This is a genomic window from Flavobacterium johnsoniae (genome assembly GCF_001879205.1).
Classification (GTDB): Bacteria; Bacteroidota; Bacteroidia; order Flavobacteriales; family Flavobacteriaceae; genus Flavobacterium; species Flavobacterium johnsoniae_A.
In genome coordinates, this window is record NZ_MLFK01000009.1 from 115,343 (window position 1) to 173,013 (window position 57,671).

The window sequence follows — 57,671 nt, forward strand, 5'->3', positions numbered from 1 at the left end:
CTGGTACTTAGAGGAGAAACTCCAGCCGAAATTGAAAAAAGCCCCTTTTTGTTATCCATTTTCTGACTATGTATCCACTGGAGTGTTACGGCAATATTTTCATTCTCTTTGTCTATTGATATATCAAATTGCTTTAAATCAAACTTAAACCAACCCAGATATCCGTCTTTAATTTCTAAAATGATCTCTTTTTGAACAAGCAAAGTATCTGGAAGATTATTTTTGATGGAATAAAAATTCACCCTAAACTTTAGATCTTTGAAATCATTTGTACTAATATTAAAATTTAGATCTTCTATAGAACAATCTTTTTTTATACTTAGTTTCATTCCAATTTCTTTACTCAGCCTATCGTCAATTTCTTTTTCTGTTACAGAATAATAATTTCGATGCATCATTCCCAAACCTTTTGCGGTTCTGCCAATTTTTTTAGGCTTTGGTTTTTTGAGGCTAACTTTTACTTCTGCGAGCTGGTTTACAATGCTTTCAAGTTTAATTGTTTCTTCTTTTTTTTCCAAAAGGGCTTTAAGAGTTATTATACGATCTGCATAACCTAAATGGGAGAAGATTACTTCTTTATTAACATCTATATTAGAGTATATCTTTAAAATAAAGTCTCCGTTCTCATTTGAAACAGTTCCTATACTTTCATTTTGTATTCCGATATTCGTAAAAGAGACATATTCTCCAGTCTTAGCATCTACTGTTTTTCCTTTTATAATTGCCGTTTGAGTAAAAGCTTTGCAGGTCAAAAGCAGTATAAAAAAGAGAGATTTATTCATTGTTATGTTTTTTTAATTTTATTATTTTATAATATCTAATGAGTAAATCATAAATTATAATTTCTTGTTGATTTTGATCAGATTCAAAAAAACGATTAAGAAACATGTGGATATAATTTTCCGTGTCATATCTTATTTTTGCCTCATTAATTTCAGCAATTACACTGTTGTTTTTGAAAGAACGAATTTCAAAGAAGTCAAAAAAATGATGCTTAAAAGTTTGTTTATCCATCAGAATTTCAATGTTTTTTTTCTTTTCCTGAAAGAATGCTGACACTTTTTTATTTACCTGAGATCTATTTGATATCATACCATAATAATAATCTCTCAATTGCTCCAGTATTGTTATTTTCTCATTTAAATTCGTAGAGAAGTCATCTAATAAATGATGCACTCCTTGCATTGCAATTATCCATTTTTGCGTTTCCATATCATTTTTTTCGATCCATAATAATACATTCAAAACACAAATAGAGTCGTAATAGAAAATCTTTTCAGATAAGATCATACCTGTCTTTCCTCCATATCTTTCTATTTCTCTTTCATAAGTATCAATTTGAATTTTATCAATGATAAAAGAGTTTATTTCTTCCTGAAAACCCTCATTCAGACTGTTTAAAATAGACTCTAAATTTAGCTTGTCAGAAAAAAATCTTATCCTAAAGTGATATCCCGGATCCTTGTATCTGATAAAAAAGAAATGATCAAATGCTTTTATTGCAGAAAGTTCTGACAGAATTAAATTTAATTTTTCAAGGATTATTGAATCTGCTTGTTCGTTTTTGATGTAAATTTTAAAGTATAATGCCTGCTGGCTTGGAAAGACCTTAGTATGGTTAATAGTTTTATTTTCCTTTATGATTTGTCTTATATGATCGTTATCCTTTTTTTGTTTCTTTAATTGAGTTATTACCGGTAATATTGGAACATGAATTTCATGTGTTGACCTTCCATATTGATTTTGAATCAATGAATTTTCGTGATTGAGATTAATAGACTCTTCTAATGTGATGATTTTACCTTTAGTAAGTTCTTCATAAAGAAAATCAACACCAATTTTGGTGTTTAAGTCTAATGGAATAAAATTATCTCCTCCAGTACTTAAGGTTACGTATCTTAAAATACGATTTGAAAATATATAGTTTTTTAAAACAGAAACACTCCCTGATTTTGCAAAGACAGTGGCTGGGTCTATCATCCATCTTTCTTTTGATAATATAAATTCTTCGAGTTGTACTCTGGGTAAATGAGGCTTATTTTTCAGAAAACCCCAATTCCAGAAGCGGACATAATGATCATCTACTATTTCTCCCAAAAAATTATAAATAGAGCAGGTGAGGAGGGTAGTGTTCTGTGCACAGCTTAGTTTTGGTATTATCCTTTTATTTAACTTGTATGAATAAAGAATAATATTTCCATTTTCTATAAATAAATATAAATCATCAAGTGAAAGCTCCACGTCAGTTTGTTTATTATTCTGATCATAAATTGGAATGTAATAGTCGTAATGGTTTGGCCTTTGTGAAATGTTGCCTAATCTTGGTTGAGAGAAATGCCTTATTTCGCCATAAACTTCCTGATCTGATAATTGATTTTTCTCATAAAATGCAATATCAGACATATATTTTTCAATTTCTATGTTATTATACGCAAATCTACCTGCTGTAAATTGTGCAGTTCCCTTTTTTAAACCACTAATAAAAAAATCATGATTATCATCATCCTTGCGGTGCAGCTGTCCGGAGAAAAGAATACTATGTGATGGTTTATGTTCCAAGGGTTTTATAAAATCGAAATCAGAAGTTTTTAAGGTAATTGTGCCAGTATTATTCTTTAGATATAGTTCGTATTTATCTAATAAAAATTCATCCCATCTACTAAGTTTATAGTCATTAGGTACTGATTTCGTTTCTATTATGATGTCCTCGAGAAGGCTCGACTTAGCTCTTACAGTCAAATTAACAGGATATCCAATCCCGATTTCAACATCTAAAACTTCCAATAGAGGCATGGGAGTATTGCCATACCTGTTAAGAAATTCGTCTTTAAAATCTTTTAATTTAGTATTTACAGAAATCTGGGAATTTATTTTATTGAAAACATTTATTTTTCTTTTAATGCTTTCTTTTATGGAACTGGGTAAATTAAATTCTGTGCTCTGGATTAAATCAATCTGCAGGGCTGTTTTCTCTTTAGGACAGTAATTTTGTAATAAGGAATCTATTTCAGTAATAATTGTAAGACCTTGTAATGAATCTAGAGGTAAATTTGCTAATTCATTACATAGTTTTTCTACCTTTTTTAAAAGCGTAAAGATTTTATTTAGGATTTGGCTATTATTATGTTGCAGAGATTCTAATTGCTGAATTAACTTATTTTGAAAATTACTTGTTAGAATATCATATTGAAGATCACCAACAATAAGTTGAGAATCAATTAATTCATTTATGAAATCTTCAATGTCATTATCTTCGATGTCATCATCTTTTTTTAATACTAACCGGATATCATTTAGGTTTATTCCTTTTTTGCTTAATTCCAGGATTTCATCCAGAAAATCATTTTGATCCACTTTGGTCAATGCAAAGTCAAAGCTGTTTACAAGATCTTTTTTTTCAAAATATCGATATTTATTGTTTTTAGCATACAGAGTATTATTACAGTAATAAGTAAGTGAATCTTTTACAATAGGATCTGTATTTAGTTCTGTAAGTATATTAGAGAGAACTTCGCTATCAATTTTTACACTTCTTTTTTTGTAATTAATTTGAATATTTTCTTTTGGATTTTCCTTATAATAACCTATAGAAATTCCTGCCGATAAACCAAATGGAGTTGCTCTGTAAGACATTCTCAAAAAGTAGCGTATAAGCGAATTAGCAATCTTTTCTCCTTTTTTAGTATACTGTAAAGTATTCTCCTGCGAATATTTTATTGCTTGATTGTAAAGAACAAGTGAATTTAAATATATCGCTTCTCTAAAAATGGTATTTTTTTGAAATAAGTTATATATATATTGGCTAGGGTCTTCACTTCTATAAAATGTATTTATAAAATCAATTGAAAAATGTGGTGTTCTAATTAAAAATTTATTCATAATTAAGCTTGAGAAAATATAATTTTATCAATAATAACCCCCGGTTCTTTAAAATTTAATTTTTTTTCTATAATAGATAAAATTTCATTTTTGGTTGTCTGCTTTTTCGATATTGAATGTAAGTTTTTAAGAATGAGTAGTTTATATATGTCGAAATAATAATGCGTATATGTTTTAAAGAAATTAAGTATAAGGTTGAAATTGACTTGTTTCTGTATAAATAAAGTCTGTACAGTATTGAATTCTATTAACGCTTGTAATCTTTTACTTTTTGCATTACTTGCTCTTAAAATCTCTTTTATTTTTTTATTTTTCAAAAAATATCTTTCTACTTCAGGATACTTCCAAATACACATAAAATAACTTGAACTAAAATTATCAACTATAGTTAGAAGTTCATTTTTTGCAAGTTGCCCTCTGAAAAGAGAACTTCCTGATTTTCCATACTTGGATGGAAGAATAAGGTCGTTAGAATAAACAAAAATATCTGCAAATAATTCTGCACATTTTTTATACTCCTTTTTTTCCAGGTGCAATTGATGAAGATTAATTACATGATGAATTTTATGTATATGCAAAACACGGAACTTTGCAGATAGCAAATCATCAAACTTCACAGTATGATTTATATATCTTTTAGATAAACTATAATTTTTTGTTTTTTTATAATAATAAGCAAATGAAGGATATAGGAAGATTTTCCCTAAAATTAATGATTCATTTTTTAAAAAACTCAGAATAGTTTTCGATACTTCTATTATTTCAAGAGCCTGCTCAAAATCGGATGCTTTAGAATATAAAATAATTAATTTTTGTGCTTTGATAATATCTCTCAGAGAACTGCATTGTTCTTCGTCATAATGTTTATCTATTTTCTCAATTATAGATAACATTGGTTCATCAGTAAGAGAGTTTTTAAATTTAGCCTTTTTAATATTTTGTAATTCTTTTAAAAATTCGTCAGACATATTTTTGAAAATGTATTTAGTAAATGTTACTCTAAATTATAATGTAAGCTGCACCTTTCCAGATGCAGCCCAAATTTTTAACAACACATATTAGGCCCTAATGTAAAGCCGATACCGTCACATCTGCCTGATACGCAAAGACTATGTGAACATCCATTAATCAATGAGAATGCATATCCTCCTTGTATTGACTTCATGTCTTTTTTATTTAAAACTGATTGAACAGTTTCCTTACTAATTTTTAATTTCTGATTCTTTTTCATGTTTTTGTTTGTTTATTGTTAATAAATAGGATTAAACAATTTTTCAAGCTTTATCACGTGCACTTGATTTTTTATGAAAAAATGTTAGAGTTCGAAGTAACAGATTTTGTAATTATATTCCTATGTGAATAATCACATTTTTTATGCATTATCCTAGATAATGAAAAACACTATTAGATTTTATTTTAAAAAATATACTATTAATTAGAGTTAGTAGTGTTTTTGTAGTGTTTTTTTTAAATGACTTTGGCAGATATTACCTTTTTAATTTAATAATTAGTTTTGAATCTGTCAACTATGATAATACCATACATGCTGTTAAATTATATAGTAAATAATTGTTATCATATTAAGCATTGGCTCAGATACTTATATTCGTTGTATAAATAAAGAAGGATTTAGGTAATGGTAGGGGATAAATTCACCCAACGGTTTACAATTAATCTTTATATTTGATGATAAAATTAAGTAGATGAGCGAAAAAACGAAACCGTATGCCTTAATAACCGGCGCCAGCAAAGGAATTGGAAAATCTATTGCTTCTGAATTGGCTAAGCAGGGTTATCCGCTATTGCTCGTTGCAAGAAGTGAAGAGGAATTAAAAGTGCTATCTGAGGATCTTCAGGCTAAATACGGTATTAGTACTGCTGTTTTATCAATTGATCTTTCGATAAACGATGCATCGCAAATAGTAACCGATTGGGTAAAAACGAATAATTATCCTGTTGGCATTTTAGTTAACAATGCCGGCTACGGCGTTTGGGGCGATTTTAGTCAGTCTTCTCTAACCGATCAGCTTGGCATGATGCAGCTTAACATGAATGTAGTGGTAGAACTTTCACATTTATTAGTACCGATACTTTTGCAGGAAAAACAAGCTTACATTTTAAATATATCGAGTACGGCTGCTTATCAGGCAGTACCAACGCTGGCTGTTTATTCGGCTACAAAGGCGTTTGTTTTATCGTTTACGCGTGCCCTGCGTTTCGAACTTGCCCCAACTTCAATTTCCGTAACCTGTTTTAGTCCGGGTCCGGTTGATACTGGTTTTGCAGCAAGAGCGGGTTTAAATGCTCTAAATAAAATGGCTGAAAAGTTTAATATGCAGCCAGATGAAGTGGCAAAAATGGCAGTAAAAGCCATGTTCAGCAAAAAATCAGAAGTTATTCCGGGTTTTACAAATATCATTTCGGTTTATGCCAACCGTATACTACCAAAGGGATTTATCGAAAAAACTGCCGCTGGAATTTATAAAGTTTAAATTTTTTTTCAAAAAAAATAAAAAAATATTCTTTGCGAAAGAGAATTTATATTACATTTGTTTTAATATCTACTAATTCTATAGAGTATGTCAAATAAAAGAAATACGTTTAATTTTCCTAAAGGTCGAATGCACACAAACATGCGAATGTGTTGTTGCTGTTGTTGCTTTCGCTAATCTTTAGATAAAATTCAAACATTATTATTTCATTTATTAAATCTATATTATCATGGTATCTTCTTATAAAACCTTTACCCTTACTAATCAATTAACTGATGAGCAAATTGCTTTTTTTAACGAATTTGGCTTTATCCATTTCAAAAAATTTATAAATCCGGAAACTGTTTCATCCATCATTGATGCTTCCAAACAAGTGGAGCAAAAATGGATAGACAATGACCTTCAAAAAGTTAATGGTGTTCCAATTAAATACGGAAAAGATTTAGATGGGTCTCCAATTGTACAGCGTTTTGCTTTTATCAATCAACATCATCAAACCTTAAGCGGTCTTTTATTGGATCCAAGATTTAATGGTTTATTGCCATTGGCAGGTGATGGCGCAAGATTAGGAACCGAAGAAAAAGACGGAATGGTTTTCAATCATTATATCAATGGACCAGAAAGTAAGTTTACTAAGATGGGCTGGCATACAGATGGTTTGAGAGACATTTTTTATGGTGGAAAATTAAACCCAATGCTCAATGTAGGCATTCACTTAAGTACTTTAAAACCCGAAAACGGCGGTCTTAAAATCATTCCGGGAACACATAAGCAAAGTATTTACCAAATGCTTTTCCGTAAAAAATACTTTTTAGATAATAACCCTGATCCACAGGAAGTTTCTATCAATCCGGAAGCAGGAGATTTAACCATTCACGATGGTCGTTTGTGGCACAGAGTTGCGCAATCATCTATCCGTGGCGAAGAGAGTAGAAGAAGGGTCATTTATATCCCGATTATCGCAGGAAAATATGCTCCCAAAAATGAGAACAGCCCAACGGTTTTCTATCAACGTTTTGCGGGTATTGTTAAATAATATGCTTATTATTATTGCATTTAGTTATCTGGTTAGATCAGGTAAGCTAAAAAGTACCACCTATTTTTTAAAAAATACGCATAGAAAGGTAAAATTAAAAATTGCAAAACTAGAATTGGTTATACTATCTGGTTTACAAATATTGCGCTATTAATGGAAAAAGAAAGACAAGTTGAAGGTCATAGTGCAATTGTACAAAGAACATTTTCTGACCGTAAACGAACTAATATTTTAAAAAGAGCAGAGCAGTCAACGATTGTATTTTTGCTGCCAAAGGTGCCTGAATTCATTTCGCCAAACTTGCTCACTTTAATAGGGACATTTGGTTCGGGATTGGTTTTTTTAGCTTTTGTTTTAGGAACTTATGCAGCAAATTGGTATTTGCTTTTAGGTATTATCGGGCTGGCTATAAATTGGTTAGGCGATTCTTTAGACGGAAGATTGGCTTATTATAGAAATATTCCACGCCGCTGGTATGGTTTTGCACTCGATATCATTGCCGATTGGATTGGTATTGTACTTATAGGCTTTGGCTACTACATATATGCTGAAAACGGCACACAAATAGTAGCCTTTGCTTTTGTCGCATTGTATGGCTGGTCTATCATCATCAGCCAGTTGCGCTACAAAATTACAAACGAATACAGTATAGATTCCGGCTTTGTCGGCCCAACCGAACTTCGGTTTATTATTGCGTTAATTTTAATTTTAGAAGTTTTATTTCAGGGATCAATTGCCTATTTGGCGGGTTTAATCACTGTTATATTGCTTATAATCAATATTGTTGACAGCGTAAAACTTTTAAAACTGGGCGATTTAAAAGACAAAAACCAAAACTGATATGTTCAGTAAAAAATCTGTTTTGACTTTTCTACAAGCGCAAGTGGCGGCATTTTTAGGCGGTATTACCGATTACAGTTTAATGATTCTATTAACAGAAGTATTTAAACTGCATTTTACCTTTTCTATTCTTATCTCCGGAACCGTTGGCGCCATTATCAATTTCAGCATCAACAGATTTTGGGTATTTAAAAATCAATCTGGTTACAGTAGTCCCATCAATAGCCAGCTTTTTAAATTTGCGTTGATTGTATTGGGAAGTATTTCCTTAAAATCATTTGGTACACTTGTTTTGCAAAAGGTATTTCAAATCGATTATAGAATCGGAAGATTAATCACGGATAGTTTTGTTTCGTATGGATTTAATTACCCGCTAATTAAATATTGGGTTTTTAAGGCAAAAGAGAAACAGAATGTAGTCGAATCAAATTAGTGTCCCGAAACTTCGGGACGGGATCGAGATCACAAACTTTGTAGAAACTAATTCTAACACATAACCAACTCTGTTTGTTTTAAACAAGTGAAACGCCTTTTTTAAGCGTTCTAAACCTATGTTTCTATGTGTTTAAAATAATCACACCAAACATTTCTTATAAACATTTCGTCATGAATAAACCAATTAAATATTTTACAAAATCACTAATCGTTATAACGATCTTAGTAAATATAATTTCCGGAAATCTATTGGCACAATCCAAAAATCCATCGCCATTACATTTTCCAACGCCCAAGAATATAGATAATATGTTATTTTACATTCAGCGTGATCCCAATATAAACACGGCTATTTATGCCATAAACTACGATGAAAATGGAAAAATAAACAAAAGCGATCCTATAAAAGCCTATTGGATTCGATATGCTGAGAAAGGAGACAAAAAAGATTTTAGTTATATACAACGCAAATTTGCATACGGAATAGAAAGTAAAACGGTAAATAATGAGGAGTTTGAGCTTAAATTTGTATCGTATAAAAAATTGTCCCTGACCTTGAAAAAGATAGATTCAGATCAAAAATATCACGTTTTTGTAAGTGTAAATCAGAAAAGAATACAGGTGGAAAAAATATTTGTGCGCATTGAAGGAGGTTCTTTTTGGTTACCCAATGTAAAGTATGCCGAAGTTACCGGAATTGATGCTTCTTCAAATAAAACAATTACGGAGAGGATGTTGTTGAAATGAGGTAAGCTGTATAATTGGATGCACTAATTATAGCGAGGAATAAATGTTGCAATATGACCTAAAATAATACAAAAAAAGAGGAGAAATTTACATCAAATAACCATGAAATCAGGTATTGTTTTTCGTAGTGGCCCAGAGTAAATTTGTTTGAATCAAACAGCAGATAATGCTGCATTTAATAGCCTTGAAAATTTGTACAAATTATGAACATAAAAAAAATACTCATTATTACCATATTTCTGCTTGTCACACAGCTAAGCTTCGCTCAATATTTTAAACTAACTCCGCAAGGCTTTGTATCAAATGACAATAGCGATTTTACAGTAATGAATGTGTCAAACGTAAAACAAAAAGATTTATACAAGAATGTACTAAATGCCATTAATTCGATGTACAGCAATCCACAAAAAGGACTTAATGTAGTGGAAGGGGAAAGTATTAGTTTTACAGCGTATGAAGAAAATGCTCTGCCTGTAAGGCATAGCGCTGGAGGTTTTGGAAAAGTAAATTATAAATATGACCTGTCTTATACATTATCCTTTCTTTTTAAAGACGGTAAAATTAGGATTAACAGTCCTACTTTTGAATGCAGACGATGGTATGAAGGAACTTACAAACCTTCTGGTGGCTGGAGCAGCAGTGGCTGGACTACTCTAAAACTTGTAAAAGGCAAGAACGATAGAGTTGCTATTTATGATAAAAATGAAAAACTTGTTTTAGAAGATGCCTACAATGGATTAAACAATCACTTCAATTCGCTTTTAAAACAAATTCTTGAAAAATCGCAAAAGATAAATAATTGGTAACAAACGTTAATAGCAACAATGATGTATAATAAAAATCCCATTTCTAACGAAATGGGATTTTTATTTACTAAGCTCGACAGGGGAAATTTCTACATAAAGTTTTTCTTATTGCTAATTTGTGGTTCTGCCGTATTTAGAACAATTAAGAGCAGATTAAGGCCAGAAATGAACATTAGAAATACTTAGAATGACTGTGCAAAACTAACCGTTAATCGTGTACCATTTTCTTTCACATAATTCATATTATTCGACTGCCATTGAGAAATTACAGTATAATAATCTTTGTTGAATAAGTTTTCTATACCGAAACGAATAGTGCTTTTTTCTTTGAAAGTATAACTCGAAGAAAGATTAAAAGCTGTAAAAGATTTTATAGGACCGGTTCCATAAGTATAAGCTCCATTAACAGGCTGGAATCTGTCTCTTCCTGTGGTACTGATCATTTGTAAAAAGATTGCCCAGTCTTCCAGTGGCCTGAAAGTTGTAAAAGCCGTTATTTTTGGCGGATTGATACGATCTCCTCCTAAATATACTTTTTGGGTGGCAAGTTCTCGTTTTCCTTCGGTAAAAGAATAGTTGGCTCCAATATCAACTTTTGAGTGAAGACGGTATTTTGCGGAGAGTTCGAAACCATAAATTTTTTCAGGTGAACGAGAAATCTGCGGATTGCCGTCAACGTATACATAAGAAGCTCCTAATTTGGAAGTACTGTAATAAACAGCTCCTTCATAAGAAAGTTTTTCAAAAGCTCCAGAGAATCCAAATTCATAATTATTAGCTGTAACAGCTTTTATTGAAGTATTGTTTACGGTATTTTCTTTAGCAGCACGAAGAACCAAACCTAAATCTGCCACGCTGAAACTTTGAGAAAAACTTACAAAAGGCTTAAATAAATTCCATTTTGTATAACGCAGTCCGGCGTTAAACATAAGTGCATTAAAATCCAATGCTCCGCCGTTTACAGCAACACCGCCGCCTACATAAGTTCCGTTTACATAATTACGAATACCGATGGTAGTATAATCTGGTACATCAATATTTACATTTTCAAGTCTTAAACCTGTTTTTAAAACTAAGTCAGGACCAAACATATTTTTAATCTGGAAATACGGTGCCAGATTGTTCATCTTCATTTCAGGAATTACCAGTCTGCCGTCAGTTAGATGAGTATCCGTTATATCTGAAAGAATATCCAGTCCATAAGTTATATTACCGGAAACAAGAGAACTCAATTCATAAGGGCTGTTTAAATTTAAACGAAAACCCAGCTTTTTGCTTTGTGTGGCAGGCTGTCCATTATTTTCAAAGAAGTCACTGTAATTAATCAGCGTAAGATAATCTTGAAAATACAGTGTAGCATTTACATCTGTTTTCCCTATAAAATTTTCTCCCGTATAGCTTAAACTTGCATTGTGATTATATGGTGTTCCTTCAGGTTCTCCGGGACGCTGTCCTTTTACTCCAATAGTTGGTGAATCAAAATTACCGTAAACTCCGGCTTTTGCTATGTAATCGGTATGTTGGGTGCTTTCAAAATAGTTATACATCAATTCCAAACGATTATTTGAATTGAAATCGTATCCAATTTTTGCAAAAGCATTCCAGTTTTTAAGATCATTCATTCCATATTCTGGTGAAAGCACACGTCCTTTGGCATCACGGTAAAGCCCAGTTTCCTCATAACGTCCGCTTACCACATAATCAAACTTGTTTAGTTTGCCGGTGAATAACTGGGATACAAAAAAACCGGCTGTTTCTTTCGGCTTAATAAGAGAAAAAGCCGTTCCAGCTTCTGTTGTACCGCTTATTTTTTTATCCGGATTTGGTTTTTTAGTAATATAATTAATTAATCCGCCATCTGCGCCATTACCATAAATAGCAGTTGCCCCTTTAATGACTTCTACGCGATCTAAAACAGATGGATCCAGAGAACGCATATCTTTGGCTCCATCGCGCAGAGGTGTCGACTGTGGTATACCGTCAATCATTACCAATACACGTCGGCCGCGCAGTGTCTGTCCTAAATTTTGAGTTCTATTTGTGGTAAAACCCAAACCTGGAACTGTAGCACCTAAAATATCACTTAAATTAGAACTTATACTTAGTTGCTGCTGAATTTGTTTTTTAGATAAAAGTGTAACTGAAGATGGTACTTCATCTAAAATCTCTGCCTTTCTTGAGGCTGAAACTACAATTTCTTTTAATTCGTTATCAGCTGAGTTTTTATCTGGTATGATGCTGTCCTGACTTTTGTTATTTTTATTTTCATTACTTGTATTCGAAACTTGTGCAGAAAGTGAACCGACAGTAATAAACACCATCAGCAGGGAAGTAGAAAATCTCATTATTTCTTATTTAGACTTAATTTAAATAATTGCAAATGTATAAAATGTAATGCACTTTCCCCAAGTTGATCATCTTCAATTTTAATTTTTTTTCGAAGCAGTAACTGTTTGACAGACTAATCTTTTGATGCATAAAGAAATAACCTCTTTCTCGTTTTCAATCTCCAACAAACAGGGCGCATTAAATTGCGATTTAATACAAAGTCAAATAGGATTAGTTAAGCAAATTAAAAACTCCGGATAGTTTAATCAATTATTTCAAGTTTAACCCTTCTGTTTAGCGGTTTCAACATGAATCTTAAGTTTTTGTTCTGCAGTGGTTTTAGAATTGACGACTAGATTTTGAGAAAGTTTGAAAGCTTCGTCATAAATCCCCACTTCAGTGAGGATTTTCATTTTCATAATATCCAGTTCAATTTAGGCTTAACTGTTATATACCGCGCCATTTTTATTAATAAGATTTAAAGCTTCCTTAAAAATGACAGTGTATCATTTTCTGCTCAAGATCCTTTCTCAAGGTTTCAAAAGAAGGCTGGCCAAAACAGGTTAGCGCCATGAAAAATAGAAAAGAAAAGAAACTGAACCTTAAAACATAAAAGTTAAAACAGATTAGATATATTCAAAGATATTATTTTCTTTAAGTACTCAAATCTGTAAAATACTCAACTCATTAAAGAATGAAATGTTCTGAATCGTGGATCATTTGTTTTGAGTTCTTATTTATGAAAACTTTTAATCGTTTTAGTGCCATTAAAAATGTCGACGATAATAGAAAGAGCAATACTACTTTGAGCTTCATAGAATTTACTTAGAATTATACACTATTCTTATTTAGAATAAATAAAAAATAAAAAATATAAAATTATCTAGTAATAAGTCAATAGATGAAAGAAAATTAAATTTTAATTGAGAGAATCGATAACTTTTAATCTTTGATTTTTTTGGTAATGTGTCAGATGCGTTGGTGACATTCAAAAGAGGATAAAGTATGGAAAGTCAATACTGCCGTTTTACTGTAATGAGGAAACCCGTAATACTTGAAATGATTAATTATTTATATTCGCAAAAACATAATTTTTACCTAACCAAACGTTATTTCACTGCTTCTTTTATTTAGTATGATGCGCTGTTTAAAAGCCCATTCGGCTAAAAAAGACAGATAACAAAAGCGTATAACTAAAAAACAATTTTTATGATTAGATTATTACTTCTGTGCTTTTTTTTTATTATCAATTCGGCATTTTGTCAAGATAAGTATGCTGACAGCATAAAAAGTATCATAACAGCTGACTTTGCGGGAATCCAGATTAAAGATTTCAAAAATTTAATTCCTTTTAAAACAGAAGAAGGAACAGGATATGTTCATGCAAAAACTAAGAAAATAATGCTTAAGCCGTCGTATTATGAACTTGATTTTGCTAAGCCCAATTTAAAAGGTAATTACAACAATGTCATCTATTTCGAAATAAATTCTCAAACGAAAGATATAAAAGTAGACTATCAGAATTGGCAGCTTTTTGGATCGCAGTACAGAGATGAAGCTGCTATCAGTAAAGAATATGCAAAAGGTTTTTATGCGGCTGGTAATAAAATATATAACTACTCCAATATATATTCATATTGTCCTGCTTTATTTAAGTATAAGAATGAATATTTTGCTATTGCAGAAATAAATAAGCAGTATGCAGTTATTAATTCTGATGGTGATGCTTTAAAGAACCTCCAGTTTGACTATTCGAGTTTAAAAATGATCAGGCTGGAAAATGATGTAATCTGGTTCAAATATAAAACTACGGCTGGAGAAGAAGGTTTTATTAATATGGACGGAGAGAAAAAACTGGTAAATGAGATTATTAGTAACAGCAGGACTCAGACAAACGGCTCATTCAATTATATTGATACAGAACATTCCATCGATATTAATTATTACGGATATGGGGTTGAATCAAATGATGAGTTCAGCGGGGTAATAGATTTCACCACGATGAGCTGGCTTATCAAACCGCAAAAAAACTTAAAAATTGAAGCAGTTAATTATACTGCAGAAACCAATGTAAGCGATAAATTTACTATAGAAGACAGGAAAAAACTGAAATTTTACTTTTTGGTTAATGATGAAAAAAATAATACATCTTATTACATAGATGAAAATCTGAAGAAGTATCTTCCGAAAAGTTAAAACTGCAGGTTCAATGACCTTGCTCAAATAAATCCGGATTATTTAGGGTGATTCTAAAAAAAAATGACTCAAAGTTATCTTATTTATAATAGGATATATCTAAAAAATGGCGCCAATTGTCTTCAATTGGCGCCATTTGGTTTTTTGACCTCGACCAGACCAATTTCCATAAATGTTAGAAAAGATTTGAAGAGTTGTGTATCGATAAAAAAATATTTAATTTCTAAATGACTAAATGAATATGAGCATTTTCATTATTTTACATCAGATATATCATTTGCTCATTTGTGTACATGAAATAAAAGTTTAATTTTACTTTTTAAACCATACACCTTTCTTGCTTGTCATTTTAAAATAATCCTTCCTAATTATTTAGACAACGCGATTAAAGAATGCATTTTAAGTGCTTATTTTTTATTTACATAACTCAAAATTCCCATGTATCAATTTGTAAAATATATTTTGATGCTGCTTTTGGCATCCTTAAGTTTAGTATCCTGTAAACAAAAACAGGGCGATAAAATAAAAGTAGGATTTTCTCAGGCTATGACCACTGACGACTGGCGTAAGCAAATGAACAGTTCTATAAAGATTGAAGCTTCTTTGCGACCTGAAGTTGATTTAAAAATTAGTGACGCTAATAATAATATAAACAAACAGATTGAAGATATTGAAAGATTCATTTCTAATAAAGCAGATGTTATTATTGTATCTCCGATTCAATCTAAACCGTTAACTGCCGTTGTTGAAAAATCAATAAAAGCCGGAATACCAGTACTTATTGTAGACCGAAAAATTGATGGCGAAAATTATACTGCATATCTGGGCGCTGATAATATCGAAATTGGCAGAATTGCCGCACGATATATCATTTCTCACAGCAAGGGTTCAGGAAAAATCATTGAAATTACAGGAGCAAAAGGTTCATCACCCGCGTATGAGCGCAGTCTGGGATTTAGTCAGATAATAAATGAAAACAAACGCTTCAAAATAGAAAATACAATTCAGGGTGACTGGGAAGGAGAATCGGTTAAAGCACCGTTAAAAACAATTCTTTTACAAAACCCTAACGTTGAATATATTTTTTCTCATAATGACCGTATGGCTTTAAGCGCTTGGGAGACAGCTAAAACCGTAGGATTAGAAAATAAAATAAAATTTATTGGTGTTGACGGATTAAATACACTAAACGGCGGTATAGACCTGGTGAAGAGTAACGTTTTAGCCGGGACTATTTTATATCCGACGGGCGGAAATGAAGCACTGAAATTAGCATTGAAAATATACAATAAAGAACCTGTCGCTAAAAATAATATACTGAATACCATTGTAATTGATCACAATAATGCGGAGATTATCGAGAATCAAATGGATAAGGTTGATCAGCAGCAAGCCGTTATCGAATCGCAACAGGGAGCAATAAATGTACAGGAAAGAGAATATGCTTCGCAAAACAACATGGTTCGTTTATTGAGTTTTTTCTTAGTCATTATTTTGAGCTTAACCATCTACAGTATTTACTCAACTATTTCTATTTCAAGAAAGAAAAAACAGCTTGAAACAATTAATCAAACTGTAATTGATCAGAATAATGAGATTCAGGAGATGGCTAAAATTGCCCAGAGAAGCAATGAAGCAAAATTGAATTTCTTTACCGGACTTTCTCATGAATTTAAAACACCCATAACTTTGATTATGAGTTATGTGGAATCACTAATTGAGAATGAAAAAATTAAAGGCAGTACACTTATTGATGAAGTAAAACTAATTCATAAAAATTCAAATCGATTACTCAGGCTAATAAATCAATTACTGGATTTTAGAAAAATTGAAGAACAAAAATTTACGTTGAGAGCTTCAAAGACTAAGATCTTTGATTTTACAAACGAAGTAATGACCAACTTTAAAGGCGAAGCTGCACGCAGGAATATTGATTTTCAGCTTACCTGCAAAAACAAAAACCTGGAATTATTTATTGACAGGGGTTTGATGGATAAAGTGTATTTTAATCTGCTTTCCAATGCCTTTAAATTTACACCTGACAACGGAAAAATCAGCATTTTCATTGTAGAAAATCAGGATAATACAGTTAAAATTAGTTTTAAGGATTCAGGAATCGGGATACCGGAAAATGAATTGTCGAATGTATTTAATCCTTTTTTCAGGGCTTCAAATAATAACAAAAATAGTTCAGGAATCGGGCTTCATCTGTCTAAAGAATTTGTTCTTTTACACCAGGGAACAATTGAACTTAAATCAAAGCAAGGCAGCGAATTTGTAATTACGCTTTTAAAAGGTAACAGTCATTTACAGCCTTCCGAAATGATTTATAAAACTGAAAATCTAAATGTAACTCCAAATTTAATATCAGATAATTTAGACATAGAAACCGATTTAAATGAAGGAAATGTAATTGCTGAATCAGAGAAACATACTCTTTTGATTATAGAAGATAATGTCGATTTAGTCACATTTTTAAAAGCCAAATTGTCGAATGAATATGTAGTGCATACTTCTGATGGAAGTGATGCCATTGAAAAAACAATGGAAATTGTTCCGGACATTATCATTTGCGACATAAATCTGGTGGACAAAGACGGTTATGAAATTAGTAAAGAATTGAAAAAGGATTTACGTTCGTCACATATTCCGATCATTATATTAACTGCGCAAAGCAATAAGGAATCTGTTTTGAAAGGATTACAGAGTGGAGTAGACCAATATCTTACCAAACCTTTCAGTCTTTCGATTTTAAAACAATCTATTTCGGGCTTGCTTTTCAACAGAGAAAAACTTCGTTATTATTATACCAACAATATTTACCGCATAGAACCCGAATCAAAATTTGGGAATCAGGAACAGTCCTTTATTACCAAAATGAACGATATTATTAAACTCAATGTCGAAAACCCTAAATTCTCTGTTGAGGATTTAGCTGATAAACTCGGAGTTTCCAGAGTTCAGTTATATCGAAAAGTGAAAGCTATTATCGGAATCAACATTAGCGATCATATTAATAATGTTAAATTGGAGAAAGCAGCTGAGCTTTTAAAATCTAATGATATGAATATTTCTGAAATTGCATACTCACTTGGATTCTCTTCTCCCAACTATTTTTCTACATCTTTTAAGAATAAATTTGGAATTTCACCAAAGGAATACAAATCCTCCAATTGATATTGGTTTAAAATTGATACAAATTAGGTATCAATTTTAAACCTAATGTAACAAAATCGAAACTACACGGTTTTCGTAAATAACTTTTAAACTCTGTAAAGCCTTGTAAATAAGGCTTTTGTTTTTTAAATATTAATCTATCAGTATTTATAGAATTAAATTGTAACATCATTAAAAATAAGTTGTTTTTTTTGCGGATATCTTAGCGATAAGTTTTTAATACATCTACAATGAACAAGATATTAATTTGGTCTGTTACTGCTGCACTAGCAGGTTTTCTATTCGGTTTTGATACCGTAGTTATTTCTGGAGCTGATAAACAATTACAGCTTCTTTGGCATTCATCTGATGCTTTTCATGGATCTGTTGTTATGGCAATGGCACTGTGGGGAACAGTTGTAGGTGCTATTTTTGGTGGAATTCCAACCAATAAGATAGGTCGTAAAAAGACATTATTCTGGATTGGAATTTTATATTTCGTCTCTGCTATTGGTGCTGCTTTTGCAAATGATCCATTTGTTTTTGCTGCTTTCAGATTTATCGGAGGTTTGGGAGTTGGTGCCTCAACTATTGCTGCTCCGGCTTATGTTTCTGAAATTGCTCCCGCTGACAAACGCGGACGCTTAGTGGCTTTATATCAGTTTAATATTGTACTTGGAATTTTAATTGCCTTTATATCCAATTATTTTTTAAAAGATATTGGCGAAAATGCCTGGCGCTGGATGGTTGGAGTTCAGGCTATTCCATCTTTTATTTATATTCTTTTTATACTTACAATTCCGGAAAGCCCACGATGGTTATTGTCTAAAAACCGTGATGAAGAAGCTCGTAAAGTATTATTCAAAATAGACCCTGCCGCAAATCTTAAAGATATAATGGACGATTCTAGAGAAAATGGGATTACCAAACACGAAAACATTTTCATGAAAAAATATCGTTTCCCTTTAATATTGGCGTTTTTAATTGCATTTTTTAATCAGTTTTCAGGAATAAATGCCTTTTTATATTACGCACCAAGAATTTTTGAAGAAGCAGGTTTAGGACAAAACACAGCTCTATTGAGCAGTATCGGAATCGGAATTACGAATCTTATCTTTACATTAATCGGAGTAGCATTAATCGACAAATTAGGAAGAAAGTTGTTAATGTACATTGGTTCTGTTGGATATATTATTTCTTTAGGATTGGTCTCTGCTGCATTTTATTTTAACTGGGGAGGATTATCTGTGCCTATTTTCCTTTTCTTATTTATTGCTTCCCATGCTATTGGTCAGGGAGCTGTAATCTGGGTTTTTATATCAGAAATTTTTCCAAATCATATCCGTGCATCGGGACAAGCTTTTGGAAGTTCAGTACATTGGGTTCTGGCAGCCATTATTCCATCTTTAATTCCAATGTTATTTTCTGAAATTGGCCCGGAAGTCGTATTCTTAATTTTCACATTAATGATGGTATTGCAGCTGTTGTTTGTAATTTTTATAATGCCGGAAACTAAAGGAATTTCTTTAGAAGTATTAAGCGAAAATCTAACCAAAAAAAATATCAAAAAAAATGAAATCAAAGAAACATCTGCCGCTGGCATTTTATAGTGCTATACTACTATCGATAGGAGGCTGTAAACCATATTCAGCTGTTGCACAAAATACTTCTGTTTCAGTTTCCACTTATTCAGAAGAGCAAAAGTACCGTCCTAATTTTCATTTTACGCCAAAAAAGGGCTGGATGAATGATCCTAACGGAATGTTTTATGCTAATGGTTATTATCATTTGTTCTATCAGTATTATCCTGACGGAAATAAATGGGGACCCATGCATTGGGGACATGCAATTAGTAAAGACCTGGTTAAATGGGAAGAGCAGCCTATTGCAATTTATCCGGATAAGGATAAATATATTTTCTCAGGAAGTGCAGTTGTAGATACAAACAATACTTCAGGTTTAGGTACTGGTAAAACAGCTCCAATTGTAGCGATTTATACGCTGCACGATATGACAAAAGAAAAAGAAAATAAAATTGATGTTGAGCAGCAGGATATTGCATACTCGAATGACAATGGTTTTACATGGCAGAAATTTAAGGAAGGAAATCCTGTCGTGAAAAACCCTGGAATTCGTGATTTTCGTGATCCAAAAGCGGCCTGGGACGAAACGCACAAGCAATGGATAATGGTTTTGGCAGCTCAGGATCGATCTCAGTTTTATAAATCGAAAGACCTTAAAAACTGGGAATATTTATCTGATTTTGGAAAAAATATCGGAGCTCACGGAGGTGTGTGGGAGTGTCCGGATTTCTTTCAAATAAAAGTTGAAGGTACAAATGAAACTAAATGGGTTTTAATTCAGAGTTTAAATCCTGGTGGAGCAAATGGAGGCTCTGGAACACAATATTTTATTGGAGATTTTGATGGAACGACTTTTACATTAGATTCCAATTTTACAAAAAAAGTAGAAAAAGAAAAAGCCGTCTGGATTGACTACGGAAAAGATAATTATGCAGGCGTAACCTGGAATAATGTTCCGAGTGCCGATGGACGACGATTATTTATCGGGTGGATGTCTAATTGGGATTACGCACAAGATGTTCCAACATTTGCATGGAGAAGCAGTACTACAATTGCGCGTGAAATTCAGTTAATTAAAAAAGGAAATGAGTATAGCCTTGTGAGTAATCCGGTAAAAGAAATCAATAAATATGTTTCTAAAACAATCAAAGGAAAAAATCTAAAAGGAAAAGGAAAGCTTTCAATTGTAGAAACAGGAAAAATTGATTTAACCCAGGCTATTGTCAATTTTAATTTAAAAAACTTAAAACAGGATACTTATACAATAACGCTTTCAAACGCAGCCGGAGAAGCTTTGACTTTCGGGATAAATAATTCAGATAATTATTTATTTCTTGATCGTTCGAAGGCAGGAAAAAACGATTTCTCAGAAAAATTCGCTTCCACAATTACCAAAGCGGCTTTAGAAGGAAATCAAAAAGAAGGTGTTTTTAAAATCGTTTTAGACAAAACCTCTATTGAAATATTTTACAACAATGGCGAAAAAGTAATCACCGAAATCTTTTTCACAAACCAGCCATTTACAGCACTTTCAGTGTCTTCAAAAGAAGGAATTGAACTGAGCAATCTCGTAATTAACCAATTAAAAATAAACTAACTAAAAACCACTAACCTTATGAAAAACAAATTTTTTTATTTTCTGCTTTTCTTCTTTCCAATGCTGATTATGACAGCACAGGAAGGTGGAATTAAAGGAACTGTAATTTCGTCAGACGACGGAATGCCTCTTCCGGGAGCGACCGTACTTATTTCGGGTACAAACACCAGTACAGTAACAGATTTTGACGGAAATTTTTCTTTCGCAAATAGTAGTTCAGATGCTGTAATTGTTGTTTCTTTTATCGGATATGCACCGCAGTCCATTCCTGTAAAAGGACAAAAAACACTCAATATCACTTTAAAAGTAGACAACAATCAACTAAATGAAGTGGTTGTAACAGGATATTCAAAACAAAAGAAAACAGATATTACCGGAGCAGTTGCTGTTGTAAACATGAAGGAAGTCATGAAACAGCCGGAACCAAACCCAATTAAAGCGCTGCAAGGAAGAGTAGCGGGGGTAAAAGTAACCTCTGACGGATCTCCGAGCGGCGGAAATACAAAAGTGGTAATTCGTGGAGTAGGAACTTTAAACAACACTGATCCTCTTTATGTAATTGACGGAATGCCGACTAAATCAGGAATGCACGAATTAAACCCGAATGATATTGAGACCATTCAGGTTTTAAAAGATGCTTCTTCGGCAAGTATTTATGGTTCCCGTGCTTCAAATGGAGTAATTATCATCACTACAAAGAAAGGAAAAGAAGGCAAGATGAGAATCAATTTTAGTACTTATACTTCTATTTCTGATTATTCAAGAAAGCTGGAAGTGCTAAATGCAGATCAATTTGGCCGTGCTTTATGGCAGGCGAATATCAATGATGGACTAAATCCTAACAACAATAACCTGCGTTACCAATTTGACTGGTCGGTAAACAATAATAAACCACAGTTAAACAAGGTTTTAGTTCCCGAATATTTAGATGCAGATCAAACCCTGAAATCATCCAATACAGACTGGTACGATGCGATTTCGCAGACAGGAGTTGCTGAATCTTATGATTTGTCAGTTTCAAATGCGTCAGAGAGAGGAAATTATGTTTTTTCTTTGGGTTATTATGGAAGTGAAGGTGTTGTGAAAACGACTGATTTTGAAAGAATTTCGGCCAGAATGAATGGTTCTTATAAATATTTTGATGGTAAGCTGGTGATTGGAGAAAATTTTAGTTTCAATCGTACTAATGAAGTTACAGATCCGGGAGTGTTAGATCCTGCACTTCGTGCTCTGCCAATTATTCCGGTGCGAACTGTTGACGGAAAAGGCTGGGGAGGACCTGTTGGCGGAATGAATGACAGACAAAATCCGGTGCGTCTTTTAGAATATAACAAAGACAATAAATACGATTATTTACGTCTTTTCGGGAATATGTATGCTGATTTAGAGATTATCAAAAACCTGCATATCAAAAGCAGTTTTGGTATTGATTACGGGTTTTATAAAAAACGTACCCTTCAAAGAAGTTATAAGTCAGGTTATTTACAAAACGATCAGACCTCTGTTACTATTGACCAATCCGTAAGTGACAAGTGGACCTGGACCAATACGGCAATTTACAGTCTGAATTTTGGTAAAAGCAATCTGAATTTAATGGCAGGAACAGAGATGTATAAAGACGTTTTTGACAATACAACTATACGTAAAAATGACTTTTTGATTGAAACACCGGATTATATGTATCCCGATGCAGGAACAGGAGAATCGTTTACAAGTGGAACATCAACAGTATATTCACTGCTTTCGTATTTTGGAAAAGCGGACTATGAGTTTGACAATCGTTATTTGCTTTCAGCTACAATTCGTCGTGATGGTTCTTCCCGTTTTGGTAAAAATAATCAATTTGGAACCTTTCCGGCAGTTTCTGCAGGATGGAGAATCAGCAATGAAAATTTTATTAAAAACAACGCACCTGTTTTTTCTGATTTAAAATTACGTGCCGGCTGGGGACAAACCGGAAACCAGGAAATCAGTAATACGGCTGTTTACAGTTTGTATTTGGCGAGTTATGCCGGAGGAAGTCCTACTTGGGCAACGTCTTACGGAACTGCTTATGATATTGCAGGAAATGGAAACGGACTGCTTCCTTCTGGTTTTATTGCAACCCAGTCAGGAAATGATGATTTAAAATGGGAAACCACCACTCAAACCAACATTGGTTTAGATTTCGGATTATTCAAACAAAAGTTAAGCGGTTCTGTTGATTACTATATCAAGAAAACAGAAGATATTTTGGTTTTACCGCCTTATTTGGGAGTAATTGGAGAAGGTGGAAATCGTTGGGTAAATGGAGCATCAATGGAGAATAAAGGATGGGAAGTTTCTTTAGGATACCATGATGAAACATCATTTGGCTTGAAATATGACATCTCCGGGAATATTTCGGCAAACAAAAATAAGATCACACAATTACCTGATGAAGTAAAAAATAATTATGGAGGAGACGGCTTAAATGATAATATTCTAGGCCGACCAATTAACTCTATGTATGGTTATGTTACAGACGGATTGTTTAAAAGCCAGGACGAAGTAGATAACTCGGCTGTTCAGGAAGGAAAAGGCCTTGGGAGAATTCGTTATAAAGATTTAAACGGCGACGGAACCATAACAGATAAAGATCGTACCTGGATTGGAAATCCAAATCCGGGGTTAACATATGGATTTAATTTAGGGTTAGGGTATAAAAATTGGGATTTCACCACTTTTTGGGAAGGAGCTAGTGATGTTGATGTGATTAATAATACCAAGTATCAAACTGATTTTTGGAGTGTTGATGATGTAGGCTCTAATAAAGGAACACGTCTGCTTAATGCCTGGTCATTGGATAATCCAAATTCTACTATTCCGGCTTTAACGACAGTTGACAGAAATGCAGAATCTAGATTTTCGACTTATTATGTAGAAAATGGAAATTATCTTAAACTGCGTGTTTTGCAATTTGGTTATAGTCTTCCAAAAGATTTATTGAAAAAAATGAATTTTGAAAGCTTTAGATTTTACATCAGCGGACAAAATTTATTGATCATCGATGCTAAAAACTTTACAGGTGTTGATCCTGAAAATGCAGGATTTGGATATCCGCAGCCCACAACTTTTACGGCTGGTCTTAATTTTACGCTATAATAAAGATTAAATCAAAAAACATGAAAAAAATACTATATATAACAGGGTTTTTAGTGCTGGGAATATTTGCTTCCTGCTCAGATTTTCTGGAAAATGATCCGCGTGGTGTATTATCAGAAGAGGATATTGTAACACCGGAGTCAGTAGAAGGATTTATGAATGCCGCCTATGCACAGTTAGGAAATGATCATTATGATTCGCCATATAGTTTATGGCCATTTGGAAATGTGCGTTCGGATGATGCTTACAAGGGCGGTAGTGGAACTAATGATATTCAGGACTTTCACTTTTTTGAAGTTTCGAATAATATTAGACCTGATTTTGGTGAATTAGATTCTTTCTGGTACATCAGTTATGTTGGAGTTTCAAGAGCCAATAAAGCTTTGAAAGCATTAGAACAAATTTCAGAAGCCGATTATCCCCTAAAGAGAACACGTATGGCTGAAATGCGTTTTTTAAGAGGACATTTCTATTTTATGTTGAAAATTATGTTCCGAAATGTTCCTTACATCACTGAAGATATTCCAGCAGAAGACTATAAAACGATTTCAAACAAAGCACTTTCAAACGAAGAGCTTTGGAATAAAATTGCGGAAGATTTTCAGACTGCCGCTGATGGTTTGCCGGAAACGCAGCCACAAGTGGGGCGCGCCACTAAAAAAGCCGCCTACGCATATCTGGCAAAAACCCGTTTGTATCAGGCTTATACACAGGATGAGACATATAAAGTTACAGGAATAAATACACAGCATTTACAGGAAGTAATTGCAGCAACAGACAATGTAATAGGGAAAGCAAGCTTAGAACCTGATTTTGCAAATAATTTTTTACCGGGAACTTATGAAAACGGAGTGGAATCTATTTTCTCAATTCAATTTTCAGACAATGACGGAACTTTATATGGAAGATTAAATTTTTCAGATGTTCTGTCAACTCCTCAGGGATTGGGATGCTGTGATTTTCATAAACCTAGTCAAAATTTAGTAAATGCTTTTAAAACAGGTGCAAATGGTTTACCTGAATTTGACAACTATAATAATCAGGATTTTGATTATAAAAATATCGATGCCAATACAGTTGATCCAAGATTATATCACACCGTTGCAATGCCTGGTTTGCCTTATAAGTATGATCCTGAATTTTTATACGTTGAGGCTTGGGTAAGATCTCCCGGTACATATGGATATTTTGCTTCATTAAAAGAAAATGTAGCGCCAAGCTGCAGCTGTATAGTAAACATTGATCCGTTTTACGGAAATTCAAAAAACAGAATCCAGATTCGCTATGCTGATGTGATTTTAATGCGTGCCGAAGCTTTGATTGAATTAGGAAGACAATCAGAAGCTTTGCCATTGATCAATCAAATTAGAGAAAGAGCTGCTCAAAGTACCGGAAGACTGCCGTATGTGAAAAATTTTAAAATCAATACTTATGTTGACGGAGTTAATTGCAGCTGGACACAAGATTTTGCCCGCAAAGCAATGCGTTTCGAACGTCGTTTAGAATTGGCAATGGAAGGAAGCCGTTTCTTTGATTTAGTTCGCTGGGGAGTGACAGATCAGGTATTGAATGACTTTTATGCAGGAGAAAAAACAAAACGCACTTATTATCAGGATGCCTTTTTTGATGCTCATAAGGAAGAGTATTGCCCAATTCCGTTGAAACAAATTAATTTCAGTCAGGGATTATACAAACAAAATCCAGGTTATTAATCTATTAAGAATATTCACATGAGAAAATTTCTATATAAAAATTGGACCAAAGTTTCTTTGGTACTGGTACTGGTTTTTATGATTACCGCCTGCGAAAATAGTTTTGAAAATGGTGGTTTTGATGTCAATTCACCTTCGAATGTTACTTCTTTTAAAATAAATGGAGTGGCAGCAGAAATTGATCAGAAAACGGGAAATATTAATGTTACGATGCCTTACGGATCTGACATTACAGCCGTAAAACCTGAAATGGTTCTAGAAACCGGAGCAACATCAAATCTTGATGCAACAGTGCCAGTCAATTTTACAAATCCGGTAAAGTTTAGAGTTGTAAATGGTAATTTGTACAAAGACTACACGGTAACGACGGTGGTTTTAAGTCCAATTAAAAGTTTTACCATTAATGGAGTTTCGGCAACAGTAAATGATGTCAACAAAACCATTACAATGACACTGCCGGAAGGAACCAATTTAACGGCCTTAAAACCAATTATTGAATTGACGCAAGGCGTTTCTATTTCACCGGCATCGGGTCAGACGGTTGATTTTACAAACTCAGTAACTTATACAATAACATCTAATGGAAAAAGCGTGAATTATACCGCTAATGTAGGAGTTCCGGTAACGGGTTTAGTTGTTGCTTTTTTAGGAACCGCCGCAACGAGAGCTGAAATCACAAATATGGATGAAGTTACAGCGGTTAATTGGTTCTTTTCCACTTTTAGCGGAGCGAAATATATTTCATTTAGCAGTGTTGAAAACGGTGCCGATTTAAGCGATGTTGATGTAATATGGTGGCATTTTGATTCGGCAGCCAATCTACCGGCAATTGCCTACAAACCTGCTGTTATTACAGCTTTAAAAAATTTCAGGGCTAACGGAGGAAATTTACTTTTGACATCTTTTGCCTCTCAATATGTAGATGCCTTAGGAATTGTTCCTTCAGGAAAAGGACCAAATAATGTTTTTGGAGATTTTCCTCCAAACGGATTTGTAGATGCAAATTCATGGGGAATGTCATTTAAAGGGCACGAAAGTCATCCAATTTTTGAAGGATTAACAACTTATGAAACCGGGAAAGCGAATTTATTACAGGGCGGAACTTTCAGATTAAATCATACCGCATGGTGGTTTGTGCCGGAATGGGGAGGTTATGTAAATGGAGAAGGCTGGAGAAACCAAACGGGTGGAACCAACTTAGCCAGTGAAGCCTGGGATGATAATCTGGACGGAAGAGTTACCATTGCAGAATTTCCAAATAATGTGGCCAATAAAAATGTGGTCATAATTTCGATGGGAGCCTACGACTGGTATAATGAAACGAACAGCAGTGGTGTACCAAGTCAGGCAAACGACTTTCTTAATAACATCAAACTTTTGACTCAAAACAGTATCAACTATTTGGCTAAAAAATAATTTTATCTTGAAATCAACTAAAATGAAATATAGAAATATAATAACCATAGCTTCCGTTTTCTTTTCGCTTGTTTCCTGCAGTCAGGACGATAATTACATTGGAGGTTCTATTTCAGGAGGAAATTCTGAGATTACAAGCATTTTTCCTGTACCTCCATCGCAATGGATGGGAGCAAATGATCCCTATTACAGTGCAGGTTATACAGGAGATATTATGCCTTTTTTTGACAATGGAAAATTTCATATTTATTTTCTTCATGATGCTCAGAATAAACCTGCAGGAAAAGGTTTTCATGATATTCATGAGTATTTAAGTACAGATTTGGCTCATTTTACCTATGCAGGGCAAACGATTCCTTACGGAAAAACCGCTGATCCTGATTTTGCTATCGGTACTGGGTCAGTTGTAAAAGCAGGGAACCTTTATTATTTTTATTACACAGGACACAATGAAACTCCGGCTTTTGTACAATCCAATGCCAGAGAAAGCGTTTTGTGTGCCACAAGTCCTGATTTGAAAAACTGGACAAAAGTCTCTTCTTTTAAAATTACCGCACCGGCAGGTTACTATAATTATGATTTCAGAGACCCGCATGTGTTTTATAACGAGGAATTGAAAAAGTATTCAATGCTGGTGAGCACACAAACGGAACCAGGAAGAAAAGCTGTTTTACTCCATTTTACAAGTGCTGATCCCGCATCCGGAAAATGGGATGTTCAAGCACCAATTTACACGACAACTCCACAAGATAATTATTTAATGATAGAATGTGCGGATATCTTCAAAATGGGTACTTATTGGTATTTGATTTTCTCTGAAAACTGGAGTACTGATAAAGGGACGCATTACAGAATGGCAAACTCTATTAACGGCCCATGGATCAAACCACAAAATGATAAGATTGATGGAGAGTACTTTTATGCTGGTAAAACAGCTTCTGACGGAAACAAAAGATATGTATTTGGCTGGAATGCTAGAAAAACACCTGAAAGTGATCTTGGAAATAAAGACTGGGCAGGCAACATGGTTATTCATGAACTGATGCAGAATACCGATGGAACATTAGGAACTCAGTCACCACAATCTGTTAAAGATTTATTTTCTAAAAAAAGCGGTAATGTTGAAGTTGATGCAATGACAGCAAATGTGACAGCAAATAATGGAACTTACAGCTTGTCAGGGACAACAGAAAAAGCAATGATTACTTTTAAATCCTTAGGTAAAAAAGCAAAAATAAAGGCAGAAGTTACATTCTCAAATGATGCAGGAACTACAGGATTTGTTTTCAATACCAATGATTCCGGAAGTTATTATAAGATCGTTTTTGATATAGCAAAAGGTAAAGTTTTAGGCTATAATTCGGCCTCACAAGAAGTAGCCCAAATGCCATTTCAATTTCAGAAAAGTACCAAATACAATATGGAAATAATTATTGAAAGAAGTGTTGTGGTAGTTTACATTAACGGAATAACAGCTTTAACAAATCGTATTTACGGAAGAGATCAAAACAAATGGGGATTCATTGCGGAAGGGCAGAACAGTACTTTTTCTAATCTTCAGATTACAACACCAGAATAACATTAATATAAAAACAATTTTAGAATGAATAACGGAAAAAACCTTAAGGCAGTGGCCTACGGAGAGGTGCTTTGGGATGTTTTTGCCAATGAAAAAAAGATTGGCGGCGCACCGCTTAATGTAGCACTGCGAATGAAAACATTAGGCTGCGAAGTAGCCATGATTAGCTGTGTAGGAAATGATGATGATGGAAAGGCAATTATAAATGAGGTAAAAAGTTTAGGTCTTGAAACAGCTGCAATTATTAAATCAGATGAGTTTCCAACGGGCTTGGTAAACGTAACCGTAAACGAACGAGGATCGGCAAGTTATGAAATCAATTATCCATCGGCTTGGGATAAGATTGTATTAAATGATTTTGCAAAGAAAACAGCATTGGATAACGATGTTCTTATCTATGGTAGCCTGGTTTGCAGAGACGAGGTTTCAAGAAAATCTTTGGAAGAATTGCTGCAAACAAATGCCTATAAGGTCTTTGATGTTAATTTAAGAAAACCGCATTATTCTTATGAAATTTTGGAGCAATTAATGCACTCTTCGGATTTTATTAAGTTCAATGATGAAGAATTATTAGAGATTACCGGAGCAATGAAATCATCTTCCACAACTTTAAAAGACAGTATGCATTTTATTGCAGAAAGAACCAAAGTAACTGCAATGTGTGTCACAAGAGGCAAACATGGAGCTTTATTGATGTGGGATGGTCAAATCTTTGAAAATGCAGGCTATCCTGTTAAAGTTGCCGATACAGTAGGAGCAGGGGATTCATTTTTAGCAGCTTTGATTACATCATTACTGACTGGAAAAGAACCTCAATATGCGATCGATTTTGCCTGTGCAGTAGGAGCTTTAGTAACCGAAGCATCTGGAGCTAATCCTGAAATTTCGTATTCTAAAATTGAAAAATTAATGTCTGGGATTAAAATTTAGTTTTTGTTTTAAGAAAAAATCTATATTTTTCAATTCATTGAATAATATTGTTTTTTGAAGTTAAGCCTGATACCTAATGGTATTGGGCTTTTTAATTACCAACGATAGCCGGCCACTGATCAATATGTTCAAAATTGTTAATTACATAATTTGCGATACTTAAGTCTGTATCTTTATTTCCATTTGTAAATGCAATCACTTTCATGCCTGCCCTTTTTGCTGCAAGCATTCCGGAATAGGAATCTTCAATAGCAACACAATGCTCGGGGTCTACTTCCAGTTTACCGGAGGTAGTTAAATACACACTGGGATCGGGTTTGCCGTTTAGTTCAGAATCAGAAGATGATATTGCATCAAAGTACTGTGTTAGTTTTAATTTTTTAAGTACTACAGGTATAATTCTATAAGGAGAATTTGTAGCCAGTCCAATTTTATAACCTTGATCTTTGATAAGCTTTACAAAATTCTCTATACCGTCAATTTCGCAATTTTCATTCTCAATTAGTTCAATTACACGCGAAATTACCAGCTCTTCGGCCTGCTGGAAACTTATATCTTTTACTGTAGACCGACTCCGCCAGAATTCAGTGACTTCTTTTGTAGTCATTGTTTTAGTGATTAGCGTGAGTTCTTCAGTTACCTGAACTCCCAGTGAAGAGAAAATTTCAAATTCTGCTTTCTGCCACAAAGGTTCCGAATCAACCAGCACGCCGTCCATATCAAAAATAACGGCCTTTTGCTTTAAATTTGTTACATCCATATTCTGTTTTGAGAGTCAGGTTTAGGGAGCAGGACTCCGGGTTATTTTCAAAAATACTTTTTTTCAAAGGTAAATCAAATTCTAAATAAGGCGAAATGTATGTATTAGTAGTATTTGTTTCTTCATTATTTTTTTAAATAATTGTTAGACTGAAAAAACATCTTTTAATTTATTTTAAAAATAAAATACTCAATATTAATAGGTTCCCATTTTAATAATGTTATCTTTGAGCAATTAAATACATTAAAATGCAAGAAGGTACAGTAAAATTTTTCAATGAAGAAAAAGGATTCGGATTCATAACTCCTAATAATGGAGGGGCCGAAATTTTTGTTCATGCTTCAGGTTTATCAGAAAACATCCGTCAAGACGATGCAGTAAGATATGACATCGAAGAAGGCCGTAAAGGTCCAAACGCAGTAAACGTAGTCGTAGCATAACCATACTATCACAGTTAACTTATAAAGGCACCTCTAATCAGGTGCCTTTATTATTTATATGGTGTAGTATTGTTTTCTATGGATATTATATTACTATTGAAAATTGGCAAATAACAAGAATTTTCAAATTTGATAAATAAGTTATTCCAGCCTGATAATCCAGTTATGAATTCAGCGAGTCACTAATTTTCAGGATTTTATCTGCTCATACCTTCGTTATTTCCCTCAGTCATATCTATCGTTTTTGGATGCAGGGTCGCCAGTTGTAATACTATGGCAGTAACCACTACAAATAAAAGTAGTACAAAAACATGCGTCATTCCTCCATTGTCAGCAGCTTTTCCTAAAAACTCGGTGATAACAGCTCCGGCCGAAATGCCTGCAAAATTCATAATTCCATATCCGGTAGCCCTGTAGCGAGGTGCAACAAACTGGCTAAGAATAGGCATATTGTTCGTGTCGTATATTCCAAATCCAAGTCCAAAAAGTATAGCGCCAAAAATAATAGACTCTATATTACAGCAATAGCCAAATAAAAACAATGCCGGAATGGTAAGAAATAATCCAATAGCACTGGTGTAAATTCGTCCTTTAAGATGTTGCATCACCCATCTGTCGGAAATGGCTCCGCCAATTAAAACACCAAAAAAAGAAGACATCGAAATGGTTATCGTTGCCATTGGTCCTGCGAGAGACATGTCTAAGTTTAAAGTTTCGGTAAATAAGGAAGGTAACCAATTTTTGGCTGCCCAGCCCGGTAAACTTGGTGCAGCGAAATAAAAGAGTAAAACCCAAAAGGAGATATTACCGAATAATATTCCCAATCCTTTGAACATTTCCCTGAACTCATAGCTGACAGAGGATTTTTTTGAAGGATCAAAAAAGTAGGCTTTCTTTTCCTGTAGAAAAAACAGGAGTACTAAACTATAAACTACACCGAGTAAACCTACGGAGTGAAAGCTGAAATGCCAGGAAAAATGCTTAGAAATAGTGGCTCCAAAACCACCAAGAGCCTGTCCTAAGTAAATTCCGGTAGTATGAATCGCAATTGCAAATGAGCGTGTTTTTTCCTGATGGTAATCTGTAATTAAGGATAATGCGGCCGGAATATAAAAAGCTTCGCTAAACCCCATAATGCCGCGCAAAATATAAATCTGATTGAAAGTTGTGGCATAACCCATCGCCATAGTAACCCCTGACCAGATAAAAAGACTTCCTATAATTATTCTTTTTCGGTTAAACCGATCCGCTATAATTCCAGAAATGGGACTCATAAGCGCATATATCCAAAGAAAAATAGCCATCAAAAGACCGAAATTTTCAGCTTTAGCCAATTCAGGAATGTCATCCATCATCGCTGATTTCATAGTGGAGAGCATTTGTCGGTCTAAATAATTCAATAAAGCAACAAACCATAGTAAGCCAACAACAATCCATGGATAGGATTTTTTTTCATTTAATTTTGCAATCATTCTCTTTTTTCAAAATAAAGGCCGAATATACGAATTCAAATGCTACAGAAAAGAATTGTTTTGCATGCTATTTGTTTGTAATGTTAAGACGCATTAGCACCTTATTCTAACTTCAATTCGATACACTTTGTCAAAGCCGAAACTTTCCATTTAGAAATAATTCTTCCATAAAAGCAAAACCGTAAATCTTTTTAAAATTCTTTTGAACTTTTTGTGGGAGAATCGATATCAAGTCTAATTATTTATGAGATTTACCAAGTATTTTGTAAAACGATTTCTCCAACTGATTCATTTTTATTTCCAACTGTTTTTATGATGCTGTACCTCGTATAATTTTCAACTGTAATTTCAATAAGATAAGTTCCGGAATTAAGGTTTTTAATTAAAAATTCACCATTATTATCTCGGATTTTTAAATCCTGGATTATTTTTTTTTGATTTGTAAAAGTATTAAGTTCAAAAACCTTAATCGAAAATGATTCAATAGGACTAAACCCATTATATACAATTCTTCCCCAGATGGTAAAAGTTTCCTTGGATGATTGAGCAGCGAAAAGGGGAATAGAAATCAAGATAATTAAAAGCATTCTTTTCATCATAATATTTATTTATGTTAACTCATTTATAGGTTTTTATAATGAGATATGGCCGTGCTAAAGCGGTTAGTAAATTCGTTCTTTATCAGAGTGAGAAGTTCTGTTGGTAAAGATTTTAGGAATGTTTTATTTTTTATAATTTATCTCAATGATTTTAAAATCTCCTCCGCTGCTGTCTGCTGTAAACAGCCCTATTTTTCCCGATGTTCTATTGTTGAGTTTTTCGACTATCAGTGAGGGCTGAGCTGCATTGTTTATATATACTTTAACATTTGTGGTGTCAACTACTAATTTCATTATAAACCATTCATTAGGGTCTGGCGGATTGATGATTTCTTTTTCAAAAAACGCATTCCTTTCTTTTCTTAATTTTTCCCAGGTAAAATCGGGATGTGAGATGTATTGCACAGCATGAATTCTCCTGACAGAGTCTTTGGCAGAAAAATTGAAAGGACGGCAATAAACGGCATCATAATTAATATCATCGATAGCATGAAAGGCAATACCGATAAAACTTCGCTGCAAAACATTTTTTCCGCGCATTTCAATTTTAATTGTCCCGTTTTTAAAGTCCTTAACAGGCAGCCATACAAGACATTCCTTTTTGCTTTCCACAATTTTTAGATAAGCGCCGCTGTCACTTGAAACAATTTTAATCTCTCTGTTTACTGATTTTAGTTTTCCTTTTTTGTAGAGCGCAGCCAGTTCAATAGCTTGCCGCCGCTGCCCGAATAGTAAGCAGGGGAGCACTATCAAAGTAAAAATATAGGTAAATTTGATGTACTTTTTCATTGAAAGATTAATATTTTCAAATGATCGATAAAGATGTGCTATTTCTTATAAAATATTGTCATGTACAAAAATAGCATCTGTGGAAACAGAATAATTACCAGTTAGATAACAGAACTACCATTTTGATAAGCATTTCGGAAATCCTTAGGAGAAATTCCTGTCTGCGCTTTGAAGAAACGCGTTAAATGATTTGCTTGGGAGAATTCGAGAGCGTATGAAATTTCATTTATATTAAGCTTCGTATAAGAGAGCAGAGACTTGATTTCAAAGAGAATAAATTCATTTACCATTTCAGAAACGGTAATTCCAAACTGTTTTTTGATGCATTTATTTAGTGTTACTCTGCTGATACCTAACTGTTGTGCATAATAGTCGATATTTCTTGTTTTACGGACTTCATTTTGTAAAATTTCCTTAAACATAAAGGCAATACTGTTATTTTCTGTTTCTGAAGACAGAAAATAATGTTTTGCATAGGCACGATTAAGTTTGATTAATATGAAGTACAACAGTGCTCTTATAATATGTTCGCTGTCTGATCTGAATGTTTTTACCTCACTGAGCAGCTCCTGAATTGTATTCTCCAACTGTGAAAAAAACTCATCATCAACCTCTAGATAAAGCGGTTTGGTTTTGTTGTAGAAAAACTGCAGCCTGAAAGAGAATAGTTTATCTGAAAAGAAACTAGACAGAAAGCTGTCCTGAAAAAACAAGAAATAACATTCAACTTTGGTCTTGTCCAAAAACCATCGTCTTTTTTGAAAGGGAGAAACAAAAATGACGGTATTATCTGAAATTTCAATTCTTTGCTGATCAAGTTCTAAATAGCCATTTCCTTTAGAGAAAAATATAAGTTCATAAAAATCTGTCTGATGAAGCTCACTTTCAAAAAAATAATATGGAATGTTTTTATAAGTGCCTATATCAATTAGGAGCTCAACATTATATTTATTTTTTAAGAATTTAAATGTCTTCATCTTTAACGTATTTTTCCATTAGTTAAGTGGATATATGTAAATCCGGGAATTTGCTGACTATCCCTTGATACAAATGCAATACAAGCTGGTAAAAGTAGCTATTTAAACCTTAAACTATGCTAGAGAAGTTGATATTAATAAATATTTTGCAAAAAATGAACACTGTTCAAAAAAAATATATACATTTGCAATGAAAATTATACTTATGAGTGTAGCAGACAGAAAAGCGAGAGAAAAAGAAGCCTTGAAAGCCTTGATTTTAAAAGGAGCAAAAAAGCTTTTTTTAGAGAAAGGAATAGAGCAGACAACCATTAGAAATATCGCTGATGAAATAGATTATAGCGTTGGGACGGTTTATGTTTATTTCAAGGATAAAAATGATATTCTGCACAATTTGCATTCTATTGGATTTCAAGATCTTGGAAATTGTTTCCAAGAGTTATTCACGATTGAAGATCCAATGGAGAGACTAAGAAAAATGGGGGTCGTATACATCAAGTTCGCAATCGAGAATCAGGAAATGTATGATTTGATGTTTAATCTTAAAGCACCTATGGAATTTCTTGAAAAATCTGACAGCGATTTTTGGGATGAAGGCATCGAAACTTTTGGCCTGGTTAAAAAAACCGTAGAAGAATGCATCAATAAAGGACATTTTGAAGGCCATGATGTAGAATCACTGTCATTTATGATTTGGAGTCTTGTACACGGAATGTGCTGTCTTGAAATCAGGCAGAGAACAAAAGGTGTCAAATTTGCCAGCCCTGATACTATCCTCTTTGACGGATACAATGCTTACTTGAAAATAATAGATAAATTATAATTTTTTTTGGCTAAAAAAATGAACACTGTTCAAATAACAAACAATGTAATAAAATGAAAAAAACACTAATTCTAATTGCAATTTTACTTGGGTATCATGGATATTCCCAAAATAAATTAGACGGCTACATCGAGACCGGATTAAAAAATAATGAGATCATCAAGCAGCATAACTTTGACATTAACAAAAGTATGTATGCCTTGAAAGAAGCACATTCACTTTTCTATCCCAGCGTTTCTCTAAATGCCAACTACACGAAAGCTGACGGCGGAAGAACAATAGATATTCCTATCGGCGATATGCTGAATCCGGTGTACAGCACATTAAACCAGCTGACTAATTCTAATGCTTTTCCGGCTTTGCAAAATCAGTCAGTTCTCATAAATCCTGATAATTTTTATGATGCCAGAATTCACACTGCAATGCCATTGCTGAATTTTGAAATCATTTACAACAAAAGAATTAAAAAACAGCAAAATTACCTGCAGATAATTGAACTGGAGATTTATAAAAGAGAGCTGGTTAAGGAAATAAAAATTGCGTACTACAAATACCTCCAGTCAAAGGAGGGAATTAAAATTTATGAGGAAGCTTTAAAACTGGTTAAAGAAAATCAGAGAGTGAACCAATCCCTGTTTAAAAATGAAAAAATAAACCGCACGGCAGTTCTGCGCAGTGATAATGAGGTAATCCGCATAGAAGCAAATCTGGAAACGGCAAAACAGGCTAGCAATAATGCAAAGTCCTATTTCAATTTCCTGATCAATCAGAAATTGGATACCGAAATAGAAACTGATTATCAAAATGAGCTGCTGCCTACTACCATGGTCAGTGAGAATACTCAGAATAGGGAAGAACTTGCACAACTTGGTCTGGTTAAAGAGCTTAACGGCAATGTAAGCAAGCTGACAGAATCGTATTGGTTTCCAAAATTAAGTGCTTTTGCTGATTTTGGTTTTCAGGATTTTGATTTTGAAGTAAATAAGGACTCCCGCTATTATTTCGCAGGAGTGGGGTTAGAATGGAATATTTTTTCGGGTAACAAAAATAAATTCAAACTCAAACAGGTAGCAGAAGATACTCAAAAAATAAATTCCCAGATTGACAATGTAAAACAGCAGCTGCTGCTTCAGTTTCAAGTTACACAAAACAATTTGAAATCAGCTTTGGAACAATTCAATGCCGATAAAAACCAAAAAGAGTCAGCCAGGAAATATAATGAGGATATAACCAAATTATACAAAGAAGGGCAGGCCATCTATATTGAACTTCTGGATGCTCAGAATCAATGGGTAAATGCCCAGCTCAATACTAATATAGCACTTTATAATTCGTGGATAGCTTATGCAGAATTAGAAAGAGCCAATGCAACTTTTACCTTAAACCAATAAAAATTAAGATCATGAACAAATCAATAATGATTTCCCTATTCGTATTACCTCTTTTCTACGCCTGTAAAGAAGAAAAAAAAGAACACACGGCTTTTGAAACTGCAGATGTCATTTCCATTAAAACTGCAGCAGCCGAATCTCTGGCGCTTACTAAAAATATAAGTGCATCAGGATTGGTAACAACAGAAAATCAAGGCAATTACTCGTTCAAAATTGGCGGAGTGGTCACCCATATTTTTGTTGAAGAAGGACAGTTTTTCAAAAAAGGACAGCTTCTGGCCACTTTAGACGCAACCGAAATCGGTTCAGGCCTGAATCAATCCGATCTGAATGTTAAGAAATACGAGCGTGATTATACAAGGGCTTTAAACCTTTATAAGGACAGCGTATATACTTTAGAACAGCTTCAAAACACAAAAACGGCTCTTGACATTGCCAAAAAACAGAAAGATGCTGTTGCTTTTAATGCCCGTTATTCAAAAATTTATGCGACAGCCGATGGTTTTGTGACTTCAAAAATTGCTAATGTAGGTGAGGTTGTGGGGGCAGGATCTCCAATTCTGGCAATAAACGAAACCCGCCAAAACAGCAATTATCTGCTAAAAGTTGGTTTGACAGACCAGGAATGGGCCGCTGTAAAAATAGGCCAGAAGGCAGCTGTCACCCTTGACGGCTATCCTGACGAAAGCTTTGATGCCTCTGTTTTTAGAAAGTCGCAGGCGGCAGATGCTGCATTGGGTTCGTTTCAGGTAGAACTAAAACTGAATATGAAAAACAGTAAACCAGCGGTAGGAATGTTTGGAAAGGCAGAGATTAAAGCCGATAAAGCCGAAGATTTTATCGTAATTCCGTATAACTCACTTATTGAAGCCGACGGTAACAAAGCTTTTGTATTTGTCGTAGAAAACAACAAGGTAAAACGCCAGCCTATTACGATTACTAAATTCGACAATGACAAGGTGTTAGTAAAGGACGGACTTCAAAAAACAGACCAGATAGTTATTTCCAACAGTGCTTATCTCAACGAACAATCAACTATCAAAATCATTAAATAATCTTATACCATGAAGATAACAAACTTTTCCGTTAAGAATTATCAGTTCACACTGATTCTAGCTCTATTAGTTGCTGTGGTAGGGGTTCTTACCTTATTTACAATGCCAAGATCGGAAGATCCTTCAACACATCCGCCGCAATATCTGATTACCGTTATTTATCCCGGTACGAGTCCAAAAGATATGGAAGAACAGGTCGTAAAACCTATTGAAAATAAGATTTACGGATTGGAAAATATCGAAAAAATACTAACAACGGTAGAAGATGGTGTAGCCGCTTTTCAGGTAAAATTCAAATACGGAGTGGATATTGATAATAAATATCAGGAAATATCTACCGAAATGAATGCCCTTAAAAACAGGGGACTTCCGAAAGATATTTATCAGATAAAAACCGAAAAAAACTCGTCTTCTGATGTGAAAATTCTCCAAGTAGCCTTGGTTTCCGAAAATGCATCCGACAAAAAAATGCGCGATGAAGCAGATAAACTAAAAGCAAAAATTGAAAAAATAACCAATCTTAAAGAAGTGAATTACTCGGGAATTCCAGAACAGGAAATCCGGGTGGATTTGAATTTGGAAAAATTGGCACAATTAAAAATTCCATTAAACGTAGTGATGGGAAGTCTGCAAAGCGAAGCTGCCGATATTCCCGGCGGAAGTATTGATTTGGGGACCAAAGTATTCAACGTAAAAACAAGCGGTAAATTCAAAAATGCTGCTGATGTTGCCAATACGGTGGTTTACAATGCCAATGGAAAAATCATCTACATGAAAGATGTAGCCGAAGTAAACTATAAATCTGAAGTTGTAAATCATATCACCAGAATTAACGGCCACCGATGTGTTTTGGTTACTGCCGGAATGAAAGACAATGTAAACATCAGCGATGTTCAAAAAGAATATTTGCCGCTAATAGAGGCATTTTCTAAAGAGCTGCCTGCTAACATCAAACTAACAAAAAACTTTGACCAGGCCGATATGGTATCAAGACGTTTAGGCCATTTGGGTTTTGATTTTGGTTTAGCTATTCTTTTGGTTGTTATTACGTTGGTGCCGTTAGGAGGGAGAGCCTCTCTAATTGTAATGATATCCATCCCTTTATCATTGGCTTTAGGGTTAATTGCAATGAATGCTTTGGGATATTCTTTAAACCAGTTAAGCATTGTGGGGCTGGTAGTTGCTTTAGGACTGCTGGTTGACGACAGTATTGTGGTGGTAGAAAATATTGAGCGCTGGCTGCGTGAAGGACATTCTAAAATGGACGCCGTTTTAAAAGGAACAAAACAGATTGGTATTGCTGTTGTAGGTACTACCGCTACTTTGGTTATAGCCTTTATACCATTGGCTTTTCTTCCGGATATGGCAGGTGAGTTTCTCCGAAGTCTGCCTATGGCGGTTATCACCAGTGTATTGGCTTCTATGATTGTGGCGCTGACATTGGTTCCGTTTTTGGGAAGCCGATTTTTAAAAACGCACGATCACGCTGAAGGAAACATCTTTCTTCAATATTTGCAAAAGTTCCTTACCCGAGCCTACAGGGATATTATGCCAAAAGCATTGGAATTCCCAAAAACGACTATTGCGATTTCTTTGTTTTTAAGTGTCATAGCGTTTGGATTGTTTTCGGCAGCCGGATTTAAATTGTTCCCAACTTCAGAAAAACCGATGTTTTTAATCAACATCAAAATGCCTCTTCAAGCTAATATTTCTGAAAGTGACAGGGTAACAAAACTGGTGGAAAAAGAATTGAAAAACCACAAAGAAATTGTGTATTTCACTTCAAATGTGGGACACGGAAACCCTCAGATTTACTACAACGTGCATCCTCAGGACAGAAAATCTGATTTTGCCCAGATTTTCGTGCAGTTGGACGATGAAGCAAAACCTTCCGATAAAACTAGTCTTATACAAGAATTGCGCGAAAAATTTAAAACGATACCTTATGCTAAAGTAGAGGTAAAAGATTTTGAACAAGGACCGCCATTAGAAGCTAATATAGTAGTGCGGTTATTCGGCGAAGACCAGGCGGTTTTACGTAAGTTATCTTCTCAGGTAGAAACCATCTTGCGAAATCAGGAAGGAACAGTTTACATCAATAACGAGTTGAATACCTATAAAACCGATATCAAAATAAAGATTAATAAAGAAAAAGCGAGAACCTTAGGCGTACTGACCAGCGAGGTTGATAAAGTAATTCGACTAGCTGTTGCCGGTTTAACAGTTGGAGATTATATAGACGACCGTGGAGATGCAAGAAACGTAACCATTACTTTACCAAGGGATAAGTTTTCGAATCTTGATGCACTGAAAAATTTATATGTAAACAATGTTCAGGGAACACCGATTGCATTGAATCAAATTGCAGCGGTATCTTTTGAAACAGCACCAACGGCCATAAACCACTTTAATAAATCTCCCTTTTCAAAAGTCAGTGCCATGACAAAAGATGGTTATTTAGCAAATGACCTGCTGGTACATATTATACCAAAATTGGATAAACTTGAAATGCCAAAAGGTTATTATTACAAACTATCCGGAGAAAAAGAATCAGAAGGTGATGCTTTGGGAGGTAATTTTCTTTCTGTAATTATATTGAGTACGTTCTTATTTATTGCTGTTTTACTGCTTCAGTTTAAAACATTTAAAGGGATTATTATTGTTATGTCCATCATTCCTTTAGGTATTTTAGGAGGCGTATTATTTTTAATAGCATCAGGGAATCCAATGTCGTTGGTTTCTATTATTGGTTTTATTGGATTGTCGGGAATTCAGGTCAAAAACTCCCTTCTTCTGGTCGATTTTACAAATCAATTAAGACAGGAAGGAAAGTCCATTGACGAAGCGATTGCTATTGCAGGAGAAACCCGTTTTCTTCCGGTAGTCTTGACATCCGTTACCGCAATCTGTGGTTTGATTCCCCTGGCGGTAAATCCCAATCCCCAGATATCTCCTTTAGCGATCGTATTAATTGGAGGGCTTATAAGTTCAACAATCCTTGCAAGAATTGTAACACCGGTGATGTATAAACTGATTCCGCCAGATTTAGAAAAACTATAATTAAACCATTTAATCAGTAAAGGCATTTATAAATAATGAACCAGACAGAAATACTAAATAAAAAGAGCTGCATAGTAAAAACATTTTTAAAAAGTATAAAACTATGTTTCTGTTGGGTTAAAAAAGAAAATAAGATGAAAACAATTTTAATTACAGGAGCATCATCAGGTTTTGGATTGATGTTAGCAAACAAGCTGCATACAGAAGGACACAATGTAATTGGTACTAGCAGAAATGCAGAAAAACTGCAAGCCACAGTTCCTTTCAAGGTATTGTCTTTAGATGTTACAGATGAAAAATCGATAGAAGAATTTACAAAGCAATTATTTGAAACCGTAAAACAATTAGATGTTCTGGTGAATAATGCGGGTTATATGCTCATTGGATTAGCAGAGGAAACTTCAGCAGAGGCAGGGAAACTTCAATTTGAAACTAATTTTTGGGGAACAGTAAATGTAACAAAAGCAATTTTGCCTTATTTCAGGAAACAAAAGTCTGGTCAAATTGTTACAGTGAGTTCAATGATGGGGCTTTTATCTTTACCTATGCACCCCATATATGCTGCATCCAAACATGCCTTAGAAGGATTCTTTAAGTCATTGCGTTTTGAGGTAAGCCAATTTAATATCAAGGTTAGCATGGTAGAGCCTATGTGGGCAAAAACAAATATTGGCATAAATATGATTGCTATTGATGGAAATATAACAGAATACAGCAACTATAAAGAGCAAGTGAATAAGTATATCAAAAATGGTTTGGCAAATGGAGATGAGCCTTCTCTAATAGTGAACAAAATTATTAAAGTGATAAATGCTAAAAATCCAAAATTCCGAAACATTATAGGAAAAATGGCAGGAATGGTACTATTTCTTAATAATTACGCCTATACACAGTTTGAAGGAGCAATATATAAAAGTGTAAAAACAGCAAAATAAATCATCTTAAATATCAATACAATGGAGAAAATTCGCAGCGAATCAGAACAAGGTGAGTTCATATCAAAAAGCAAAGACATCGTCTCTCATTCAACGACTCCTGGAGAAGAGATGACACACATGGAGTTCGAACACGTCACCTTCGACCTGCCACATGGAACCTTTCACGCACTGCAGGGTGGTGATCCAAATGGTCAACCAACTGTCTTCTTGCACGGCTTCCCAGACCATCCACCGACCGCGAGGCTCTTCCTGGCCGAGCTCGGCCGTCGCGGACGTTACGTCGTCGCACCTTGGCTTCGCGGTTACTCTCCGTCCCCAACCGCTGGGCCGTTCGACTTTGTATCCCTCACCAGCGACGTGCTCGCACTAATCGACCGCTGGTCTCCGGGACGGCCTGTGGAGTTGATTGGCCACGACTGGGGCGCTCTGATCACATACGATGCCTGCGTTACAGCACCGGAGAAGATTGTACGTGCGGTCGCGCTAGGAATCCCTCACCCACTCACGTTCATGAGCCGGCTAACGCACCTGGCTCAGCTACGCCGGAGTTGGTACATGGGGCTTTTTCAACTGCCAGGAAGCGGCTGGGTAGCCACCGCCCGCGATCTATCCCTCATCGACCACCTCTGGCGTCAGTGGTCGCCCGGCTTCTCGCTCGATCCTGCTCTCAAGGCGGAGCTGCATGAGCACCTGCGGGCGAGCATGCCTGCACCTCTAAAGTACTACCGGGCGATGTTGCGACCTGGCATGATTGGGGCGACGCGACGCATGTCTAAGCCGATCAAGGTGCCCCTGTTGCAGCTTTACGGTGCCAACGACGACTGCATCCTCCCCGCGCAGGTTGACGACCGACATCGGTTCGCCGCCCAGCATGCAATGGAGGTCGTCCCAGACATCGGCCACTTCCTTCACATCGAGGCACCCGAGGCAATCGCGGAACGGATCGCGTTATGGAGCCTTGCACTTTAAGAAACGACACAGATCTATAAAACAAATGGCTGAAGCGAAAAAAATATCAAGACGAGAACTGATAAAACAAGGCGGACTGGCTTTATCAGTTTTAGCTTTACCTTTACCATTAACATCATTTTTAAATTTTAATGAAATGAAAGATAACAAAAATTTTGACGTAATTATAGTTGGAGGAAGTTATGCAGGACTTTCGGCAGCAATGGCCTTGGGACGGGCATTAAGAAATGTCTTGATTATTGACAGCGGTCTGCCTTGCAACAGACAGACTCCCCATTCACATAACTTCTTGACGCAAGATGGAATAGCGCCAGCCGTTATCGCGGATAAAGCAAAGAAAGAAGTTTTGAAATACGACACAGTAAAATTTGTAACGGACCTTGCTGTTAGTGGAAGAAAAACCGATAAAGGATTTGAGATTTCAACACAATCAGGAAAAGTATTTGCAGCAAAAAAACTCATTTTTGCAGCAGGTTTAAAAGACAGCATGCTAAAAATTGAGGGATTTTCTGAATGTTGGGGAATCAGTGTACTTCATTGCCCGTATTGCCACGGCTATGAAGTAAAGAATCAAAAAACAGGGATTTTGGCAAATGGATATGGTGCATTTCATTTGTCCCGGCTTATTCGCAACTGGACAAAGGATCTGACCCTGTTTACCAATGGAAAATCGGAATTGACACAAGAGCAGACCGATGAAATCAAAAGGCACAATATTTCAATAGTTGAAAAGGAAATCACCTCATTGAAACATAAAAACGGTGTTGTTGAAGAAATAATTTTTTCAGACCATTCAAGTTTTGAATTGAAAACGATTTATTCGAGACCTCCTTTTGAACAGCACTGTAAAATCCCCGAATTACTGGGTTGTGAACTGACGGAACAGGGACTTATCAAAGTAGATGGATTTCAGCAGACCACTGTGGAAAATATATTCGCTTCTGGAGACAGTACCAATCCTATTCGTGCAGTATCATACGCTGTATCGACAGGGAATAATACAGGGGTATTCTTAAATAATGCAATGACAGAAGAAGATTTTTCAAAATAATAATTGCCGCGTAAGCTGGGTTTGTCGTTATCGCTCTTACCCAGCGCGGCATCAGTAAAGTCCACCGATAATGGGCTTGGTTAACATAGGGTTCTGTAGGGACATTCAGAAATTTCTATAATAATGACTTTTATAGAAACTGTTTATTTACCGTTATATTTTCACCCTATTTAATATAGAATAAATATTTCGGTAAATAAACAGCCTAACATAAATCAGTTTACTATTTTTTCCAAATTACCACGGAAATACCTCACCAGATTGAGAAAAAGTTCCTGTTGGACCATTATCCTCCAGCAAAGCTAATGCAACGCCTGTTTTTGCACCTTCTTCTGGTGTAAGCGGCGCCTGATCTGATCCAATAGATGTTTTTACCCATCCCGGACTTGCTGCGTTTACTTTGATATTGGTTGCCTTAAGTGCATTTGCAAGGAAAACCGTAAATTGGTTCAATGCAGTTTTAGAAGCACTGTACGTATAAGGTTTTAATTGATACAGCCAATGATTTTCATCAAGATGAACTCCAAATGAACCAGATAAACTGCTGATATTTACAATACGGCCTGCATCACTTTTTTTAATTAGCGGCAACAATGCCTGGGTAAGTTCGACTGTTCCAAAGTAATTGATATCAAAGGTGTCACGAAGTGTTTTCATAGGTACCGATTCTACATTATTGCCGAACCACTCACCGTCAAGAAATACTGCGGCGTTATTGACCAAAATGTCCAATACACCATATTGGCTTTCAATGTAGCTTGTAACGGCCGCGATATCTTCTGAATTACTGATGTCCAGTTTTACGTAGGTAACCTCTAACGACAAATCACGTAAAGCCGTTTCTGCCTTTTTTCCTTCGGTTTCATTTCTGGCTCCTAATAAAACCTTAATGTTCTTTTGTGCAAGTTGTTTTGCTGTTTCAAAACCAATGCCTTTATTGGCACCGGTCACTAATGCTATCTTTGTCATTTTTATTATTTAAAATTATAAGACAAAGGTCGCGCTAATGGCATTTCGGAATATAACGTAATTAAAACCAATCCTTACCTAAATCAAACTTTTTAGTTTAAAAAGGGCATAAGGGTTACTCTCTTTTTAATTTTCTATAATCTGTGGGAGCAGCTTTAGTATGCTTTTTGAAGAATGTATTAAAGTGGGAAGGCTCTTCAAAGCCTAATGAATTGGCAATCTCTGCAATATTCCAATTGGTCAATTTCAGTAGAATCTTTGCTTCCTGCTCAATCCTTGCATTAATGATATCGCTGACGGTTCTTCCTTTTGAAAGCTTCACCTGACGGTTTAAATAATTGGGATGCAGCGATAAATGTTCTGCGAATTCACCGGCAGTTTTTAGTTTAATAACATCTTGCGGATTGTCGATAGGAAATTGTGATTCCAATAGTCTTATAAAGGAACAGGCTATCTCTTCAGTAGTATTGTTTTTCTTGATGTAGGATGCCGCAGGGTCAAGCTTTTGGGCATTAAAAATAAGTTCAAGAAGGTAGTTGCGTTGTAAACTTTCTTTATAATGACCGTTATCGCGCTTTTCATCGAAAATCTTAGCATAAATGGCTGTAAAATTTTCGGCTTGTTCATCGGTCAGCGAATAAATATTTTGTCTGCCTGGTTTGTATATTGGAAATTCCAGCAAACGGTAACCACTATTATTTTTAGTTATAAACTCTTCTTTGAAAATACAGCTGATACCTTTATAAATTCCAGTTACGGTATCAATACCGAAAGGAATTTTGGAAGTTGTAAATAGCAGCGTATTGCCCGTTAACTCAATTTTTTCATCTTCAAATTCAATATGATAATCTCCTTGTAACAAGGTGGCCGTGTAGAATGTCTTTCGGGAATAATTGAAGGAAAAAAAGTGATTATTATCCAAATTACTTAAATCGAGAATTTCAAAATTATCGACAAAACTCATCGCTTTTTCTGATGTACGATCCACAATGTTTTTAAGTTCCATAATTTAGTTTGTTTGTGCTAATTTAATAAAAATCTGTCTGCTGGAATCTTTGTGACAGCCATTTTTCTGATGTAAGCGCTGTTAATGATCAAATCCAGAAGTGGCGACTTATAAAAATGGCTATAATTTATTGAGCTTATTTACCAGATAACTTATCATTTGTGCAATACTTTCAGCAGGAATAGAGAAATCATTTTCGATCCAATTTTTGATGACAGCAATACTTCCTTTTTCGCCAAACTGGTAGGCCATTTCAACAAAAGGCTTCGCTTCGTCAGTAAGTTCTATTTGATTTTCAACTGGAAAATTATTCCGGACACTTGCCAGGATTCGGGACAGAATTCCGCTTCCATCCGCTTTGGTAAACACAATTTTACTCATCTGCTTGTCGCTTTCCAGTAACTGGCAGCTGAGCAGTATCACATCATCCATATTGGTGCTTTTACGCAAAACCACTGAGAGTTTTTCAAAAACATCATCTTCTATTTCAAGCAGTATATCCAGCGGAATAGTATAATGCCGATAAAATGTATTGCGGTTGACATCGGCTGTTTTACACAGTTCGGTTATGGTAATCTCGCTCAATTCCCTCTCGTTCAGTAAACTAAATAATGCCTCACGCAATATTTTTTTAGTATACTGAACCCTTCTGTCTTTTCTTAAATCCATCATAAATTATTTTACATACGCTACAAAAGCAGTAGTCTTTGTTCGCTAATGAACAGCAGCATCCGTTTTTGAAACAGTAAATACATTCTTCTTTAATAGTTTTACGTAGTGATCAAAAAAGAACACAACGTTAAATAGTGAACATATTGTATAACAAATATAGCTTTTTAATCAAAATTTAATCGGATTGAAAAAGACTAATGTTAAATTAAAAAAAATGGAAAATAAGATATCACGAAAAAAAATACTGATGACCGGTGCCTCTGGAACTGTAGGAATTGAAACCTTGCAGCATCTGGTTGGGCATACCGATTATGAAATAACTGTTTTTGATTTAAAAACCCAAAATTCGGTAAAAAAACTGGCTCCCTTTCGATCTCGTGTAGAGATTATTTATGGCGATATCAGCAATAGAGAAGAAGTACTGAAAGTTACCCAAAATAAAGATGCAGCGATCCATTTGGCAGCGGTTATTCCACCTCTTGCAGATATAAATCCGGAGATGGCTTACAGTGTCAATGTGAGAGGGACCGAAAATCTTATTTACGCTTTAGAGCAGAATTCACCAGATTGTTATTTGATTTTTAGTTCCAGTATTTCAGTTTATGGTGACAGGATGAAGAATCCCGAGATCAGTATCAATGATGTTTTGCAGCCTAGCCCTGGTGATCAGTATGGAGAAACAAAGGTGTTGTGTGAGTCGTTGATTGCAAAATCCAAATTATCATGGAGTATTTTTCGTCTCGCTGCAATTATGGGAAACCATAAGATATCCAAATTGATGTTTCACATGCCGCTGGATACGCCAATGGAAATCTGTACGCCAAAAGATACAGGCAGAGCTTTTGCTAAAGCAGTGGAAAATCAAAAAAAACTAGAGAAACAAATATTCAACCTGGGAGGGGGAGAGGACTGTGTTATTACTTATGGATCTTTTCTAGACAAAATGTTTGCTGAATTTGGCTTAGGCGAAGCTGCTTTTCCACAAAAGGCGTTTGCAGAGAAAAATTTTCACTGCGGGATTTTAAAAGATGGTGAAGATTTAGATACTATTCTAGGTTTTCGAGAGCAAAATTTGAACGATTATTTCGAGATGGTCCGCCAGAAAATTCATCCTCTCCAAAAAGGAATCACCTTCATTTTTAAAAGTATGATAAAAAAATGGCTGCTCTCACAATCAGAACCCTATCAGGCCTTTAAAAAAGGGAATGTAAAAAAAATGAATCACTTTTTTAACCCATTAGAGAAAGAGGAGATGGAAAAGGTTCTATTGTAAATCCTAAATTATATTACTTATGAAAATTAAAATGATAAGCTTGATAGTACTTGTAACAGTTAATTCAGCACTTTTTGCCCAACATAATTTCAGCGTTGAAGTAACGGGGGTGGAACCAGGCAAAGGATCTGTTTTTTTTGGATTGTACGATAAAGAGAAAGGCTTTCTTGATAATGAGTCACAGATTGCCACCGCAAAAGTAAAAGCGGCAGAAAATAAAGTGGTCTACACGTTCAAAAACCTGCCGGATGGCGATTATGCTATTGCGGTTTATCAAGACCTGAATAATAACGGAAAATGTGATAGAAATATGATTGGTTATCCGACAGAAGGATTTGGATTTTCTAAAAATTATAAACCCAAACTCTCAGCACCTGATTTTGATGAGGTGAAAATTGCAGTTAACCAGTATGCTAAAACCAGTATTGCATTGATTGTTAAATAGGAAAGGGTGAGCCCTGCCGCATAAATACAAGTTTTTAGTTATGTGGGTAGGTATAAAAAAAGGCGCCAATTGTATTCAATTGGCGCCTTTTGGCTTGTAAGCTAGTTTATAATTTACAAATCATTTTATGAATGATTTAAAGAAATTGACTTATTTTCAAGTGAATTTGCAGCAATTTTTTGAAAAAGATATCACCAGAATTTCACATATAATGCTACAATAATCAATAGTGTAATTACGATTAAAACGGTAGTTTGTGGTTTTACTTTAAACATTTCAGAGTCTATTTCAAACGCTTTTGGATTCACTTTTGGTCCGGCGAAACTAATTAGAATCATGGCCAGCATGGTAAAGAAAAATGATAATCCCATACAAATATGGAACGGAATTTCGAATGCGCCTTTTCCGTTAGGGTATGCTGTGTATAATAAAGTTTCGTTTCCAAATAACATTGGAGCATATTCGTTAAACAATACAGACAATACAAATCCAAGAATTACACCTACAATTGCTGCAGTTCCGGTTGTTCTTTTCCAAAACATTCCAAGGAAGAACATAGCAAAAACTCCAGGGCTGATGAATCCTGTATATTTTTGAATGTAAGTGAAACCACCAACACCGCCAATTCCTAAGATATCATTCCATGTAAATAATACCGCTAGAAGCATTGCTGCAAAAACCGCAAGACGGCCAATATTTACCTGTTGTTTTTCTCCCGCTTCTTTCTGGATGTATTTTTTATGAATATCTAAGGTGTAGATTGTAGAAATACTGTTTACTTTTCCGGCTAATGAAGCTACGATTGCAGCCGTTAAAGCCGCTACAGAAAGTCCTTTTAATCCTGTTGGAAGGAAAGTCAATACAGCAGAATAAGCGCCGTCTTTTCCGCCCACTAACTGCGGTAAATGACCGTCTTTGTATAAAACGTAAGCCGCAATTCCGGGAAGCATTACAATTAACGGCATTAATAACTTCAGCATACCTGCAAACAAAATTCCGGTACGAGCCGTTTGTAAATCGGCACCAAGAGCTCTTTGCGTAATGTATTGGTTACAGCCCCAATAGTTTAAGTTGATAATCCAGATACCGGCAAGATACGACATCAAACCAGGGAAAGTTAAATATTTGTCGATTTCCAATTGAGAAGAATTCGCAGTTGGTTTTGGAATAATCATTTTGAAATGTTCTGGAGCTTCTCTCATTAAAACTTTAAAACCTGCAATGGCATTTTCGCCTACGCCAAAATATTGTCCTACTGTTGTTAAGGCAATATAAGAAGTTACAAGCCCTCCAATAATTAATACGGCAACCTGAATAACGTCTGTATACGCCACAACCTTCATTCCTCCTAAAGAGATAAATAAAGCAAAAACTGCCAATCCAACCATGATTACATGGAGGTATTCACCTCCCGCAAGTCCGTTAATAGCAACGGCACCTAAATAAAGGATTGAAGTTAAGTTTACAAAAACATACAAGAACAACCAGAAAACCGCCATAATCAAAGCCGTCGATTCGTTGTAACGTGTTTTTAAAAACTGAGGCATCGTGTAGATCTTGTTTTTAAGATAAACAGGTATGAACCAAACTGCTACAATAATAAGAGCAACGGCAGCAAGCCACTCGTAAGCAGCAACAGCGATTCCTAAAAAGAAACCTTCACCGCTCATTCCGATGAATTGTTCTGCTGAAATATTGGAGGCGATTAAAGATGCTCCAATGGCCCACCAGGTTAAATTTCCTTCAGCAAGAAAATAAGCTTTAGCATCGTGTTCGTCCTGTTTACGTTTACGATAGACGGTGTAACCGTAGACAGAAACTACGATGAAATAAATAATAAAAACCGCATAATCTGCGACAGCAAGGTTTTGGTTCATTTTTATAAAAATTAGGTTAGTAAAGTTGTAGATTAGGAAAAAACTATTTGTCCATTAAAATTGTTTTTCCTGTAATGTTGATTCGGCCCGTTTGAATATCGGCTGAACCGTCTGGCTGTTTGCCGCCAATTGAAACGGTAAACCATCCCGGTTCTACAACAAGCTGGTTTTTGTCGTTGATCATCGATAACTGTCTTGGTGTAATGGTAAAACTAACCGTTTTTGTTTCGCCCTTTTTTAAACTGATACGTTCAAAACCTTCTAATTGCCAGATTGGTCGGGGAGTAGAGGCTTTTTCATCTTTCAAATACAATTCTGCTACTTCGTCGCCGTCGCGTCCGCCAATGTTTGTTACGTCTACCGTTATTTTAAAATCATTTTCGGCAGTAGTGTTGGGAGGAATCTGTAAGTTGCTGTATTTGAATTTGGTATAGCTCAAACCAAATCCGAATGGATAGAGCGGTTTTTTATCAAAATAACGATAAGTACGTCCTTTCATGGCGTAATTTTCAAACTGAGGAAGCTGTTTTACCGATTTGTAATACGTAACCGGAAGCCTTCCCGCCGGATTATAATCTCCAAATACCACATCGGCAATAGCATTTCCGCCCTGCTGGCCTGGATATCCGGCCGTTAAAATAGCCGGAATATTATCATTTGCCCAGTTTATAGAAAGTGCGCTTCCGTTTATTAAAACTAATACAACAGGTTTTCCAGTGGCTTTCATCGCTTTTATTAATTCTTCCTGATTAGCCGGAAGATCAAGACTGGTGCGGTCTCCGCCGTTAAAACCAGCTGCTTCAACTTTCATTTCTTCGCCTTCTAATCGTTCATTTAATCCTAATACTAAAATTACGGCATCTGCCTGTTTCGCGGTTTCAACTGCTTTTTCCAGCAGATTTTCTTCGGGTTCAGCCCACAAAAGCTGTGCAATCGCATCACCATAAAAGTTTTGGTATTTTACTTCTATTTTATATTTTTTTCCGGCTTCTAAGGTTAATTTTTGCGATCGAATACGGGGATGATGATTATTTTTTCCTCCTGATGTTTTTCCTGTTTCGATTTCAACCGTCATAAAAGGTTTTGCCCATTCAGAAATGCTGTAAACTCCCGTTTTTGGTGCTGTAATATAACCCGTCCATCTTACGCTGTAATTGCCTATTTTCATGCGCGGATCTGGCGTGTCGATATCCCAGTGAAAGTCGATATTCTGATCTGTACGCGTAAAAATAGGTTTTCCTTCCCATTTACTATTGTCAAAATATTCGCCCGTTAAACCCTGAATTCCCTCAGCATTCTGAAAATAAGCAGACGGAATAACTTTCATTGCCGGAATTCCTTTGGCAAGCTGTGTTCCCTGTGCATATAAAACTTTTGAATCTGGCTCCAGTTTGTTTTGAATTCCTTTCAGAACCGTCACCGGATTAGACGGAATTCCGTTATAATTTCCCCATAAAGATTGAATATCATCGGCATTTGGCCCAATAACAGCAACGGTTTTGATTTTTTTTGAAAGTGGTAATATTTGATTTTGATTCTTTAAAAGCACAATACTTTTTTGAGATGCAGTACGGGCCAATAAACTGTGGGCTTCATTATTATTTACAGAAAAAGGAATCTGGGCATAAGGCACAATTTCGTCAGGATCAAACATTCCTAGTTTAAAACGGGCGGTAAACAATCGTTTTATGGTAAGATCAATATCGGCTTCGGTAATTAGTTTGCGGTCCAGCGCTTCTTTTAACGATTTGTAATTGCTGCCGCATTCTAAATCCAGACCTTCTTTTACTGCCAAAGCTGATGCTGAAGCAGCATCGGGTGTTATTTTGTGGTATTTCCAAATGTCTGTAACAGCACCGCAATCTGATACGATGTAGCCGTTAAATCCCCAGTCATTTCGAAGAATATTAAACAAAAACGGACTCGCACTGCAGGATTCTCCTCGAAAGCGGTTGTAAGCGCCCATAACCGAATATACATTTCCTTCTTGTACCAAAGCACGAAAAGCAGGCAGATACGTTTCATAAAGATCAATGTCACTGGTTTCTGCATTAAACTGATGTCTGGAGGGTTCAGGGCCCGAGTGTACAGCAAAATGTTTGGCCGTAGCGATTACTTTCAGATATTTTGGATCTGTGCCCTGAAGACCTTTTACATATTTAAGTCCCAATTGACTGGTTAGATAAGGATCTTCGCCATAGGTTTCGTGTCCGCGGCCCCATCGAGGATCACGAAAAATATTGATGTTTGGAGACCAAAATGTTAATCCCTGATACATACCATGCTGCCCGCGTCTTAAATACTCGTGGTGTTTGGCGCGCGCTTCATCCGAAATAACATTGGCCACATCATAAATTAACTGACGGTCCCAAGATGAGGCAATTGAAATAGACTGCGGAAAAACAGTCGCATATCCTGCACGCGCAACGCCATGCAAGGATTCGTTCCACCAATTGTACTCGGGAATTCCGAGACGTTCGATCGCAGGAGAAGAATCCATCAGCTGACTGATTTTTTCATCAATAGTCATTCTCGATACAAGATCATCAACACGCTGTTCAATAGGCAGATTTGGATTTTTAAAAGCGGGGTTTTCCTGTGCAAAAGTGTTTATTGCTAATAAATTTAGCACAAACATAAATTTGTATACTTTTTTCATTTAATTATCTGGTAATTTTGGTTTAATAGTTAGTAGATTTTTCTGAAATGTTGAATTGGTGACAATTACAAATCAGCAATACAAAATTATAGGTTTCTCTATTTCACTTTAGGATTAATTGCTATTTAAAGGGTGTTGTAAAGCTTAAGGGTATTTTTTGTTCATTTTGCAAAAATTAATAAAGGATGACAAATCACTATTTAATATAGGCTGTTTTGCTAAATCTGGATACTGTTTTAGGTTAGGAAAGTAATTTTGATATTTTTGTCATTTCCGTTAAAAACAAATAAAGTATGTTGAAGCATAAGATAATCGTTGTTTTATTTATTTTGATGTGCACCATTTCTACAGGGCAGCCAAAAGGTATTCTTACGCATTTTTCTAATGATGGTAAGCTGAGCCAGTCGCGCGTTTTGGGCATTCAGCAAGATAAAAAAGGATTTATCTGGCTGGCATCTTTCAACGGATTAATTCGGTACGACGGAAATACTTTTAGTAAATTTAAAGTAAAACAAGATCTTTCGCTTAACATACAATCAAATCGTGTCTCTAAATTTAAGTTTGATAATCAGGGCCGAATCTGGATTCAGTCTGAAAAAAATGATATTTACTACTTTGATACCAATGAGCTGAATTTTCATAATCCGATAGAAGGAAAATCGCCCGCTGTAACTTTTGATCATTTTAAGATTATGCCTTCCGGAAGAACATGGCTTTTTCCCACAGATAAAAACTTTATGATTGTTTTTGAACCGAATAAGCAAACCAAACGCATTACTTTTGATTCGGCCAGACAATTCGGAAAAATTACAGATGTTTTTGAAGACAAATCAGGAACAACTTGGTTTTTAACCGATGCCGGAATCTGCAGGTTAAATAAGTCGAGCAAAGTACCTGAATATTTCTTTTCGAATATGACGGGACAGTACGGAAAATCTTCGTTTAATATCGCTGATGAAACAAAAGAAGATCTTTGGTTTGGAGGAGATCGCGGCAAGTTTACACGATATAACAAAAAATCAAGTACTTTTTTTGATTTGGATTTAGGAATCAAAGATGATATTCTACTTGTAAATACAGTGGCAGACAATACCGTTTTGATTGTAACGAAAGGCAGCGGTTTTTGCCTTTATGATATAAAAACCGGAAAATTTGAGCACTACAACAAAAAAACACTTCCGGGTTTAGTAAACGAAAGTATTAATTTTCTGGGCTTGACCAGTTCAAGACTATTTTGGTTTGACAGTCCGTCTGGCGTATTCCAGTTTGATCTGCTTACGCGAAAACTAAAACAGCTGCAGGTAGATGCAAGCGAGTCTGTTACAACCGCGGGTAAACAAAAGAGTTTTCTGCTTACAGCTCCAAACGGAACAGTCTGGATCCAGTCGACAAAAGGAGCATTTTGTTACTGGGATGAAAAACAGAACAAATTATCATCTGTAATGCGTTGTATCAAGGAATCAAAAGAAACGGTTTCGGATGTCATGCATACCGCCATGTTTGATAAATTAGGCAATCTTTGGTTTTGTTCTTTTAAACAGGGCTTAGATTTGATCACCTTTAACAACAGTAACTTCTTAACCCTGGACTTGCATACATCGGGCAGTAAAAAACACAATGTTCGAAGTTTGATGACAGATAACAAAGGCAATCTTTGGGCGGCCAGCCGTGATGAAAAAATCGAAATTTTTGATTCTCAAAAACGAAAAATCGGCTTTTTAGGATCAGACGGTATTTTATCTGAAAGCGGTTCGGACTGGGGAGCGGATATTTACAGCATGATGCAGGACTCTCAAAACAGAGTTTGGATTGGAACCAGAGGAAACGGTGTCTTTTGTTTAACACCAAAATCACAGTCCTACAATTTTAAAGTAGATCACTATCAATACGATAAGGATGATAAATACAGTATTAGCTCTAATGATGTTTACAAAATTTTTCAGGCTTCAAATGGTCAGATTTACTTTGGAACATGGGGAGGCGGAATTGATTTAATTCGGGAATCGGGCGATAAAATCAGTTTTATAAGTTATAGAAACGAACTGAAAAATTATCCAATCGGAAGCGCAGATAAAGTTCGCTCAATTGTAGAAACAAAAGATCATAGAATCTTTTTTATTTCGTCGTACAAATTGTTTTCTTTTTCTTCTACCAACAAACCGGCAGACAAAATACAGTTTAAAGAACATTTTCATGCATCCGGAAACGATATTTTAGATATTATAGTTACTGCAGATAACCGTCTGGCCTTGGCAACTAACGGAAAAGGACTGATTCTCGTTCATGTAGACAAGCAGGATCACGTAGATGTTAAAACTTTTTGGAGTGAAAATTTTGGGTTTCCATTAGAAGGAGTTGTGGGTATGCAGGAGGATAAATTTGGTAAAATCTGGCTTATGGGCGACAGCCAGATTGTAAGGTTTGATCCTAAAAATAACAGCTGCGAAACTTTTCCGGAACTGAAGTCGATTATTGGAACAGAAATCTTTTCGGAAGCTACAAGATGCAGACTCGCAAATGGAGAAATTGTTTTGGGATATTCAGACGGCGTATTGTATTTTAAACCGGAAGCCATTAAACCTTCAACGTTTAAACCTTATTTGGCGATTTCAGGATTTTTAGTAAACAATAAAGAATTATTTGAAATCAATCCGGAAACTCCCAAAAATACCGATTTACTCAAAGAAGTTACGCTGCAGCACGATCAGAATTTTTTCAGAGTCCAGTTTTCGGCTTTAGATTTTATTAAAAATGAAAATATTGTCTACCGTTACAAACTGGAAGGTATTGATAAAGAGTGGAATTATCTTAAAGGAGGCCAGTCAATTAATTATACCAATCTGGGCAGAGGAAGTTACACCTTGATCGTATCTTCTACAAACGGCCACAATTTATGGCTGGACAACGAGAGACAGATTAAAATTACAATTCGGCCTTCTGTCTGGGGAACTTATTTTGCTTATTTCTGCTACTTTTTAATGGGAGTTGGTTTGTTTTTGCTCATTCGAAGAGGAATTTTGACCATTTTGAAACTGCGAAATGATGTAAGGGTTCAAAAAGAAGTGAGTGAGTTGAAGTTAAATTTCTTTACAGATATATCGCATGAAATTCGTACGCCGCTTACGATGATTACGGCGCCCTTGGAAGTTATGCTTTCAGATCATGAAATAAACGATTCGGTAAAATCGCAGCTTCGTGTTATTGAAAAGTACAGTAATAAATTACTCAACCTGGTCAATCAGATTTTAGATTTGAGAAGAATGCAGGATAGAAAACTTGAGGTGCGCGAAATAGATTTAGGCGGATTTGCCACAGAGGTCTGCGAAAATTTTAAAGAAACCAGCTTGCAGCGCAATATACAATTGAAAGTTACGACCGCCGATACCAAACCGCATATTTGGGCTGATGTTGATAATCTGGATAAAATCCTGGTAAACCTGCTTTCTAACGCATTTAAATATTGCAAAAAAGGAAGTGTAATTGAGGTTCAGGTTGAAGAATCTGATAAAAATGTGTATTTAAAGGTAAGCGATAACGGACCAGGAATTAGCGCTGTGGTTCAGAAAAAATTGTTTGTACGCTTTTCAAATTACAACGAAAATCCTTTTAATCCCAGTACCGGAATTGGTCTTTCTATTGTAAAAGATTCGGTTGATAAACACGGTGCAGAAATTATTGTAGAAACTAAAGTGGGTAAAGGAAGCAGTTTTACAATCAGCTTTTTAAAAGGATACAGCCATTTTGCGGATGATACAGAAATAATATTCGATAAAGCAAAGGAGCATTTAATTGATAATCAAACTCATGAAGAATTAGTAGAAGATGAAATAATCGAAGAAACTGTTAGAGAAAAGCCTGTTGGATTAATAGTCGAAGATGATCCGGAATTAAGAGGTTTTATTGTTTCTATTTTAAAAGATGATTACAGCGTTTATACTGCCGAAAATGGAATTGAAGGTCATTTAAAAGCCGCAGAGCTGGCTCCTGATTTTATAATAAGTGATATTATGATGCCTGAACTTGACGGTATCGAAATGCTTAAAATTATTCGAAATAACTTTTCAATAAGCCATGTTCCCATTATTTTACTGAGTGCCAAAACCGCAATTGAAAGTAAGTTAGAAGGAATGGAATATGGAGCCGATGATTATATCACAAAACCTTTTAACGTTAGTTTTTTAAAGGCAAGAGTCAAAAATGTTTTAGAACAGCGTATTCGTTTACAGCGCTTGTATTCTACCGGAAGTGTCGCCGAAATTGCCGAAGAAAATCCGCTGCAGATTTCCCAAAAAGACAATAAATTCATGCTTCAGGTTATCGAACTGGTAAAAGAAAACATTTCTAAATCAGACTTTTCTGTTGATGAATTAGGAAAATTAATGTGCATGTCGCGCGCCAGTTTTTTTAATAAGCTTAAAAATATCACCGGAGTTTCGCCTGTCGTATTCATTCGGGATATGCGATTAAGCGAGGCTGCCGAACTTCTTAAAAACGAAGATTTATTAATCAAGGAAGTTTGTTTTGAAGTAGGCTTTAACGATCTCAAATATTTCGGAAAATGTTTCAGGGCCAAATACAATTATACTCCGGC

The 57,671-nt window shown here is 35.1% G+C and carries 41 protein-coding genes (2 of these 41 running past the window's edge); 26 read left to right on the plus strand and 15 right to left on the minus strand.

Going from position 1 to position 57,671, the window contains the following annotated elements; translation table 11 throughout:
- The 3 genes in view from BKM63_RS16415 to BKM63_RS16425 are tightly spaced (at most 2 nt apart) and all read right to left on the minus strand, a layout consistent with a single transcriptional unit that may run on beyond the window.
- Positions 1-782 carry the 5' portion of a carboxypeptidase-like regulatory domain-containing protein gene (locus tag BKM63_RS16415; protein ID WP_071637668.1) on the minus strand. 82 nt of this gene lie to the left of the window's left edge, so only the first 782 of its 864 coding nucleotides appear in the window; the start codon lies at positions 780-782; its stop codon lies beyond the left edge, outside the window.
- On the minus strand, positions 775-3,879 hold the full coding sequence (locus tag BKM63_RS16420) for a lantibiotic dehydratase (protein ID WP_071637669.1): 3,105 nt from the start codon (positions 3,877-3,879) through the stop codon (positions 775-777). The genes BKM63_RS16415 and BKM63_RS16420 overlap by 8 nt, the downstream gene beginning before the upstream one ends.
- Before the next feature lie 2 nt (positions 3,880-3,881).
- Positions 3,882-4,847, minus strand: a complete 966-nt coding sequence (locus tag BKM63_RS16425) for a hypothetical protein (RefSeq protein ID WP_071637670.1) — start codon at positions 4,845-4,847, stop codon at positions 3,882-3,884.
- 735 nt (positions 4,848-5,582) lie between these two features.
- Here BKM63_RS16425 and BKM63_RS16430 point away from each other — a divergent pair.
- The 6 genes from BKM63_RS16430 to BKM63_RS16455 all read left to right on the plus strand — a co-directional run bounded on the left by BKM63_RS16430 (position 5,583) and on the right by BKM63_RS16455 (position 10,235).
- Positions 5,583-6,371, plus strand: a complete 789-nt coding sequence (locus BKM63_RS16430) for an SDR family NAD(P)-dependent oxidoreductase (RefSeq protein ID WP_071637671.1) — start codon at positions 5,583-5,585, stop codon at positions 6,369-6,371.
- Between the two features lie 229 nt (positions 6,372-6,600).
- Entirely contained in the window at positions 6,601-7,407 is an 807-nt protein-coding gene (locus BKM63_RS16435) for a phytanoyl-CoA dioxygenase family protein (protein ID WP_071637672.1), read from the plus strand.
- Between the two features lie 153 nt (positions 7,408-7,560).
- Positions 7,561-8,247 (plus strand): CDP-alcohol phosphatidyltransferase family protein, encoded by a 687-nt coding sequence (locus tag BKM63_RS16440; RefSeq protein WP_071637673.1) that lies wholly within the window; start codon positions 7,561-7,563, stop codon positions 8,245-8,247.
- Position 8,248: 1 nt separating this feature from the next.
- Positions 8,249-8,680 (plus strand): GtrA family protein, encoded by a 432-nt coding sequence (locus BKM63_RS16445; RefSeq protein WP_071637674.1) that lies wholly within the window; start codon positions 8,249-8,251, stop codon positions 8,678-8,680.
- Between the two features lie 173 nt (positions 8,681-8,853).
- A complete protein-coding gene (locus BKM63_RS16450) occupies positions 8,854-9,429 on the plus strand; it encodes a DUF4833 domain-containing protein (protein WP_071637675.1) in 576 nt (191 codons plus the stop codon).
- Between the two features lie 203 nt (positions 9,430-9,632).
- Positions 9,633-10,235: a hypothetical protein gene (locus tag BKM63_RS16455; RefSeq protein WP_071637676.1), complete on the plus strand. Its 603-nt coding sequence runs from the start codon at positions 9,633-9,635 to the stop codon at positions 10,233-10,235.
- 182 nt (positions 10,236-10,417) lie between these two features.
- Here BKM63_RS16455 and BKM63_RS16460 read toward each other — a convergent pair whose 3' ends face one another.
- Positions 10,418-12,580: a TonB-dependent receptor gene (locus BKM63_RS16460; RefSeq protein WP_207539271.1), complete on the minus strand. Its 2,163-nt coding sequence runs from the start codon at positions 12,578-12,580 to the stop codon at positions 10,418-10,420.
- Positions 12,581-12,844: 264 nt separating this feature from the next.
- Positions 12,845-12,976 carry a hypothetical protein gene (locus BKM63_RS24050; protein ID WP_278248024.1) on the minus strand — a complete coding sequence of 44 codons (132 nt, stop codon included), beginning with the start codon at positions 12,974-12,976 and terminating at the stop codon, positions 12,845-12,847.
- Positions 12,977-13,772: 796 nt separating this feature from the next.
- Here BKM63_RS24050 and BKM63_RS16465 point away from each other — a divergent pair.
- The 9 genes from BKM63_RS16465 (at position 13,773) to BKM63_RS16505 (ending at position 29,855) form a co-directional block, all read left to right on the plus strand.
- A complete protein-coding gene (locus BKM63_RS16465) occupies positions 13,773-14,759 on the plus strand; it encodes a hypothetical protein (RefSeq protein WP_071637677.1) in 987 nt (328 codons plus the stop codon).
- A 438-nt stretch (positions 14,760-15,197) separates the two neighbouring features.
- On the plus strand, positions 15,198-17,936 hold the full coding sequence (locus tag BKM63_RS16470; RefSeq protein WP_071637678.1) for a substrate-binding domain-containing protein: 2,739 nt from the start codon (positions 15,198-15,200) through the stop codon (positions 17,934-17,936).
- 230 nt (positions 17,937-18,166) lie between these two features.
- Entirely contained in the window at positions 18,167-19,525 is a 1,359-nt protein-coding gene (locus tag BKM63_RS16475; protein WP_071637679.1) for a sugar porter family MFS transporter, read from the plus strand.
- A complete protein-coding gene (locus BKM63_RS16480) occupies positions 19,488-21,095 on the plus strand; it encodes a glycoside hydrolase family 32 protein (protein ID WP_071637680.1) in 1,608 nt (535 codons plus the stop codon). Before BKM63_RS16475 ends, BKM63_RS16480 begins: the two co-directional genes overlap by 38 nt.
- Before the next feature lie 18 nt (positions 21,096-21,113).
- A complete protein-coding gene (locus BKM63_RS16485) occupies positions 21,114-24,218 on the plus strand; it encodes a SusC/RagA family TonB-linked outer membrane protein (protein ID WP_071637681.1) in 3,105 nt (1,034 codons plus the stop codon).
- A 20-nt stretch (positions 24,219-24,238) separates the two neighbouring features.
- Positions 24,239-25,930 (plus strand): RagB/SusD family nutrient uptake outer membrane protein, encoded by a 1,692-nt coding sequence (locus tag BKM63_RS16490; RefSeq protein ID WP_071637682.1) that lies wholly within the window; start codon positions 24,239-24,241, stop codon positions 25,928-25,930.
- A gap of 18 nt (positions 25,931-25,948) precedes the next feature.
- Entirely contained in the window at positions 25,949-27,346 is a 1,398-nt protein-coding gene (locus tag BKM63_RS16495) for a DUF4960 domain-containing protein (protein ID WP_071637683.1), read from the plus strand.
- 22 nt (positions 27,347-27,368) lie between these two features.
- Complete coding sequence (locus BKM63_RS16500) at positions 27,369-28,925, plus strand: glycoside hydrolase family 32 protein (RefSeq protein WP_071637684.1); 1,557 nt, start codon at positions 27,369-27,371, stop codon at positions 28,923-28,925.
- 24 nt (positions 28,926-28,949) lie between these two features.
- Positions 28,950-29,855 (plus strand): carbohydrate kinase family protein, encoded by a 906-nt coding sequence (locus BKM63_RS16505; protein WP_071637685.1) that lies wholly within the window; start codon positions 28,950-28,952, stop codon positions 29,853-29,855.
- A gap of 91 nt (positions 29,856-29,946) precedes the next feature.
- Here the strand turns inward: BKM63_RS16505 and hxpB are convergent, their stop codons facing one another.
- The gene (gene hxpB / locus BKM63_RS16510) at positions 29,947-30,615 is read right to left on the minus strand and encodes a hexitol phosphatase HxpB (RefSeq protein WP_071637686.1); all 669 of its coding nucleotides are present in this window, start codon (positions 30,613-30,615) and stop codon (positions 29,947-29,949) included.
- A gap of 248 nt (positions 30,616-30,863) precedes the next feature.
- On the opposite strand from hxpB, the gene BKM63_RS16515 reads away from it, so the two are divergent.
- A complete protein-coding gene (locus BKM63_RS16515; protein WP_071637687.1) occupies positions 30,864-31,055 on the plus strand; it encodes a cold-shock protein in 192 nt (63 codons plus the stop codon).
- Positions 31,056-31,252: 197 nt separating this feature from the next.
- Here the strand turns inward: BKM63_RS16515 and BKM63_RS16520 are convergent, their stop codons facing one another.
- The 4 genes from BKM63_RS16520 to BKM63_RS16535 all read right to left on the minus strand — a co-directional run bounded on the left by BKM63_RS16520 (position 31,253) and on the right by BKM63_RS16535 (position 34,892).
- The gene (locus BKM63_RS16520) at positions 31,253-32,527 is read right to left on the minus strand and encodes an MFS transporter (protein WP_071637688.1); all 1,275 of its coding nucleotides are present in this window, start codon (positions 32,525-32,527) and stop codon (positions 31,253-31,255) included.
- 251 nt (positions 32,528-32,778) lie between these two features.
- Positions 32,779-33,126 carry a hypothetical protein gene (locus tag BKM63_RS16525; protein ID WP_071637689.1) on the minus strand — a complete coding sequence of 116 codons (348 nt, stop codon included), beginning with the start codon at positions 33,124-33,126 and terminating at the stop codon, positions 32,779-32,781.
- A gap of 123 nt (positions 33,127-33,249) precedes the next feature.
- On the minus strand, positions 33,250-33,915 hold the full coding sequence (locus tag BKM63_RS16530; RefSeq protein ID WP_071637690.1) for a hypothetical protein: 666 nt from the start codon (positions 33,913-33,915) through the stop codon (positions 33,250-33,252).
- A gap of 101 nt (positions 33,916-34,016) precedes the next feature.
- A complete protein-coding gene (locus BKM63_RS16535; RefSeq protein ID WP_071637691.1) occupies positions 34,017-34,892 on the minus strand; it encodes a helix-turn-helix domain-containing protein in 876 nt (291 codons plus the stop codon).
- A 190-nt stretch (positions 34,893-35,082) separates the two neighbouring features.
- Between BKM63_RS16535 and BKM63_RS16540 the strand changes: the two genes are divergently transcribed.
- From BKM63_RS16540 to BKM63_RS16570, 7 genes are all read left to right on the plus strand, one after another.
- Positions 35,083-35,715, plus strand: a complete 633-nt coding sequence (locus BKM63_RS16540; protein ID WP_242661167.1) for a TetR/AcrR family transcriptional regulator — start codon at positions 35,083-35,085, stop codon at positions 35,713-35,715.
- 53 nt (positions 35,716-35,768) lie between these two features.
- Positions 35,769-37,106 (plus strand): TolC family protein, encoded by a 1,338-nt coding sequence (locus tag BKM63_RS16545; RefSeq protein WP_071637693.1) that lies wholly within the window; start codon positions 35,769-35,771, stop codon positions 37,104-37,106.
- Positions 37,107-37,117: 11 nt separating this feature from the next.
- Positions 37,118-38,161 (plus strand): efflux RND transporter periplasmic adaptor subunit, encoded by a 1,044-nt coding sequence (locus BKM63_RS16550; RefSeq protein WP_071637694.1) that lies wholly within the window; start codon positions 37,118-37,120, stop codon positions 38,159-38,161.
- A 9-nt stretch (positions 38,162-38,170) separates the two neighbouring features.
- A complete protein-coding gene (locus BKM63_RS16555; RefSeq protein WP_071637695.1) occupies positions 38,171-41,221 on the plus strand; it encodes an efflux RND transporter permease subunit in 3,051 nt (1,016 codons plus the stop codon).
- 134 nt (positions 41,222-41,355) lie between these two features.
- Positions 41,356-42,156: an SDR family oxidoreductase gene (locus BKM63_RS16560; protein WP_071638138.1), complete on the plus strand. Its 801-nt coding sequence runs from the start codon at positions 41,356-41,358 to the stop codon at positions 42,154-42,156.
- Positions 42,157-42,177: 21 nt separating this feature from the next.
- Positions 42,178-43,128 (plus strand): alpha/beta fold hydrolase, encoded by a 951-nt coding sequence (locus tag BKM63_RS16565; protein WP_207539273.1) that lies wholly within the window; start codon positions 42,178-42,180, stop codon positions 43,126-43,128.
- Positions 43,129-43,153: 25 nt separating this feature from the next.
- Positions 43,154-44,179 (plus strand): NAD(P)/FAD-dependent oxidoreductase, encoded by a 1,026-nt coding sequence (locus BKM63_RS16570; RefSeq protein WP_083572262.1) that lies wholly within the window; start codon positions 43,154-43,156, stop codon positions 44,177-44,179.
- 237 nt (positions 44,180-44,416) lie between these two features.
- Here the strand turns inward: BKM63_RS16570 and BKM63_RS16575 are convergent, their stop codons facing one another.
- The 3 genes from BKM63_RS16575 to BKM63_RS16585 all read right to left on the minus strand — a co-directional run bounded on the left by BKM63_RS16575 (position 44,417) and on the right by BKM63_RS16585 (position 46,826).
- A complete protein-coding gene (locus BKM63_RS16575) occupies positions 44,417-45,148 on the minus strand; it encodes an SDR family oxidoreductase (protein WP_071637696.1) in 732 nt (243 codons plus the stop codon).
- 115 nt (positions 45,149-45,263) lie between these two features.
- Positions 45,264-46,154, minus strand: a complete 891-nt coding sequence (locus BKM63_RS16580; RefSeq protein WP_071637697.1) for a helix-turn-helix domain-containing protein — start codon at positions 46,152-46,154, stop codon at positions 45,264-45,266.
- 120 nt (positions 46,155-46,274) lie between these two features.
- Entirely contained in the window at positions 46,275-46,826 is a 552-nt protein-coding gene (locus BKM63_RS16585; protein ID WP_123907085.1) for a TetR/AcrR family transcriptional regulator, read from the minus strand.
- Between the two features lie 214 nt (positions 46,827-47,040).
- Here BKM63_RS16585 and BKM63_RS16590 point away from each other — a divergent pair, with 214 nt between their 5' ends.
- Together BKM63_RS16590 and BKM63_RS16595 are read left to right on the plus strand one after the other, a co-directional pair.
- Positions 47,041-48,099, plus strand: coding sequence for an NAD-dependent epimerase/dehydratase family protein (locus tag BKM63_RS16590; RefSeq protein ID WP_071638141.1), 1,059 nt, complete (start codon positions 47,041-47,043; stop codon positions 48,097-48,099).
- Between the two features lie 19 nt (positions 48,100-48,118).
- The gene (locus BKM63_RS16595) at positions 48,119-48,544 is read left to right on the plus strand and encodes a DUF2141 domain-containing protein (RefSeq protein ID WP_083572263.1); all 426 of its coding nucleotides are present in this window, start codon (positions 48,119-48,121) and stop codon (positions 48,542-48,544) included.
- A 191-nt stretch (positions 48,545-48,735) separates the two neighbouring features.
- Here BKM63_RS16595 and BKM63_RS16600 read toward each other — a convergent pair whose 3' ends face one another.
- A complete protein-coding gene (locus tag BKM63_RS16600) occupies positions 48,736-50,421 on the minus strand; it encodes a sodium/sugar symporter (protein WP_071637699.1) in 1,686 nt (561 codons plus the stop codon).
- A gap of 43 nt (positions 50,422-50,464) precedes the next feature.
- Positions 50,465-53,080 carry a beta-glucosidase gene (locus tag BKM63_RS16605; protein WP_071637700.1) on the minus strand — a complete coding sequence of 872 codons (2,616 nt, stop codon included), beginning with the start codon at positions 53,078-53,080 and terminating at the stop codon, positions 50,465-50,467.
- A 293-nt stretch (positions 53,081-53,373) separates the two neighbouring features.
- On the opposite strand from BKM63_RS16605, the gene BKM63_RS16610 reads away from it, so the two are divergent.
- Positions 53,374-57,671 carry the 5' portion of a hybrid sensor histidine kinase/response regulator transcription factor gene (locus tag BKM63_RS16610; protein WP_083572264.1) on the plus strand. It continues 40 nt past the right edge of the window, so only the first 4,298 of its 4,338 coding nucleotides appear in the window; its start codon is at positions 53,374-53,376; the stop codon falls past the right edge of the window.

What these genes read in the sequence shown, in the direction of transcription:
- BKM63_RS16605 (WP_071637700.1), bottom strand. Translation starts at nt 53,080, where the DNA reads ATGAAAAAAGTATACAAATTTATGTTTGTGCTAAATTTATTAGCAATA.
- BKM63_RS16430 (WP_071637671.1), top strand. Translation starts at nt 5,583, where the DNA reads ATGAGCGAAAAAACGAAACCGTATGCCTTAATAACCGGCGCCAGCAAA.
- BKM63_RS16555 (WP_071637695.1), top strand. Translation starts at nt 38,171, where the DNA reads ATGAAGATAACAAACTTTTCCGTTAAGAATTATCAGTTCACACTGATT.
- BKM63_RS16530 (WP_071637690.1), bottom strand. Translation starts at nt 33,915, where the DNA reads ATGAAAAAGTACATCAAATTTACCTATATTTTTACTTTGATAGTGCTC.
- hxpB (WP_071637686.1), bottom strand. Translation starts at nt 30,615, where the DNA reads ATGGATGTAACAAATTTAAAGCAAAAGGCCGTTATTTTTGATATGGAC.
- BKM63_RS16485 (WP_071637681.1), top strand. Translation starts at nt 21,114, where the DNA reads ATGAAAAACAAATTTTTTTATTTTCTGCTTTTCTTCTTTCCAATGCTG.
- BKM63_RS16495 (WP_071637683.1), top strand. Translation starts at nt 25,949, where the DNA reads ATGAGAAAATTTCTATATAAAAATTGGACCAAAGTTTCTTTGGTACTG.
- BKM63_RS16560 (WP_071638138.1), top strand. Translation starts at nt 41,356, where the DNA reads ATGAAAACAATTTTAATTACAGGAGCATCATCAGGTTTTGGATTGATG.
- BKM63_RS16435 (WP_071637672.1), top strand. Translation starts at nt 6,601, where the DNA reads ATGGTATCTTCTTATAAAACCTTTACCCTTACTAATCAATTAACTGAT.
- BKM63_RS16525 (WP_071637689.1), bottom strand. Translation starts at nt 33,126, where the DNA reads ATGATGAAAAGAATGCTTTTAATTATCTTGATTTCTATTCCCCTTTTC.
- BKM63_RS16420 (WP_071637669.1), bottom strand. Translation starts at nt 3,879, where the DNA reads ATGAATAAATTTTTAATTAGAACACCACATTTTTCAATTGATTTTATA.
- BKM63_RS16425 (WP_071637670.1), bottom strand. Translation starts at nt 4,847, where the DNA reads ATGTCTGACGAATTTTTAAAAGAATTACAAAATATTAAAAAGGCTAAA.
- BKM63_RS16505 (WP_071637685.1), top strand. Translation starts at nt 28,950, where the DNA reads ATGAATAACGGAAAAAACCTTAAGGCAGTGGCCTACGGAGAGGTGCTT.
- BKM63_RS16455 (WP_071637676.1), top strand. Translation starts at nt 9,633, where the DNA reads ATGAACATAAAAAAAATACTCATTATTACCATATTTCTGCTTGTCACA.
- BKM63_RS16450 (WP_071637675.1), top strand. Translation starts at nt 8,854, where the DNA reads ATGAATAAACCAATTAAATATTTTACAAAATCACTAATCGTTATAACG.
- BKM63_RS16570 (WP_083572262.1), top strand. Translation starts at nt 43,154, where the DNA reads ATGGCTGAAGCGAAAAAAATATCAAGACGAGAACTGATAAAACAAGGC.
- BKM63_RS16585 (WP_123907085.1), bottom strand. Translation starts at nt 46,826, where the DNA reads ATGATGGATTTAAGAAAAGACAGAAGGGTTCAGTATACTAAAAAAATA.
- BKM63_RS16595 (WP_083572263.1), top strand. Translation starts at nt 48,119, where the DNA reads ATGAAAATTAAAATGATAAGCTTGATAGTACTTGTAACAGTTAATTCA.
- BKM63_RS16480 (WP_071637680.1), top strand. Translation starts at nt 19,488, where the DNA reads ATGAAATCAAAGAAACATCTGCCGCTGGCATTTTATAGTGCTATACTA.
- BKM63_RS24050 (WP_278248024.1), bottom strand. Translation starts at nt 12,976, where the DNA reads ATGAAAATCCTCACTGAAGTGGGGATTTATGACGAAGCTTTCAAACTT.
- BKM63_RS16565 (WP_207539273.1), top strand. Translation starts at nt 42,178, where the DNA reads ATGGAGAAAATTCGCAGCGAATCAGAACAAGGTGAGTTCATATCAAAA.
- BKM63_RS16580 (WP_071637697.1), bottom strand. Translation starts at nt 46,154, where the DNA reads ATGGAACTTAAAAACATTGTGGATCGTACATCAGAAAAAGCGATGAGT.
- BKM63_RS16475 (WP_071637679.1), top strand. Translation starts at nt 18,167, where the DNA reads ATGAACAAGATATTAATTTGGTCTGTTACTGCTGCACTAGCAGGTTTT.
- BKM63_RS16465 (WP_071637677.1), top strand. Translation starts at nt 13,773, where the DNA reads ATGATTAGATTATTACTTCTGTGCTTTTTTTTTATTATCAATTCGGCA.
- BKM63_RS16500 (WP_071637684.1), top strand. Translation starts at nt 27,369, where the DNA reads ATGAAATATAGAAATATAATAACCATAGCTTCCGTTTTCTTTTCGCTT.
- BKM63_RS16545 (WP_071637693.1), top strand. Translation starts at nt 35,769, where the DNA reads ATGAAAAAAACACTAATTCTAATTGCAATTTTACTTGGGTATCATGGA.
- BKM63_RS16460 (WP_207539271.1), bottom strand. Translation starts at nt 12,580, where the DNA reads ATGAGATTTTCTACTTCCCTGCTGATGGTGTTTATTACTGTCGGTTCA.
- BKM63_RS16440 (WP_071637673.1), top strand. Translation starts at nt 7,561, where the DNA reads ATGGAAAAAGAAAGACAAGTTGAAGGTCATAGTGCAATTGTACAAAGA.
- BKM63_RS16490 (WP_071637682.1), top strand. Translation starts at nt 24,239, where the DNA reads ATGAAAAAAATACTATATATAACAGGGTTTTTAGTGCTGGGAATATTT.
- BKM63_RS16445 (WP_071637674.1), top strand. Translation starts at nt 8,249, where the DNA reads ATGTTCAGTAAAAAATCTGTTTTGACTTTTCTACAAGCGCAAGTGGCG.
- BKM63_RS16535 (WP_071637691.1), bottom strand. Translation starts at nt 34,892, where the DNA reads ATGAAGACATTTAAATTCTTAAAAAATAAATATAATGTTGAGCTCCTA.
- BKM63_RS16600 (WP_071637699.1), bottom strand. Translation starts at nt 50,421, where the DNA reads ATGAACCAAAACCTTGCTGTCGCAGATTATGCGGTTTTTATTATTTAT.
- BKM63_RS16470 (WP_071637678.1), top strand. Translation starts at nt 15,198, where the DNA reads ATGTATCAATTTGTAAAATATATTTTGATGCTGCTTTTGGCATCCTTA.
- BKM63_RS16590 (WP_071638141.1), top strand. Translation starts at nt 47,041, where the DNA reads ATGGAAAATAAGATATCACGAAAAAAAATACTGATGACCGGTGCCTCT.
- BKM63_RS16550 (WP_071637694.1), top strand. Translation starts at nt 37,118, where the DNA reads ATGAACAAATCAATAATGATTTCCCTATTCGTATTACCTCTTTTCTAC.
- BKM63_RS16575 (WP_071637696.1), bottom strand. Translation starts at nt 45,148, where the DNA reads ATGACAAAGATAGCATTAGTGACCGGTGCCAATAAAGGCATTGGTTTT.
- BKM63_RS16520 (WP_071637688.1), bottom strand. Translation starts at nt 32,527, where the DNA reads ATGATTGCAAAATTAAATGAAAAAAAATCCTATCCATGGATTGTTGTT.
- BKM63_RS16540 (WP_242661167.1), top strand. Translation starts at nt 35,083, where the DNA reads ATGAAAATTATACTTATGAGTGTAGCAGACAGAAAAGCGAGAGAAAAA.
- BKM63_RS16515 (WP_071637687.1), top strand. Translation starts at nt 30,864, where the DNA reads ATGCAAGAAGGTACAGTAAAATTTTTCAATGAAGAAAAAGGATTCGGA.